The sequence below is a fragment of the Thalassotalea sp. 1_MG-2023 genome (genome assembly GCF_030546745.1).
Classification (GTDB): Bacteria; Pseudomonadota; Gammaproteobacteria; order Enterobacterales; family Alteromonadaceae; genus Thalassotalea_C.
Genome location: NZ_JAUOPD010000017.1, coordinates 1 through 57,671 on the forward strand (window position 1 = coordinate 1; position 57,671 = coordinate 57,671).

General features: G+C 38.2%; 56 protein-coding genes, 4 tRNA genes and 1 other RNA gene (1 of these 61 running past the window's edge). 42 read left to right on the plus strand and 19 right to left on the minus strand.

Features of this window, described 5'->3' with window-relative positions; genetic code table 11:
• From Q4489_RS13140 to purF, 7 genes are all read left to right on the plus strand, one after another.
• On the plus strand, positions 1–1,446 hold a 1,446-nt coding region (locus Q4489_RS13140), incomplete at its 5' end, for a FimV/HubP family polar landmark protein (protein ID WP_303481096.1).
• A gap of 139 nt (positions 1,447–1,585) precedes the next feature.
• Positions 1,586–2,368, plus strand: a complete 783-nt coding sequence (truA, locus tag Q4489_RS13145; protein WP_303481098.1) for a tRNA pseudouridine(38-40) synthase TruA — start codon at positions 1,586–1,588, stop codon at positions 2,366–2,368.
• Positions 2,369–2,511: 143 nt separating this feature from the next.
• Complete coding sequence (accD, locus tag Q4489_RS13150; RefSeq protein ID WP_303481100.1) at positions 2,512–3,369, plus strand: acetyl-CoA carboxylase, carboxyltransferase subunit beta; 858 nt, start codon at positions 2,512–2,514, stop codon at positions 3,367–3,369.
• A gap of 7 nt (positions 3,370–3,376) precedes the next feature.
• Entirely contained in the window at positions 3,377–4,636 is a 1,260-nt protein-coding gene (gene folC / locus Q4489_RS13155; protein WP_303481102.1) for a bifunctional tetrahydrofolate synthase/dihydrofolate synthase, read from the plus strand.
• Position 4,637: 1 nt separating this feature from the next.
• Positions 4,638–5,243, plus strand: coding sequence for an SPOR domain-containing protein (locus Q4489_RS13160; protein WP_303481104.1), 606 nt, complete (start codon positions 4,638–4,640; stop codon positions 5,241–5,243).
• Between the two features lie 69 nt (positions 5,244–5,312).
• Positions 5,313–5,801 carry a CvpA family protein gene (locus tag Q4489_RS13165; protein WP_074499462.1) on the plus strand — a complete coding sequence of 163 codons (489 nt, stop codon included), beginning with the start codon at positions 5,313–5,315 and terminating at the stop codon, positions 5,799–5,801.
• A gap of 18 nt (positions 5,802–5,819) precedes the next feature.
• Positions 5,820–7,337, plus strand: a complete 1,518-nt coding sequence (gene purF / locus Q4489_RS13170; protein WP_303481107.1) for an amidophosphoribosyltransferase — start codon at positions 5,820–5,822, stop codon at positions 7,335–7,337.
• Positions 7,338–7,407: 70 nt separating this feature from the next.
• Here purF and Q4489_RS13175 read toward each other — a convergent pair whose 3' ends face one another.
• From Q4489_RS13175 to Q4489_RS13185, 3 genes are all read right to left on the minus strand, one after another.
• Positions 7,408–8,007, minus strand: coding sequence for a Yip1 family protein (locus Q4489_RS13175; RefSeq protein WP_303481109.1), 600 nt, complete (start codon positions 8,005–8,007; stop codon positions 7,408–7,410).
• Between the two features lie 222 nt (positions 8,008–8,229).
• On the minus strand, positions 8,230–8,508 hold the full coding sequence (locus Q4489_RS13180) for a hypothetical protein (protein WP_303481111.1): 279 nt from the start codon (positions 8,506–8,508) through the stop codon (positions 8,230–8,232).
• A gap of 170 nt (positions 8,509–8,678) precedes the next feature.
• A complete protein-coding gene (locus Q4489_RS13185; RefSeq protein ID WP_303481112.1) occupies positions 8,679–9,932 on the minus strand; it encodes a cytochrome C in 1,254 nt (417 codons plus the stop codon).
• A 301-nt stretch (positions 9,933–10,233) separates the two neighbouring features.
• Here Q4489_RS13185 and miaE point away from each other — a divergent pair, with 301 nt between their 5' ends.
• The gene (gene miaE / locus Q4489_RS13190; protein ID WP_303481114.1) at positions 10,234–11,007 is read left to right on the plus strand and encodes a tRNA isopentenyl-2-thiomethyl-A-37 hydroxylase MiaE; all 774 of its coding nucleotides are present in this window, start codon (positions 10,234–10,236) and stop codon (positions 11,005–11,007) included.
• Here miaE and lpxH read toward each other — a convergent pair.
• A complete protein-coding gene (gene lpxH, locus Q4489_RS13195) occupies positions 10,997–11,731 on the minus strand; it encodes a UDP-2,3-diacylglucosamine diphosphatase (RefSeq protein WP_303481116.1) in 735 nt (244 codons plus the stop codon). The genes miaE and lpxH overlap by 11 nt on opposite strands.
• A gap of 13 nt (positions 11,732–11,744) precedes the next feature.
• Positions 11,745–12,236 (minus strand): peptidylprolyl isomerase, encoded by a 492-nt coding sequence (locus Q4489_RS13200; protein ID WP_303481118.1) that lies wholly within the window; start codon positions 12,234–12,236, stop codon positions 11,745–11,747.
• Positions 12,237–12,375: 139 nt separating this feature from the next.
• On the opposite strand from Q4489_RS13200, the gene cysS reads away from it, so the two are divergent.
• Positions 12,376–13,761 carry a cysteine--tRNA ligase gene (gene cysS / locus Q4489_RS13205; RefSeq protein WP_303481120.1) on the plus strand — a complete coding sequence of 462 codons (1,386 nt, stop codon included), beginning with the start codon at positions 12,376–12,378 and terminating at the stop codon, positions 13,759–13,761.
• Positions 13,762–13,835: 74 nt separating this feature from the next.
• Here cysS and folD read toward each other — a convergent pair whose 3' ends face one another.
• Entirely contained in the window at positions 13,836–14,693 is an 858-nt protein-coding gene (gene folD, locus Q4489_RS13210; RefSeq protein WP_303481122.1) for a bifunctional methylenetetrahydrofolate dehydrogenase/methenyltetrahydrofolate cyclohydrolase FolD, read from the minus strand.
• Positions 14,694–14,974: 281 nt separating this feature from the next.
• On the opposite strand from folD, the gene Q4489_RS13215 reads away from it, so the two are divergent.
• The 10 genes from Q4489_RS13215 to Q4489_RS13260 all read left to right on the plus strand — a co-directional run bounded on the left by Q4489_RS13215 (position 14,975) and on the right by Q4489_RS13260 (position 24,977).
• Positions 14,975–15,051 (plus strand) — tRNA-Pro (locus tag Q4489_RS13215).
• Between the two features lie 54 nt (positions 15,052–15,105).
• Positions 15,106–15,182, plus strand: a tRNA-Arg gene (locus Q4489_RS13220).
• An 8-nt stretch (positions 15,183–15,190) separates the two neighbouring features.
• Positions 15,191–15,266: transfer RNA gene (locus Q4489_RS13225), tRNA-His, on the plus strand.
• 8 nt (positions 15,267–15,274) lie between these two features.
• A tRNA-Pro gene (locus Q4489_RS13230) sits at positions 15,275–15,351 on the plus strand.
• Between the two features lie 997 nt (positions 15,352–16,348).
• Positions 16,349–17,656, plus strand: a complete 1,308-nt coding sequence (tig, locus tag Q4489_RS13235; RefSeq protein ID WP_303481123.1) for a trigger factor — start codon at positions 16,349–16,351, stop codon at positions 17,654–17,656.
• Positions 17,657–17,742: 86 nt separating this feature from the next.
• Positions 17,743–18,381: an ATP-dependent Clp endopeptidase proteolytic subunit ClpP gene (gene clpP, locus Q4489_RS13240; protein WP_286271926.1), complete on the plus strand. Its 639-nt coding sequence runs from the start codon at positions 17,743–17,745 to the stop codon at positions 18,379–18,381.
• 83 nt (positions 18,382–18,464) lie between these two features.
• A complete protein-coding gene (gene clpX, locus Q4489_RS13245) occupies positions 18,465–19,745 on the plus strand; it encodes an ATP-dependent protease ATP-binding subunit ClpX (protein WP_286271928.1) in 1,281 nt (426 codons plus the stop codon).
• Between the two features lie 210 nt (positions 19,746–19,955).
• Positions 19,956–22,313, plus strand: a complete 2,358-nt coding sequence (gene lon, locus Q4489_RS13250; RefSeq protein WP_303481125.1) for an endopeptidase La — start codon at positions 19,956–19,958, stop codon at positions 22,311–22,313.
• Positions 22,314–22,606: 293 nt separating this feature from the next.
• On the plus strand, positions 22,607–22,879 hold the full coding sequence (gene hupB / locus Q4489_RS13255) for a nucleoid-associated protein HU-beta (RefSeq protein WP_074499445.1): 273 nt from the start codon (positions 22,607–22,609) through the stop codon (positions 22,877–22,879).
• A gap of 187 nt (positions 22,880–23,066) precedes the next feature.
• The gene (locus Q4489_RS13260) at positions 23,067–24,977 is read left to right on the plus strand and encodes a SurA N-terminal domain-containing protein (protein WP_303481129.1); all 1,911 of its coding nucleotides are present in this window, start codon (positions 23,067–23,069) and stop codon (positions 24,975–24,977) included.
• A 107-nt stretch (positions 24,978–25,084) separates the two neighbouring features.
• Here Q4489_RS13260 and Q4489_RS13265 read toward each other — a convergent pair whose 3' ends face one another.
• The 6 genes from Q4489_RS13265 to pspF are packed head-to-tail and all read right to left on the minus strand — an operon-like array spanning position 25,085 to position 31,495.
• Complete coding sequence (locus tag Q4489_RS13265) at positions 25,085–25,867, minus strand: ATP-binding cassette domain-containing protein (RefSeq protein ID WP_303481132.1); 783 nt, start codon at positions 25,865–25,867, stop codon at positions 25,085–25,087.
• Entirely contained in the window at positions 25,864–26,856 is a 993-nt protein-coding gene (locus Q4489_RS13270; RefSeq protein WP_074499442.1) for an oligopeptide/dipeptide ABC transporter ATP-binding protein, read from the minus strand. Before Q4489_RS13270 ends, Q4489_RS13265 begins: the two co-directional genes overlap by 4 nt.
• Positions 26,856–27,749, minus strand: coding sequence for an ABC transporter permease subunit (locus tag Q4489_RS13275; protein WP_074499441.1), 894 nt, complete (start codon positions 27,747–27,749; stop codon positions 26,856–26,858). Before Q4489_RS13275 ends, Q4489_RS13270 begins: the two co-directional genes overlap by 1 nt.
• The gene (locus Q4489_RS13280; RefSeq protein WP_303481135.1) at positions 27,739–28,767 is read right to left on the minus strand and encodes an ABC transporter permease subunit; all 1,029 of its coding nucleotides are present in this window, start codon (positions 28,765–28,767) and stop codon (positions 27,739–27,741) included. Before Q4489_RS13280 ends, Q4489_RS13275 begins: the two co-directional genes overlap by 11 nt.
• A gap of 1 nt (position 28,768) precedes the next feature.
• The gene (locus Q4489_RS13285; protein WP_303481137.1) at positions 28,769–30,394 is read right to left on the minus strand and encodes an ABC transporter substrate-binding protein; all 1,626 of its coding nucleotides are present in this window, start codon (positions 30,392–30,394) and stop codon (positions 28,769–28,771) included.
• Between the two features lie 9 nt (positions 30,395–30,403).
• On the minus strand, positions 30,404–31,495 hold the full coding sequence (gene pspF / locus Q4489_RS13290) for a phage shock protein operon transcriptional activator (RefSeq protein ID WP_303481138.1): 1,092 nt from the start codon (positions 31,493–31,495) through the stop codon (positions 30,404–30,406).
• Between the two features lie 188 nt (positions 31,496–31,683).
• Between pspF and pspA the strand changes: the two genes are divergently transcribed.
• From pspA to ffs, 11 genes are all read left to right on the plus strand, one after another.
• Positions 31,684–32,355, plus strand: coding sequence for a phage shock protein PspA (gene pspA, locus Q4489_RS13295; protein ID WP_303481140.1), 672 nt, complete (start codon positions 31,684–31,686; stop codon positions 32,353–32,355).
• A gap of 42 nt (positions 32,356–32,397) precedes the next feature.
• On the plus strand, positions 32,398–32,628 hold the full coding sequence (pspB, locus tag Q4489_RS13300) for an envelope stress response membrane protein PspB (RefSeq protein ID WP_303481208.1): 231 nt from the start codon (positions 32,398–32,400) through the stop codon (positions 32,626–32,628).
• On the plus strand, positions 32,625–33,068 hold the full coding sequence (pspC, locus tag Q4489_RS13305; RefSeq protein WP_303481142.1) for an envelope stress response membrane protein PspC: 444 nt from the start codon (positions 32,625–32,627) through the stop codon (positions 33,066–33,068). Before pspB ends, pspC begins: the two co-directional genes overlap by 4 nt.
• Before the next feature lie 177 nt (positions 33,069–33,245).
• Positions 33,246–34,676 (plus strand): YcjX family protein, encoded by a 1,431-nt coding sequence (locus Q4489_RS13310; protein WP_303481144.1) that lies wholly within the window; start codon positions 33,246–33,248, stop codon positions 34,674–34,676.
• Positions 34,673–35,707 (plus strand): YcjF family protein, encoded by a 1,035-nt coding sequence (locus Q4489_RS13315; RefSeq protein ID WP_303481146.1) that lies wholly within the window; start codon positions 34,673–34,675, stop codon positions 35,705–35,707. The genes Q4489_RS13310 and Q4489_RS13315 overlap by 4 nt, the downstream gene beginning before the upstream one ends.
• A gap of 267 nt (positions 35,708–35,974) precedes the next feature.
• Positions 35,975–36,796: a phenylalanine 4-monooxygenase gene (gene phhA, locus Q4489_RS13320; protein WP_303481148.1), complete on the plus strand. Its 822-nt coding sequence runs from the start codon at positions 35,975–35,977 to the stop codon at positions 36,794–36,796.
• 11 nt (positions 36,797–36,807) lie between these two features.
• Positions 36,808–37,146, plus strand: coding sequence for a 4a-hydroxytetrahydrobiopterin dehydratase (locus tag Q4489_RS13325; protein ID WP_074499432.1), 339 nt, complete (start codon positions 36,808–36,810; stop codon positions 37,144–37,146).
• Positions 37,147–37,255: 109 nt separating this feature from the next.
• Positions 37,256–38,806, plus strand: coding sequence for a transcriptional regulator TyrR (tyrR, locus tag Q4489_RS13330; RefSeq protein ID WP_303481150.1), 1,551 nt, complete (start codon positions 37,256–37,258; stop codon positions 38,804–38,806).
• A gap of 118 nt (positions 38,807–38,924) precedes the next feature.
• Positions 38,925–39,563, plus strand: a complete 639-nt coding sequence (gene maiA / locus Q4489_RS13335) for a maleylacetoacetate isomerase (protein WP_303481152.1) — start codon at positions 38,925–38,927, stop codon at positions 39,561–39,563.
• A 174-nt stretch (positions 39,564–39,737) separates the two neighbouring features.
• Complete coding sequence (locus tag Q4489_RS13340) at positions 39,738–40,616, plus strand: DUF3014 domain-containing protein (RefSeq protein WP_303481154.1); 879 nt, start codon at positions 39,738–39,740, stop codon at positions 40,614–40,616.
• A 97-nt stretch (positions 40,617–40,713) separates the two neighbouring features.
• An RNA gene (ffs, locus tag Q4489_RS13345) (signal recognition particle sRNA small type) lies at positions 40,714–40,810 on the plus strand.
• Between the two features lie 39 nt (positions 40,811–40,849).
• Here ffs and Q4489_RS13350 read toward each other — a convergent pair.
• The 3 genes from Q4489_RS13350 to Q4489_RS13360 all read right to left on the minus strand — a co-directional run bounded on the left by Q4489_RS13350 (position 40,850) and on the right by Q4489_RS13360 (position 42,816).
• Complete coding sequence (locus tag Q4489_RS13350; RefSeq protein ID WP_074499428.1) at positions 40,850–41,113, minus strand: late competence development ComFB family protein; 264 nt, start codon at positions 41,111–41,113, stop codon at positions 40,850–40,852.
• Between the two features lie 313 nt (positions 41,114–41,426).
• Complete coding sequence (gene priC / locus Q4489_RS13355) at positions 41,427–42,044, minus strand: primosomal replication protein PriC (RefSeq protein WP_303481157.1); 618 nt, start codon at positions 42,042–42,044, stop codon at positions 41,427–41,429.
• Complete coding sequence (locus Q4489_RS13360; protein WP_303481159.1) at positions 42,037–42,816, minus strand: TSUP family transporter; 780 nt, start codon at positions 42,814–42,816, stop codon at positions 42,037–42,039. Before Q4489_RS13360 ends, priC begins: the two co-directional genes overlap by 8 nt.
• Before the next feature lie 698 nt (positions 42,817–43,514).
• Between Q4489_RS13360 and Q4489_RS13365 the strand changes: the two genes are divergently transcribed.
• The 11 genes from Q4489_RS13365 to Q4489_RS13415 all read left to right on the plus strand — a co-directional run bounded on the left by Q4489_RS13365 (position 43,515) and on the right by Q4489_RS13415 (position 52,315).
• Positions 43,515–44,294: a DUF3450 domain-containing protein gene (locus Q4489_RS13365; protein WP_303481161.1), complete on the plus strand. Its 780-nt coding sequence runs from the start codon at positions 43,515–43,517 to the stop codon at positions 44,292–44,294.
• A complete protein-coding gene (locus Q4489_RS13370; RefSeq protein ID WP_303481163.1) occupies positions 44,294–45,643 on the plus strand; it encodes a MotA/TolQ/ExbB proton channel family protein in 1,350 nt (449 codons plus the stop codon). Before Q4489_RS13365 ends, Q4489_RS13370 begins: the two co-directional genes overlap by 1 nt.
• Complete coding sequence (locus Q4489_RS13375; RefSeq protein WP_074499423.1) at positions 45,643–46,167, plus strand: MotA/TolQ/ExbB proton channel family protein; 525 nt, start codon at positions 45,643–45,645, stop codon at positions 46,165–46,167. Before Q4489_RS13370 ends, Q4489_RS13375 begins: the two co-directional genes overlap by 1 nt.
• Before the next feature lie 12 nt (positions 46,168–46,179).
• On the plus strand, positions 46,180–46,581 hold the full coding sequence (locus Q4489_RS13380; RefSeq protein ID WP_303481166.1) for a biopolymer transporter ExbD: 402 nt from the start codon (positions 46,180–46,182) through the stop codon (positions 46,579–46,581).
• A gap of 4 nt (positions 46,582–46,585) precedes the next feature.
• Positions 46,586–47,203, plus strand: a complete 618-nt coding sequence (locus tag Q4489_RS13385) for an energy transducer TonB (protein WP_303481168.1) — start codon at positions 46,586–46,588, stop codon at positions 47,201–47,203.
• A 2-nt stretch (positions 47,204–47,205) separates the two neighbouring features.
• Positions 47,206–48,459 (plus strand): tetratricopeptide repeat protein, encoded by a 1,254-nt coding sequence (locus Q4489_RS13390; protein WP_303481170.1) that lies wholly within the window; start codon positions 47,206–47,208, stop codon positions 48,457–48,459.
• A 175-nt stretch (positions 48,460–48,634) separates the two neighbouring features.
• Complete coding sequence (locus tag Q4489_RS13395; RefSeq protein WP_286271976.1) at positions 48,635–48,757, plus strand: hypothetical protein; 123 nt, start codon at positions 48,635–48,637, stop codon at positions 48,755–48,757.
• A gap of 25 nt (positions 48,758–48,782) precedes the next feature.
• Positions 48,783–49,172, plus strand: a complete 390-nt coding sequence (locus Q4489_RS13400) for a response regulator (protein ID WP_303481173.1) — start codon at positions 48,783–48,785, stop codon at positions 49,170–49,172.
• A gap of 61 nt (positions 49,173–49,233) precedes the next feature.
• A complete protein-coding gene (apt, locus tag Q4489_RS13405; protein ID WP_303481175.1) occupies positions 49,234–49,779 on the plus strand; it encodes an adenine phosphoribosyltransferase in 546 nt (181 codons plus the stop codon).
• A gap of 7 nt (positions 49,780–49,786) precedes the next feature.
• Positions 49,787–51,928, plus strand: coding sequence for a DNA polymerase III subunit gamma/tau (gene dnaX / locus Q4489_RS13410; protein WP_303481178.1), 2,142 nt, complete (start codon positions 49,787–49,789; stop codon positions 51,926–51,928).
• Between the two features lie 60 nt (positions 51,929–51,988).
• The gene (locus Q4489_RS13415; RefSeq protein ID WP_074499416.1) at positions 51,989–52,315 is read left to right on the plus strand and encodes a YbaB/EbfC family nucleoid-associated protein; all 327 of its coding nucleotides are present in this window, start codon (positions 51,989–51,991) and stop codon (positions 52,313–52,315) included.
• A gap of 60 nt (positions 52,316–52,375) precedes the next feature.
• On the opposite strand, the gene Q4489_RS13420 is transcribed toward Q4489_RS13415, so the two are convergent.
• A complete protein-coding gene (locus tag Q4489_RS13420; RefSeq protein ID WP_303481180.1) occupies positions 52,376–53,137 on the minus strand; it encodes a hypothetical protein in 762 nt (253 codons plus the stop codon).
• 290 nt (positions 53,138–53,427) lie between these two features.
• Here Q4489_RS13420 and cysB point away from each other — a divergent pair, with 290 nt between their 5' ends.
• Positions 53,428–54,402 (plus strand): HTH-type transcriptional regulator CysB, encoded by a 975-nt coding sequence (gene cysB / locus Q4489_RS13425; protein WP_303481181.1) that lies wholly within the window; start codon positions 53,428–53,430, stop codon positions 54,400–54,402.
• Positions 54,403–54,453: 51 nt separating this feature from the next.
• Here cysB and Q4489_RS13430 read toward each other — a convergent pair whose 3' ends face one another.
• The 3 genes from Q4489_RS13430 to pabB all read right to left on the minus strand — a co-directional run.
• On the minus strand, positions 54,454–55,830 hold the full coding sequence (locus tag Q4489_RS13430) for an L-serine ammonia-lyase (protein WP_303481182.1): 1,377 nt from the start codon (positions 55,828–55,830) through the stop codon (positions 54,454–54,456).
• Between the two features lie 132 nt (positions 55,831–55,962).
• Positions 55,963–56,538 carry a CoA pyrophosphatase gene (locus Q4489_RS13435; protein ID WP_303481184.1) on the minus strand — a complete coding sequence of 192 codons (576 nt, stop codon included), beginning with the start codon at positions 56,536–56,538 and terminating at the stop codon, positions 55,963–55,965.
• Between the two features lie 42 nt (positions 56,539–56,580).
• Positions 56,581–57,671: the 3' portion of an aminodeoxychorismate synthase component I gene (gene pabB, locus Q4489_RS13440; RefSeq protein ID WP_303481186.1), read on the minus strand. The gene runs 310 nt beyond the window's last position; 1,091 of the gene's 1,401 nt are visible here — the last part of the coding sequence; its start codon lies off the right edge, out of view; its stop codon occupies positions 56,581–56,583.

Sequence of the window (57,671 nt, forward strand, 5' to 3'; positions counted from 1 at the left end):
GCGCCAAACGAGCCATCACCAGAAGAAACACCTTCAGTTGACGATGATTTATCGTCAGAGTTAAGCGATCCTGATGACATCGACGCGCTAATGGATTCTATGGCGGCAGCACCAAACGAGCCATCACCAGAAGAAACGCCGTCAGTTGACGATGATTTATCGCAAGAGTTAAGCGATCCTGATGACATCGACGCACTAATGGACTCTATGGCGGCAGCGCCAAACGAGCCATCACCAGAAGAAACGCCGTCAGTTGACGATGATTTATCGTCCGAGTTAAGCGATCCTGATGACATCGACGCACTAATGGACTCTATGGCGGCACCTACTGCATCCGAAAATAATCCACTGGTTGAAGCAGAACCTTCAAATGACACTATACCAACTGTTGAAGATGAACAGCCAAGTGAAATCGAACAAAGCTCGCCAACCGAAGGTGATAACAAAGCATTAATTGATAACCTGCCAGAGGAATATGTTGAATCGTTTTTAGCTGTAGATTTAAGTGAGTTAGCGGAGTCGAATGTTGAAGAACCTGAGCCCATTGTTACTCAAGAACAAGTTTCAGATGATATTGATATTGACGCTCTTTTAGCGGAAGAACAAGAAAAACAAGAAGTTTCACCCCAGGAACAACAAGGTAGTGTTGAAGAAGATTTAGATATTGACGATTTGCTTGCCGAGGTTGCACAAGAAAGCGGTGCGCTATCTGATGATGAACCGCTTGAAATTGGCGATGATATTGAATCAGCAAACACAGAAGATATCACTGATGGCTTATCGGATGAACTTCAAGCTGATTTAAACGCAGAATTTGACGAATCAACGTTATCAGAATTATTAAACGACGAGCAAACAAGTAATGAAGCCGTTGAAATTACGCCTGATTTTACAGATAGTAATGTATTAGCCGATTTATTGGCTGATGATAATGAAAAGACACAGATTGAAAAAGTAGAAGCGAAAGAGTTAGAAGATATTGAAGAACTCGATAATTTAGATTTTGACGAGCTTTTAGCAAATATTGAAGAAGAGCCTGCAGAGTCAAGCTCTGAAAGTTTTAACGTTTCTGCTGAACAGCAAGCAGAAGAAAAAGAAACATCGAATGATTTTTCTCAAGACACAGAAAGCCAAAACAAAAATTTCATTTCTGTAGATGAATTAATCTCTGAAACATTATCAGAAGGCTCTGATGATGAAGAACCTTATGATAAAACAAATATTGATGTAGGCTTAGGTGAGTTTCCAGAGTTCACTCGAGATATCAACCAAATTGATGTTGATGAAGATGATGACAGTGGCGTGACTGCTAAATTAGACTTGGCAAAAGTGTATATTGAAATTGGCGATAATGATAATGCTGAAGTCATTTTACAAGATGTGGTTAAACTAGGTGATGCTGATCAGCAGTATGAAGCACAGCAGTTATTAGATGGCTTAAAGTAACTAACTTATCAGCGCAATACGGTACACTCGTTAGTTTTACATTGAGAATGTCGCTTTGATAGCGCGATTTATTCGCAAAATACCACAAAATAGTGGATAATTCGCCGCGATTTTTAATAGATATTGCGGTTTATGAAGTATGCGATTTGCACTTGGTATTGAATATGATGGTAGCCAATATTGTGGTTGGCAGCGTCAAAATAATGTGGTCAGCGTACAAGAAACGTTAGAAAAGGCGTTATCTAAAATAGCGAATGAACCTATTAACGTGATCTGTGCTGGCCGTACAGACACAGGTGTAAGCGCGACTAATCAAGTCGTACATTTTGATACTCATAACGTTCGCAAAGAAGTAGCTTGGACTCTTGGCGTTAATACGCATTTACCGAAAGACATAGCCGTTACTTGGGTGAAAGCTGTCGATGAAACTTTCCATGCTAGATTTGGCGCAACTTCTCGTCGATATCGCTATATTATCTATAATAATCCGTTGAGACCTGCCATTTTTTCAACGGGATTAACCTTTAATCATTATCCTCTTGATGAAAAGCTGATGCATAAAGCGGCTCAGTTTCTTGTTGGTGAACATGATTTTACCAGTTTTAGAACTGTACATTGTCAAGCACCGAGTGCAGTAAGAACCATAGAGCATTGTCAGGTTTCTAGACAAGGCAACTATCTTTGTATTGACGTTAAAGGTAATGCATTTTTACACCACATGATAAGAAATATCGCCGGTAGTTTAATGCGGGTCGGTCGAGGCCAAGAAGAAGTTGAATGGATAGCAGAGGTACTGGCAGCAAAAAATAGATGCCTTGCCGGTGTGACAGCACCAGCGAATGGTTTATACTTTGTTGATGTGACGTACCCAGAAAAATATCAACTACCCAGTAGTCCGTTAGGACCAATATTTTTTAATTAACCATAATATACAGGGCAGACCAGTTTTTTATATTCAAACCACCTTATGTTATGTTCTAATTACGGGTTAAATGCCATTGTGGCGATTGACTGTATAACTGTTTATTATATAAACAAAATTCAAGCATTGATGAAAGTGAAATTATGAGCTGGATTGAAAAGATTCTCCCAAAAGCAAAAACCTCTCAAAAGCGTAATATACCTGAAGGGGTTTGGGAAAAATGTACATCATGTAACGCGATGTTGTACAAAGCTGAACTAGAACGTGTTTTATCTGTATGCCCTAAATGTGATCACCACATGCGAATTTCAGCACGTAAGAGAATAGAGCATTTTCTTGATGTAGGTGAACGCGTTGAACTTGGTGCCGATCTTGAGCCTCAAGATAAATTAAAATTTAAAGACTCAAAGAAATATAAAGATAGGTTGACTGCTGCTCAAAAATCTACCGGCGAAAAAGATGCTTTAGTTGTTATGCATGGTGAACTTCATGGTTTACCGATAGTCGCTGCGGCTTTTGAGTTTTCATTTTTAGGCGGTTCTATGGCATCAGTTGTTGGTGCAAGATTTGTTAAGGCGGCAGAATATTGTTTAGAGCATGAAGTGCCACTAGTTTGTTTTTCAGCAAGCGGTGGAGCACGAATGCAAGAAGCATTATTTTCGTTAATGCAAATGGCTAAAACTAGCGCTGCACTTGCTAAAATGAAAGAAAAAGGCTTACCTTATATTTCAGTGTTAACTGATCCTACTATGGGTGGCGTATCAGCAAGTTTAGCAATGTTAGGGGATATCAATGTTGCCGAGCCAAAAGCATTAATTGGCTTTGCTGGTCCACGAGTTATTGAACAAACGGTGCGTGAAAAATTACCAGAAGGTTTTCAGCGCAGTGAGTTTTTACTTGAGAAAGGCGCAATTGATATGATTGTTAACCGTCGTGACATGCGCGATACGCTAGCAAGAGTATTAGCTAAGTTTACTAACCAAGAGTTACGAGCCAGTTAGTTTATCTATGAAGAATATTGATACAAGCCACTCAAATCGTTCATTCGATGAGTGGCTTTCTTATATTGAACGTATTCATGCCACTGAAATTGATATGGGGTTAACTCGTATTAGCAAAGTTGCTAAGCGCTTAGGATTAAACTTCGAACGTTCCATTGTTATCACGGTGGCAGGTACAAATGGTAAAGGTACAACATGTGCCTTTATTGAAAATGCCTTACTTGCAAACGATCATAGTGTCGCTGTGTATTCATCACCGCATATTCATCGTTTTAATGAACGTTTACGCATAAATAAACAAGATATTGATGATTACTCACTAGTTGATGCTTTTGAGCAAATAGAGCTTCTACGTGGTGATATATCATTAACATATTATGAGTACACAACGTTAGCAGCATTAACTGTTTTAAACGCAACAAAGCCGCAGTATATTATTTTAGAAGTTGGCTTAGGTGGCCGGTTAGATGCAACTAACATTATCGACGCTGATATTGCCGTAATTACAACGGTTGACTTAGATCACCAAGCGTTTTTAGGGAATGATAGAGAGTCAATTGGTTTTGAAAAAGCAGGTATCATGCGTACTAAAAAACCGGTTGTAATTGGAGACAGTAATCCACCTAGCAGTGTCATTAAACATGCAGATACTTTAAGCAGTATAAAATATTGCCGCGAAAAAGAATTTTTTGTGATTGAAGACAGATCTAGTTGGCAATGGCATTGTCAAGGCACTTCATTTAGTAACCTTCCACAAGGATTTATTCCTAAAGATAACACCGCAACTGCACTACAGGTGCTAAAGCTGTTAGATTACCCTTTATCGCAGGCAAAGGTTGTCGCGCTTATTAATGAAACCAAAGTGTCTGGCAGAACAGAACTTATACAGTGTGAGGGTGATATTCTACTCGATGTAGGTCACAACCCATTAGCTGCGAGATACTTAGCAGAAGTGGTGAGCAATTATAATTGTGAAAACGTATATGCGGTTATTGGCATGTTGTCGGATAAAGATATTAGCAGTACGATCACTCCCTTATTTCCCCATATAAAAAAGTGGTTTGTTTCAGGGCTTGATGATATACCACGGGGTGCAAGTAAAGAATATTTAGCGTCATATTTTACTGAGCAAAATATTTTAACTTTTGACAACGTCATTGACGGCTTTAAAATGGCTAGGTCAACAGCCAATAATCGAGATTTAATTTTAGTTTTTGGTTCGTTTTATACCGTCGCAAAAGTAAAAACATTGCTAGATAGGAGTTAATTTGTCTACACCTTTTCAAAATAGATTGGTTGGTACTATTATCGTTGCCGCCGTTGCTATTATTTTTTTACCCGATTTACTCGACGGTGAAAAACAAACCTATCAGGAAGAGTTTGAAAATATACCAACAGCGCCAAAAGTTGATTTTAAGCCTAATAGTTTAACAATTGATGAAGATAAAATAGCGAAATTACCTAAAGAAGAATTAACAGATGAAGTAGCCTTAGACGACAATAATCAAGAAAAGGCGCCTGTTGAACAAGATGCTAATAATAAGCTTGAATCGGATGTTGGTGATAATAGCAATCAACCCGTTTCTTCTGATTCAAAAGTCACCGCTTTGCCTGAAAAAATAACTGACGAGCAAGCTTGGGTGATCCAATTGGGTAGTTTTCGCCATAAAAAAAATGTAGCAGACCTAACGCGTAAATTAAAAAAAGCAGGTTATACCGTCTTCACTAAGCCGATAAATACAAAAAGTGGCACATTAACAAAAGTATTTATTGGTCCTGAATTAGTGAAGTCTAGCCTAGAGAAAAAACTTCCGGCACTTAAAGAGTTAACGAAAGTGCAAGGAAAAATTGCCAAATTTCAGCCAACAAAATAATAAAATATTAGCGATCTTAGTGCGTGTTCTGGTAGAATGCGCGCCTCTAATCGATGAGACACGTAATTTATGGTTTGGGTAGACTATGCCATTTTGGCAGTCATAGGTATTTCAACACTGATCAGCCTTATCAGAGGTTTTGTTAAAGAAGCTATCTCGCTTGTTGTTTGGATCAGTGCCTTCTTTATTGCCAGTACTTTCTACTTAAAACTAGCTACGCTATTAACTAACATATCTGATCAACTCCTTCGTAATGGCGCTGCCATTGCTATTTTATTTATTTCTACGCTAATCATAGGTGCCATTGTTAACTATGTTATTGGGCAACTGGTAACTAAAACAGGGTTATCAGGAACAGATCGCGTATTAGGGTTGGTTTTTGGTGCGCTAAGGGGCGCATTAGTGAGTAGCGCCATATTATTTTTTATGGATGCATTTACGCCTGCACCTTCAAGCGAATGGTGGCAGAACTCTTTATTGATACCTGAATTTTCATTAATTATTGAATGGTTTTTTGAGTATCTCAAACAATCATCCAGTTTTTTACAGCAAGTTTAAAACATCGGGGTAAACTACATGTGTGGTATAGTTGGCATTGTTGGTAATACATCGGTTGGGCAATCTTTATATGATGGCTTAACAGTTCTTCAGCATCGTGGCCAGGACGCTGCAGGTATCGTGACTATTCACGATAACACCTTTAGACTCAGAAAAGCGAATGGCTTGGTGAAAGATGTTTTTCATACGCGCCATATGCTAAGACTTCAAGGTAATATTGGCATTGGCCATATTCGTTACCCAACTGCAGGTACGTCTAGTTCATCAGAAGCGCAACCATTTTATGCAAATTCACCTTTCGGTATTTCACTTGCACATAATGGCAATTTAACCAATGCGCAAGAATTAAAAGATTGGCTTTTTAAAGAAGCACGTCGCCACGTAAATACAACGTCTGACTCAGAGCTTTTGTTAAATATACTTGGCCATGAGTTACAACATATTGGTGGTTTAGATTTAACACCTGATGATATTTTTACTGCGGTTGCTAATGTACATAAACGTGTTCGTGGTGCCTATGCAAGTGTTGCTGTGATCATTGGCCATGGCATGGTTGCTTTTCGTGATCCTAATGGTATTCGTCCTTTGGTTTTTGGTAAAAGAGAAACTGAGAAAGGCACAGAGTATATGATCGCTTCTGAATCGGTTGCATTAGATGCAAGCGATTTTGAGTTTGTCAGAGACGTTGCACCCGGTGAAGCTATTTTCTTTACAGAAGATGGTCAATTACATAGTAAACAATGTGCTGAAAACCCTAGCTTTAATCCATGTATTTTTGAATATGTTTATTTTGCACGCCCTGATTCGACCATGGATAAAATTTCCGTTTATGGTTCACGCGTTGAAATGGGTACAAAACTTGGTGCTAAGGTTGCAAAAGAGTGGGCTGATGAAGATATTGATGTTGTAATTCCAATTCCTGAAACATCTTGTGATACCGCATTGCAAATAGCACAAACGTTGAATTTACCTTACAGACAAGGCTTTGTTAAAAATCGTTATATTGGTAGAACGTTCATTATGCCTGGGCAAGAACAACGTAAAAAATCAGTACGACGTAAGCTAAATGCCATAGGGGCAGAGTTTGAAGGTAAAAACGTTTTATTAGTTGATGATTCAATTGTACGTGGTACTACCTCTGAGCAAATTATTGAAATGGCACGCGCAGCAGGCGCTAAAAAGGTTTACTTTGCCTCAGCTGCACCTGAAATACGTTTTCCAAATGTTTATGGCATTGATATGCCTAGTGCGAATGAATTAATTGCTCACGGTAGAGAATTAGAAGACATTTGCCAGTTAATTGGTGCTGACAAATTGATTTTCCAATCGATTGAAGATTTAGAAGAGGCTGTTCGGACCGCTAATCCTGATATTAAAAAGTTTGAAACATCAGTGTTCAATGGCCAATACATTACCAAAGATATTGATCAAGATTACTTAGAAAGGCTTGATGCATTAAGAAATAACGAAGTAAAAGAAACGTCAGATAAAAATGCCGATTCCATTATTGATATGCATAATGAAGGTTCTGAATAATTTTAATTTCAGTTTATAGAAAAAATAAAGGCACCTTCTGGTGCCTTTATTATTATAAAGCTAGCGAGTATTATCGAATATATTCGGTACTAAATCCCATACCAAACATAATAGCGCTAACCGCCATTAACGCGACAAGCAATACTAAACCACAAGTGACAACTGAGCTTGAATAAATAAAACCACTTTCTTCAGGTATGTTCATCATTATAGGCGTTCCTGAATAAAGTAAATAAATTGAATAAGCCAGTGCAGCAAGACCAGAAAGTGTTACAAACCACAGTACAGGATATAAGGCTGTTAACCCAACCATTAATAAAGGTGTAACAGTGTACGACGCTAGTTCAAGTGATTGTGAAAAGTCAGGTGAGGCTTTAAACGTGATAGCCATCCATTGAATCAAATAAGCAAGTGCCAAAACACCAACAATGATTCCGAAATACATGGCAACAGACATTGCTAAAGCGCTTGATTCTGCAATTTTAATTACTGGACCTGCACCAATAGACCAACCAATATGTGCTGTTGCAAAATAACTGCATATAGCTGGTATCAGTGCGATTGTTAGTATATGCACAACACTGTACATGTAACTTTCATGGCGTTTTTCTATTGTGCGCCATTCTTCTTTTGGATGAGCATAAAGCCCCCATATATGATTTAATATCATTTTATATCCTCTTACTCAGTCCCCAAAATCGCTTTATGCGGTTGTTGTTATTATTATCCGCTAGCGTGTGTTCAACGTTATTATTTTTATAGTTGATATGTTATTTATGGAAGATGTTGAAGATATAGTCAAGAACAGAGTGAATTTTATACTAAAATCGTAGCAAATCATTTTTCATTATAATTAAAATAGATAAGAGAAATATGATCAAAGTGGGGAAATTTAGCTGACTTTTATTCGGACAATATTCATTATTTCCATCTCAAATCCAGCAATAGTCTCAGTTGCAGGATAATAGGTAACATTGACTTTTTGTCCAGATAAGCACCGATACTGCTTTTTACGTTTATATTTAAATGGCACATCAATATTTTCAAACATGATGGTGTTTAGGATCCAATCATCTTCTTCCCTTTGAACATGTGAGATAACTTTTAATGATTCGCTGTGGATCAATTGTTTATGATTTTCGAGTAATTTATTAATTGCTTTTTTAGCCATGGCATCAATGTTTCATTTAAAACGGTTTGATAAGTATCTCACGCTTTATTCAATTTATATACTTTTGCTCAGGCAAAACCTTGTCAGATTCAAATATTCATTGATAGAATTATTTGGTCAATCACGCGACTTAAGCGCTCAACAGAATTTTTGTAACTCGAGGGCGCATCCTACTCTATATTCACTCTGATGACTTTGCTCGTGCTGCTTTGATGAATTAACAAATCCCCTTGTTTGGTTTTTCGCATATGCCTTACAATTCCTGCATAAACGTCACCTGATGGGATAGCCCAGCTTTGAAAGATCTCACTTTTGGGATCAAACCTCACTAATGCATCTGGTCTCATGCCTGACTCGTTATACCAAACGATATTATCAATCACGGCTATGGCATATGGGTGAGACTTATTGCCACTTGGAGAAGGCCATTCTTTAATATCTCCAGTGTCAGGGTTGTAACGGCCTAATCGCCCTTGAGATGAATTAACATACCAAATCATACCGTCTGCTGCGATATCTAATCTTCGCACTCTTGTTGCTTTATTTGGTAAGGTAATATCGGTTAATGCCATCGTTTTTGGGTCAACTTTAACTAAACAATTTCTACCGTTGCAGGCTACCCATGGAGTGCCTTCATCATCAATTTTAATTCCATAAGGTTTAGATTTAGGAGCGTTCATCGTTACTAGTTTTATTTCGCCTGATTCTGGGTTTAATCTACCAATCATATTGCTATGCTGAAGGGTAAACCAAAGTATGCCTTTATTATCGAAGATTGCACTGTGAGGATCTTTAGCTTGTTTGTCAGGCATCGGAAATTCAGTAATGGCTTCCGTTTTTATATTTAGCTTACCCATGGTGCCATTTTTATTTCCTGTGTACCAAATATTGCCATCACTATCAGTTGTCACTGTATGTGGCATCGCATTATCTGGCAGGGTATATTCTTTCATTTCGCCGCTGTCAGGATCAATACGACCAATAAGGTTTGCACGTTGGCCTGCCCACCAAATATCACCATTTTCTGCTTCTATCGGATCTCGAGAACGTTGTCCAAGGGTTGGTGTATGCCAAGTGGTAAAACTAATTTCGGTATCACCTGATATTAAGTTAGGTGTTCGTTTATCATTGGGTGGATAATTTTTGGCTAAGTAACTCACAATTTTTTCTTCAATAGCTGGGCTGTTAGAAAAGTTGATCATGGTGTGAATTAACGTTTGCCAGCCATCGGCGTTATACCCTGAACTTCGCGTGATCATATTGATACGGTGGCAAGCGGTACAATATTGTTCTACAAGTGCCTTTCCCTCATTATTCATAGGGTCATTTACCAGCATGTTATTGTATGGCTGGGTAAAGGCTGTTAAAGAAAGTAGACTACTGGCAATAAATAAAATTGTGTACTTAATAAATCGCAAAGTCATTTTGGTTCCTATATTACTATTGTCATGATTTAATCCTATGAAACCTAACGGTAGTTTAACGATGGCTGTCTGTAAATATAAAACTAACAAGAGCAGACACAAAAAAGTGATGAAATAGCGCTATTCAACTTTATTTTTTAACTTGGCTATTGTTAAGCAGGTTTCGTGACACTACTTGCTCCTAAGCTAGAGAAGTATTGATGAAAGGAAGGATAATTTCTTTGAAATAATCAAAGTGTCCTTAATTGGCCTATGTTAATATTTACCTTTATCCTTAAATTATCGTGAAGAATTAACACCAATGTCGATAGAAGTATTATTAACGCCGATACAATCATTCCTTAAATGTGAAACTCCACAAGCGTGGGTTGATGAAGCAAAAAAGAAAGAGAACCTCGACATTGTCCTTATCGATCATTTAATTTGTGAGTTAAAAGCTGCACAATCTGCAATGTTCTTAATTCGTAAATATGCTGTAGATAAAGAAAGTGCTAATGCTTTACTAGCCTGGTTAGAGCCTTTTGAAACACTTATTTATAAACGAGAAGGGGATTGGCGTGTATTACCTGAAAAAAATAAATTATCAAAAGCAGTGATCCCGAAATCTGATTCTGATTACGGTCAAAATTTAATTGATAAAATGGTAGTGTTGATTAAAGAAGAATTACACCATTTTTATCAGGTGCTAGAGATCATGGATGAATACAATGTTGAATATCGCAGTATCACTCCTTGTCGATATGCTAAAGGTATGTTGCGCAACGTGAAAACATTTGAGCCCGATGCAATGATTGATAAATTAATCGTGGGCGCTTACATTGAAGCGCGTTCTTGTGAACGGTTTGCAAAGTTAGCGCCTCATGTTGATAAACGCTTAGGGGATTTTTATATTTCACTTTTGCGTAGTGAAGCTCGCCATTATCAAGATTATTTAACCCTGGCAGAAGAAATAGCCGGCCACGATATTTCCGAGCGAATTGCCTTTTTCGGTGAGATAGAAGCGGAGCTTATTCTAACACCCGATGAAGATTTTAAGTTTCATTCAGGTGTACCTGCGTGCTCACTTAACGACTAAAAGGCATATTTTCTAGCGTAATACTGTCATTGCTTACATATAATATAGAGCCTTGTTCATACCAATCGCCTAATACTATGCGTTTAGCTGGCTCACCATTTACCGTTAATTCATGTGTTGCTGGGCGATGGGTGTGGCCATGGATCAGAAGCTTTGATTGATGCTTTTTTAAACATTGAATTACTTCATCTGGCGTAACATCCATGATGTCTTGGGATTTCATCGCGGTCGATTGAGCGCTTTTCTTGCGATAATTTTGTGCGATTTTTCGTCTGATAAAAAGTGGTAAGCTTTTTATCATGGCTTGCCACCACCAACTACGTGATTTTTTTCTAAATGCTTGGTAGTCAACATCACGTGTACACAAGGTATCACCATGCATGATTACGGTTTTTTCACCATATAAGTCAATTGTTGTGACATCTGGTAATAAAGTCATGCCACAGCGCTGTGCATAGCGTTTTCCTAGCAGAAAGTCTCGATTCCCCTGAATAAAATATATTGCCGTGCCTGTCTGACTAAGTATTTTAAGGTTTTGTGCAATTTGATTCACCAGTGGAGAATCATCGTCATCGCCGATCCAATACTCAAATAGGTCACCTAAAATATAAAGCGCTTGGGCCTTTGGTGCGTCTTTTTTAAGAAATGACAAAAAACAGGCCGTAATATCCGGCCTGTCTTCTGCTAAATGTAAGTCGGCAATAAAGTAAGTGATATTCGACATACGTTAGCTAATTTTATTCAACGATTGTATCGTTAATAATGATTTCATCTTTTGGTACATCATCATGAAAACCAAAGCGACCTGTTTCAACCAGTGTCATTTTGTCAACAATATCCATACCTTCAACTACTTCACCAAATACACAATATCCCCAACCTTGAACGGTTTCGTTTTTAAAGTCGAGAAAGTCATTATCCGTTAAGTTAATGAAAAATTGTGCTGACGCTGAATGCGGATCTTGCGTACGGGCCATAGCTAAAGTACCACGCTTGTTCGATAAGCCGTTGTTGGCTTCATTTTCAATACTTTCACCGCTTTCTTTTTCGTCCATTCCTGAAGCAAAACCACCGCCTTGCGCCATAAAACCTTTGATCACACGATGAAAGATAGTGCCATTATAGAAGCCATCTTTAGCGTATTGTTCGAAATTTTTTGCAGTAACAGGCGCCTTATCGAAGTTCAATTCAATTTTGATATCGCCTAACGAAGTTTGAAAAGTGATCATATTTCTATCTCTAATAAAGTTTGTGGAAGGATTGTAACCTAATGGCTAATTCTGTAAAGGGAAGTGGTGATTATAATGCAGAGTTCGGTTACAATGCCGAAGCTTAAATAAACCCGTCTTTTAGGAGTCAGAAAACCTCATGTTACAGATGTACAATACACTTACCCGTGAAAAGGAAACATTTACACCGATTAATCAAGGTAAAGTAGGGTTGTATGTTTGTGGTTGTACCGTTTATGACTTATGCCACATTGGCCACGCTCGCACATACATCAGTTTTGACAATATAGTGCGTTATCTGCGTTTTTCCGGTTTCGATGTAAATTACGTGCGTAACATTACTGATGTTGAAGATAAAATCATTAAGCGTGCGATTGAAAATAATGAAACGCCAGAAGAGCTTACTGAGCGTACCATTGGTTATATGCATGAAGATTTCGATGCATTAAACATATTACGCCCTGATTTAGAGCCTCGTGTAACAACGCACATGGCTGAAATCATTGACATGATTGATTCATTGGTCGCCAAGAAACATGCATATGTTGCCGAAAGCGGCGATGTATTGTTTGATGTGTCAAGCTTTGCTGAATATGGACAACTTAGTGGCCAAAATTTAGAACAGTTACAAGCGGGCTCACGTGTTGATGTAGATACTACAAAGCGTAACCCTTTGGATTTTGTCTTATGGAAAACAGCGAAACCTGAAGAACCTAGTTGGGATTCGCCTTGGGGCGCAGGTCGCCCAGGTTGGCATATAGAATGTTCTGCAATGAATGCGAAAGAATTAGGTAAGCATTTTGATATTCATGGTGGTGGCTCTGATTTGCAATTCCCACATCATGAAAATGAAATTGCTCAAAGCTGCTGCGCATTAGATACACCGTATGTGAACTACTGGATGCATACCGGCATGGTACAGGTCGATCAAGAGAAAATGTCAAAATCTCTTGGTAACTTTTTTACTATTCGTGATGTATTAAAACAGTACGATGCAGAAACCACACGTTTCTTTTTAACCACAGGGCATTATCGTAGCCAATTAAATTACTCTACAGAGAATTTAGAGCAAGCGCGTGCCTCAGTTGAGCGTATATATACGGCATTACGTGATACTGATGTGCCAGCTGATTTTCAACTTGATAAATCATCAGTGCATGTATTGGCGTTTATCAAAGCAATGGATGATGATTTTAATACTCCGCAAGCGTTGTCAGTGTTATTTGATTTAGCAAAAGCAATAAATGTAGCTAAACAAAAGAATGCAAGTGAAGAACTTGTGCAGCTTGCAGGTACCTTGAAGCAACTTGGTAATGTGCTTGGCTTATTTCAATTAGAACCTGCTACCTTTTTACAAGGTGGAAATGATGATGAAGCTGCTGAAGTTGAAGCGTTAATCGTTCAGCGTAATCAAGCGCGCGTTGACAAAAATTGGGCGCTTGCAGACGAAGCACGTGATAAATTAAAAGCGATGAATATTATATTAGAAGATAGTGCAGGTAAAACAACCTGGCGTAAAGGCTAGTACGTACCTTTTTATTTGATAGTAAAAAGCCCGGATAACTTATGGTTAACCGGGCTTTTTTAATAGGCTAATTTTTATGATTGGCTAAATTCTTCACAGGCGATAAGCGTGTTTTCAATTAAACTTGCTACCGTCATCGGGCCAACACCGCCAGGCACTGGAGTGATGAAGGCCGCTTTATTTTTTGCTACGTCAAACTCAACATCACCGACTAATGTACCGTTATCTAAACGGTTAATACCCACATCAATGACAATGGCGCCGTCTTTTATCCAGTCGCCAGGTATAAAAGCAGGTTTGCCAACAGCGACTACTAGTAAATCTGCGTTACGCACTTTTGTTTCTAAATTTTTTGTAAAGCGATGGGTTGTGGTCACCGTACAGCCAGCAAGTAATAACTCTAGAGTCATTGGCCGACCTACAATGTTTGATGCACCCACTACCAGAGCGTCTAAACCGTGAGGGTGTACACCCGTAGATTCAAATAAGGTCATGATACCTTTTGGCGTGCAGGGACGAAGGCCAGGTTGTCTTAGCGCTAATTTACCAACATTTGATGGGTGAAAACCGTCAACATCTTTATGAGGCGCGATTGTTTCTATCACCAAATTAGCATCTAACCCTTCAGGTAGAGGTAATTGCACTAAAATACCGTCTATCGCATCATCATTATTTAATTCTCTTACTAGAGATAGTAATTCATCTTCTGAAGTAGTTTCTGGTAAGTCATATGAACGAGAAACAAAACCAACTTCTTCACAAGCACGACGTTTGCTGCCGACGTATACTTCCGAAGCTGGATCTTTGCCTACTAAAATCACCGCTAAACCAGGCGCACGCAAGCCTTGTGAAACGCGCTGTTCTACTTTTGTCTTTACAGAAGTTCTGAGTTCTTGCGCAATTTTTTTGCCGTCAATGAGAGATGCAGTCATAATTCCTAGGAAGATTAGATTAAAAACGTCGACATTTTCGCATATTTTACTTAGTAGGTGTAGATGCTATTTGTTGATATATTGTATTCATTTTGACTAAGTTAGTTTTTATTCATAAAACTTAACTTTTAGCTACTTTTTAAGCAAATAGCCGTGAATTACTCTGGGTTTGCTGTAAAAGTGACCGAACACGTAATTTTTATTAAAAAACGTTTGACGAGTAAACGCCAACTCGGTAATATCCGCACCCGTTGAAAGCAAGCATGTTTTTAACAAAACGTCGGTGATTAGCGCAGCTTGGTAGCGCACTTGGTTTGGGTCCAAGGGGTCGCAAGTTCGAATCTTGCATCACCGACCACTTTTAAATTTTTCGAAATACTGTTAAATTTAAAAACGCACTTGTAGGTCATGTGCGCCCTTAGCTCAGCTGGATAGAGCAACGCCCTTCTAAGGCGTGGGTCGTAGGTTCGACTCCTACAGGGCGTGCCATTCCTGTGGTGGCTATAGCTCAGTTGGTAGAGCCCCGGATTGTGATTCCGGTTGTCGTGGGTTCAAGTCCCATTAGCCACCCCATCTTTCGTCGGTGATTAGCGCAGCTTGGTAGCGCACTTGGTTTGGGTCCAAGGGGTCGCAAGTTCGAATCTTGCATCACCGACCACTTTCTCTTTTTGAAAGCATCTTTTCAAACGTAAAAAATATATTGCAAAATTACACCTAGATGAGAACTTGCGAAGCAAGTCGACAACATTGTCTGGAACAATGTTGAACGCACGTAGTGCGGCCCGTAGGGTGAAGTACAGGATGTACGGAATAATCTTGCATCACCGACCACTTTCTCTATGTCAGAAAATATCTCAATAACTTTAGTATAAATTCACGATCTTTGAATAAGATGAGAACTTGCGAAGCAAGTCGACAAAATTGTCTGGAACAATTTTGAACGCACGCAGTGCGGCCCGTAGGGTGGAGTACAGGATGTACGGAATACAAAGTCTGGAACAATGTTGAACGCACGTAGTGCGGCCCGAAGGGTGGAGTACAGGAAGTACGGAATAATCTTGCATCACCGAGCACTTGTCCTCTTTGAGCTTGAACTTCTGAGAAGCATTTCTTTTTTAGCAGTTAAAGATTCTATCAATTAAATTATTTATTAATATTATTTTGTATTAACTGATTTAAAAAAAAACAGCGTTGCTGATTAAAATTTCCTCGCTGAGTTATATGCTCTATTTGCCCTTACTTTGTATTCAAATATCCAGTAAAGCTATTCATTTTTATCACCACTGATTTCAATGAAGCTTGTTTTTTGTTGTGCCCCATCGATTGAATACGCAACAATGCCGCTAGAAGCGGTATAAAAATGTTTTTTTCTAAATTGAACTAATGTTAATAAAACCCTTATATTCTCTAGGCTTGGGAATGATTAGCTGTAATTTAATCAATCGTTCAAAAATTAATTGCTTAGAGCTCTCGACTCTGGCTGAAAGCGCCGCTATAATTTCGCGTCATTATTTTTAATCTATTCATCTTTGATTCGGATTTATTTCGAGCCTAGCTAGTCATCAGATAGGTTTCGAACAACAAGAAAGCTTGTTGCTCAGAATATAGATGCATTTTTGAAAGTGCTAAAAAGTACTAAATATTGAGGTATGTAAATGCAAGTTTCAGTTGAGACTACAAAAGGTTTGGAACGTAAATTAACGATTTCAGTTCCTGCAGAGAAAGTAGACGTTGAAGTAAAAAACCGTCTTCGTCATATTGCGAAGACACAAAAGATCAATGGTTTCCGTCCTGGTAAGGTTCCACCTTCTGTTATTCAAAAGCGTTACGGAAAAGCTGTACGCCAAGAAATCGCTGGTGAAGTCATGCAACGTAATTTCGTAGAAGCGATTGTTGCTGAAAAAATTAATCCAGCAGGTCGTCCTCAATTCGTTGCTAAAAGTAATGAAGATGGTCAAGATCTAGAATTTGAAGCAACGTTCGAAGTTTATCCAGAAGTTGAATTAAAAGATTTAGATAAAATTACCGTTGAGCGCCCAGATGTTGACGTAACAGACAAAGACATTGATGAAATGTTTATCACGTTACAGAAACAACACCAAACGTGGAAAGAAAATAAGCGTAAAACTAAGAAAGGCGATAAGCTAACGATTGATTTCTTAGGCCGCGTTGATGGTGAAGAATTTGAAGGTGGTAAAGCTGAAGGTTTTGAATTAGAACTTGGTGCTGGCCGTATGATCCCTGGTTTCGAGAAAGAAATCACCGGTATGAAAGTTGATGAAGAAAAAACAATTTCTGTGACTTTCCCTGATGATTATCATGCTGAGAACTTAAAGGGTAAAGAAGCTGAATTTGATATCAAAGTGCACAAAACTGAAGGCCCAGTATTACCAAAAATCGATGACGAATTTGCTAAACTATTCGGTGTTGAAGACGGTGGTGTAGATGCACTTCGTGATGAAGTAAGCAAAAACATGGCTCGTGAACTTTCACAAGCGGTTAAAACTAAAGTGAAAGAGCAAGTGATCAATGGTTTACTTGAAACCAACAGTGTTGACTTACCACAGTCATTAGTTGCTCAAGAAATTGATGTACTTCGTCAACAAGCTTTACAACGTTTTGGTGGTCAAATGGACCCTAAAAACTTACCTGAGCTACCAGCTGAAATGTTCCAAGAACAAGCAGAGCGTCGTGTTAAAGTAGGTTTATTACTTGGTGAAGTTATCAAGCAAAATGAATTAAAAGTTGACGAAGCTAAAGTCACTGAGTTGATTGAATCTGCAGCTTCTGCTTATGAAGATCCACAAGAAGTGATTGAATACTACAAGTCTAACCAAGAAATGAATCAGCAAATGCAAAACGTAGCGCTTGAAGAACAAGCCGTTGAAGTTTTACTTGCTGGCGCAAAGGTAAAAGACAAGAAGTCTAACTTCAAAGATATTATGAATCCGGAAGCTAAATAAGCTTTTTGATTGACAATAGTTCACGCAATAGCTTAAATGGCTTGTATGGAAACATATGAGCCATTTTTTTTTAAAAGGAAACCGTGTTGATCACTTCTCTTACTAAATCTCAAAGTACGAATAGCCAAATTGAAAGCGCCTTAGTCCCTATGGTTGTTGAACAAACAGCAAAGGGTGAGCGTTCTTATGATATTTATTCTCGTTTGCTCAAAGAGCGCGTTATCTTTTTATGCGGCCAGGTTGAAGACCACATGGCTAACCTGATTGTCGCACAAATGCTTTTTTTAGAATCGGAAAGCGCAGAAAAAGACATTTTTTTATACATTAATTCGCCAGGCGGGTCAGTCACTGCGGGTATGGCTATTTACGACACCATGAAGTTTATTCGCCCTGATGTTAGCACTGTGTGTGTTGGTCAAGCAGCAAGCATGGGAGCGTTCTTATTATCAGGTGGTGCAAAGGGGAAACGTTATTGTTTGCCTAACTCTCGTGTTATGATCCATCAGCCTTTAGGAGGCTTTCAAGGTCAAGCATCTGATTTTGAAATTCATGCGAAAGAAATTTTGACCATCAAAGAGAAAATGAATCGTTTGATGGCAGAACATACAGGGCAGCCACTTGAAAAAGTATCTGTTGATACTGATCGTGATAACTTCTTAAGTGCGCAAGCAGCAGTTGATTATGGATTAGTTGACTCCATATTTGAACGTAGAGCCGAAAAGTAACACTAAAGTAAGTATAGACATTGAGATCTGCTTATTTTGTGAAATACTTATCATATAGATATTGAATAATTTAGAGGTACCGTATGACCGATATTAAAAAAGGTGACGGTGATAACGGCAAGTTATTATATTGTTCGTTTTGTGGTAAAAGCCAACATGAAGTGCGTAAGTTAATTGCTGGCCCTTCGGTATTTATTTGCGACGAATGTGTTGAGCTATGTAACGACATCATTCGAGAAGAAATCAAAGAAATTTCTCCTAAGCAAGAAAAGGAAAGTTTACCTTCACCAGTAGAAATTAGAGAAAGCCTTGATGATTATGTTATCGGACAGGAGCATGCTAAAAAGGTGCTGTCGGTAGCCGTTTATAATCATTATAAGCGTTTACGTAATGGTGATTCTCACAATGGCGTTGAATTAGGCAAAAGTAATATTTTGCTTATTGGGCCTACAGGCAGTGGTAAAACGTTACTCGCTGAAACGTTAGCTCGCTTACTTGATGTACCTTTCACCATGGCAGATGCAACCACGTTAACCGAAGCTGGTTACGTAGGTGAAGATGTTGAAAACATCATTCAGAAGTTACTTCAGAAATGTGATTATGATGTTGAAAAGGCACAACGTGGTATCGTTTATATCGATGAAATCGATAAAATATCTCGTAAGTCTGATAATCCGTCTATTACACGCGATGTGTCAGGTGAAGGTGTACAACAAGCATTATTAAAACTAATAGAAGGTACTGTTGCTTCTGTGCCTCCACAAGGTGGTCGTAAACACCCTCAGCAAGAGTTTTTGCAGGTTGATACTTCTAAGATTCTATTTATTTGTGGTGGTGCATTTGCCGGCCTAGATAAAGTGATTGAACAGCGTTGTGATACAGGTGCTGGCATTGGTTTTGGTGTTGAAGTTAAAGCAACTGATAGTAAGAAGTCATTGACTGAACGCTTTCAAGAAGTTGAACCAGAAGATTTAGTTAAATATGGTTTAATTCCTGAGTTCATCGGTCGGTTACCGGTAGTAGCTACCTTAAGTGAGCTTGATGAAAGTGCATTGATCCAAATACTTCAAGAGCCAAAAAATGCGTTAACCAAGCAATATTCCGCATTGTTCGATATGGAAGGTGTTGAACTAGAGTTTAGAAAAGATGCCCTGCAAGCTATTGCAAATAAAGCAATGGTACGCAAAACAGGTGCTCGTGGGCTACGTTCTATCGTTGAAGGTGTTTTACTTGATACGATGTATGAACTACCAACGATGGAAAACGCTACAAAAGTTGTATTAGATGAAACTGTCATCAAAGGTGAGTCTAAGCCTATTGTGATATACGAGTCTGCACAAGATAAAGCTGCATCTGATAGTTAATTAGTGATTGATTAAAAAGAGTACTTCGGTACTCTTTTTTTTATCTTTTAAAAATTATCCGTGAAAAAACTGCATTATAGAACTATGTTGTGTGTTTATTGTACGAACATATGCTTTTTTTAAACTAATTGTTGAAAGCGTTGCGAATAACCCCATATAGTTTTTACTAAAGATTAACACCTAAGATTTTTGCATTTAAGAGAGTCCCCGATGTCTGAAGAATCAAATCCTGTCAGCAAAATTAGTGAAGTTCCCGTTTTGGCCTTACGTGATGTTGTTGTTTATCCACAAATGGTCATTCCTTTATTTGTTGGCCGTGAAAAGTCGATTCGTTGTTTAGACATCGCAATGGAAAGTGACAAGCAGGTTTTCCTTGTTGCTCAAAAAGATGCCGCAGTTGATGATCCCAGCGAAAATGATGTGTTTGCTACAGGCACTGTCGCCACTATTTTACAAATGTTGAAGCTGCCAGATGGCACAGTGAAAGTGCTAGTTGAAGGGGTTAGGCGAGCAGAAGTCACCGAGTTTGTTGAAACAGAACAATATTTTACCGCAAATATTGCCTATTTAAGCACTGAAAATAGCGACGAAGACAGTTTAGATGTGTTAGTGCGTTCAGCTATTTCGCAATTTGAAGGTTACGTTAAATTAAATAAGAAAATTCCGCCGGAAGTACTTACATCAATTTCAGGCATTGATGATGCTGAACAATTAGCTGATACCATGGCCGCCCATATGCCATTAAAGCTAGTAGAAAAGCAAAATGTGCTTGAAATTAAAGATGTTGCTAAACGATTAGAGCATCTGATGGCATTGATGGAAGGCGAAATCGATCTACTGCAAGTTGAAAAGAAAATACGTACTCGCGTTAAAAAACAGATGGAAAAAAGCCAGCGCGAATATTACTTGAATGAGCAAATGAAAGCGATTCAAAAAGAATTAGGTGATATGGACGATGTACCTGATGAGTTAGAACAAATCGCGAAAAAAATTGAAGATGCTCAAATGCCAAAAGAGGCGAAAGAGAAAACACAAGCTGAACTTCAAAAGCTTAAAATGATGTCTTCGATGTCAGCTGAAGCAACCGTTGTGCGTAGTTATATTGATTGGATGACAAGTGTTCCATGGAAGAAACGCAGTAAATTGAAGAAAAATTTGGCCTTGGCGGAAGAAGTATTAGAAAAAGATCATTATGGATTAGATAAAGTCAAAGAACGCATTATCGAGTATCTTGCCGTTCAACAGCGTGTTAGTCAGTTAAAAGGGCCAATTCTATGTTTAGTGGGGCCTCCTGGTGTTGGTAAAACCTCTTTAGGGCAATCAATTGCTAAGGCAACCGGACGTAAATATGTGCGAATGGCTTTAGGTGGCGTCAGAGATGAAGCTGAAATTCGCGGACATCGAAGAACATATATTGGTTCATTACCGGGTAAACTGATTCAGAAAATTGCTAAAGTAGGGGTTAAAAACCCGCTATTTTTATTAGATGAAATTGACAAAATGGCGTCAGATATGCGCGGAGATCCATCTTCTGCGTTATTAGAAGTATTAGACCCAGAGCAAAATACCAGCTTTAATGATCATTATTTGGAAGTTGATTATGATCTTTCAGATGTTATGTTTGTAGCAACATCTAATAGTATGGATATTCCAGGGCCATTACTTGACCGTATGGAAGTTATTCGTTTGTCTGGTTATACCGAAGATGAAAAGCTTAATATTGCTAAACGTCATTTGTTAACCAAACAAATTAAACGTAATGGCTTAAAAGACAGCGAAATTACCGTAAAAGACAGTGCAATTATTGGCATTATTCGTTATTACACAAGAGAAGCTGGCGTACGTAGTTTAGAAAGAGAAATTTCTAAACTGTGCCGAAAGGTCGTTAAAACGATCTTGTTAGACAAAAAAGTGAAATCAGTCGAAATTTCACAGGATAACTTGGCTGACTTTCTTGGTGTGCAACGCTTTGATTATGGTAAAGCGGATGATGAGAACCGCGTTGGTTTAGTGACTGGTTTAGCTTGGACCTCTGTAGGTGGTGAGTTACTTACTATCGAAACAGCGTCAGTACCAGGAAAAGGTAAACTCAGTTATACCGGTTCACTCGGTGATGTGATGCAAGAGTCTATACAAGCAGCGATGACGGTTGTACGTAGCCGTACGGAGGCACTTCGCATTAATGATGATTTTTACGAGAAACGTGATATTCACGTGCATGTACCTGAAGGAGCAACACCAAAAGATGGCCCAAGTGCCGGTATTGGTATGTGTACTGCGTTAGTATCAAGTTTAACGGGTAACCCGGTAAAAGCAGATGTAGCTATGACAGGTGAAATTACCCTTCGTGGTGAAGTATTGCCAATCGGTGGGTTAAAAGAAAAATTGTTGGCCGCACACCGTGGTGGTATAAAAACGGTGGTTATCCCGAAAGATAATGAACGTGATTTAAAAGAAATTCCAGATAATGTCAAAGCTGACTTAGCAATTCATCCCGTAAAATGGATTGAAGAAGTGCTCGACATTGCATTAGAAAATCCCGTTGAAAAAGTAAAAATTACCGGTTAGCACCTGAAAACTGATGCTTTTTTGAGTAAATAAGCAAAAAAAGTGAAAAAAATAGCAAAAATTTGCAATAAAGGCTTTCCAAACGCTGTAACTATGGTAAGTTAATGAGGCTAATAGCGCTGTACCCCAATATAAACAAGGGGTCTGCTAGAGATAAATAAAATTATCTTAATTTTAGATTTTCTTTAACTCAGTGCTTGATGTTCAAAAAGAAGCTTGTTATAAAAGCTTTTGCAGGACGCTAAATTAACAAAAGATGGCGCTGAATAATAACAATTGAAGGGGAATATACTGTGAATAAATCTCAATTAATCGAGAAAATTGCTGCGGGTGCTGACATTTCTAAAGCAGCGGCTGGTCGTGCTTTAGATTCATTTATCGAAGCTGTTACAGAAGAATTAAAAAGTGGTGAGCAAGTTGCTCTTGTTGGTTTCGGTACTTTTTCAGTACGTGATCGTGCAGCACGCACAGGCCGTAACCCACAAACTGGTGCTACTATTGAAATTGCTGCAGCAAAAATTCCATCTTTCAAAGCTGGTAAAGCTTTAAAAGATGCTTGTAACTAATCACAGTTACTAAATAAGCATTCCAAAAGACCACCTTAAGGGTGGTCTTTTGTTATCTATCTACCAAAAATATAATAAGAATCTTTCGAATAATTTTACAGATAGCTTCAAGCTTAGCGTTCCATCTGATAAAATCGCGCGCAGATAATTATCTTCAGGTTTAAAAACCTAGTGTTGAGAGAAAACGATGTTAGAAAATATAAGAGAAAATTCTCAAGGATTAGTCGCAAAGATTATTCTTGGTTTTATTATCCTTACTTTTGCAGTAGCAGGGATAGGTAGTTATACCAATAGTGTTGATACATCAATTGCAGAGGTTAATGGCGTTAAAATATCGCAAGCTTCGTTCGATAAAGCGTTTCAGCAGCAGCGTGCTAATATGGCGCAACAATATGGCGAAATGTTTGAAACATTAGCGTCTGATGCTTCATATATGGCTAACTTTAGAAATAGTATTGTTGATAATTTGATCAACCAAGAGCTAATAGATCAAGCCTCAAGTGATTTGTCGATTCGTGTAAGTGATGCACAAATTAAAAAAACCATCCGTGAAATGCCTGCATTTCAAGTGGAAGGTGAGTTTGACAATAACCGTTATTTAGCAGTGATAAACCAGAACGGTTTTTATCAGTCATCTGATTTTCGCGATTACCTACGTGTAGAAATGACTAGACGACAGCTTTCACAAGCATTGGTCGCAACAGAATTTAGTGTACCGTTCCAAGAAAAACAAGTGATGGCATTACAAAATCAAAAGCGAGATTTACGCTACGCCATTATTTCAGCTGAACAATTTATTGACGGTGTGTCGGTAACAGATGAAGAAATTTTACAATATTATCAAGCTAACCAAGCTCGTTATCAAAACGCAGAGAAAGTAAAAGTTGATTACATTACTATCGACGTTAACGAAATTGCTAAAAACATAACGGTTTCAGATCAAGAACTGCAAGATTATTATCAAAGTAATATTGCAAATTATCGTCAAGAAGAGCAACGCAGAGTTTCGCACATCTTAATCGAAAATGAAGATGATGAAGCGGCAGCAATCGCTAAAATTGAAGACATTCAAACACGCCTTGCTAATGGTGAAGAGTTTGCGGCTTTAGCTGAAGAGTTATCAGCCGATGTGTTTAGTGGTGAAAATGGTGGTGACCTAGAATGGATAGAACGAGGTGCAATGGATGAAGCATTTGACGATGCAGCATTTGCGTTAACTGAAATTGGAGAAGTGTCAGATGTTGTAGAAACTGACTTTGGTTTGCACTTAATCAAATTAACGGCATTAGAAGATGAAAAGGTTAAACCGTTCTCTGATGTTGTTGAAGATTTACGAGTTATGGTAAGTCAGAATAAAGCGCAAGATAAGTACTTTGAATTACAACAACGTGCTGCAGAATTAAGCTTCGAAGTACCAGATAGCTTAGAAGATGCTGCAGGAGCAATTAATGTAAACGTTCAAACTTCTGACTGGTTAACAAAAAACAGCAATTCTGCGCCTTTTGATAGCCCTAAAGCAATAGAGGCTGCGTTTTCTTCTTTAGTGTTAGAAGAACGCCTTAACTCAGACATTATTGAAGTAAGCGATAGCTTAGCTTTAGTCTTGCGTGTTAATGAATATCAAGCGGCAAATGTAAAACCGCTTGATGAAGTTAAAGCAACGATCAGTGAAACGTTAACGGCACAAAAAGCGCAAACACAGGCACAAACAGCAGCGGAAGAACTGCTCGCTTCACTAAGAAGCGAAGAAGCCGTTGATGAGCAATTAGCTGCGAGTCAAACAAGCTTTGAACAACAAGCTGATGTTGCACGATATGGTAGTAACCTTGACGCTAACTTAGTGCGAGAAGCTTTCAAATTGCCTCATCCAAAAGAAGATACTGTTTCTGCAACAACGGTAAGTTTGACAACAGGTGACTATGCTGTTGTTAATGTAACCGCGGTAAATGAAAGCGAAGAAACGGAGACAGCACCGCGCTTAGCAGAACAACTTACGCAACAATTGGCACAATCAGCTTATGCGTCTTACGTTGAAGCGTTAAAAGCAGAAGCCAAGATTACACGTCGTTCATCGATACAGGCGTCTAATCAATATTAATTTTGCATAAATACGTGAATTGTATAAAGGCCGCATAGCGGCCTTTATACTATCTACTCATGTCTAATTCTTATTAATCTTTGTACCTGACCCCTTAATCTTTAGGGTTATTTTTTCGAGAGTTGAAAGCGTTGGCTCATGATCAGCTTTTTGGTGTATTTATGTTTGGGGTTTCGTAGAACGGCTGTTGTATTACCCATTTCAACGACTTGTCCTTTACATAGCACCATGATGTCGTCACTAAAGTGTCTGACGATACCCAAGTTATGAGAAATCAAAATAAAGCCAAGACCCATTTGTTGTTGTAAATCGAGTAATAGATTTATCATTTGAGAACGTAATGATGGATCTAATGCGGCAAGCGCTTCATCAAGAATGATAACTTGAGGCTCTAAAATAATAGCGCGAGCTAATGAAATACGCTGTTTTTGTCCACCTGAAAACATATGCGGATAAAAATTCATATGCTCTGCAAGTAACCCTACTTTTTTTAAGGTCGCAATGATCAAATCAGTGCGTTGCGCTTCATTTAATTGGGTATTTAAATATAAAGGTTCATCAAGTAACTGTTGAATGGTTAAACTAGGGTTTAACGTTGTGCCAGAATCTTGAAAAATCATCCGTATATGCTGACAGCGTTGTTTAAAATTACCATCTTGAAGTAACTGCGCATTTAATTTAATTGCACCTGTTGTTGGCTTTTCTGCTCCAACTAGAAGCTTAGCAAGCGTTGACTTTCCAGAACCTGCCTCACCGACTATCGCGAGCGTTTTCTGTGCATCCAATGTAAATGAAACAGGCTCCAATGCAGGCACTAAGGTTCGATTAAACCAGCTTTTCGTAATTCGATAGGTTTTACTTAAATTATTTACCTGTAATAAAGCTGTCATTTATAACTATCCTTTAATGAATAATGACAACTTACTTGGTGCCCATGATAATTTTTCACTTTAGGTGCTTGTACACATGCTTTTTGTGCTTTAGGACAACGTGGCCCAAGTCGACAACCTATTGGCAAATGTTGCAAAATAGGAATGCTACCTGGTAACGTCATCAAGCGCGATTTAGCAGGTATCTGCATATTTGCCATAGGGCTGCTATCAACTAATGCGCGAGTGTATGGATGAAACGGCGTGTGAAATATTTGCTCTGTTGTTCCTGCTTCCACAAATTGACCTGAATACATAACCGTTATGTTTTTTGTCCAATGGGTAACATTTTCTAAATCATGGCTAATAAGAAGAATAGACATATTTTTTAATTGATTAAGACTAGCAAGTAGACGAAAGATCTGGTCTTGATTGGTACTTTCCATCGCTGCCGTTGGTTCATCTGCAATCAATAATAGTGGTTTTCGCGCGAGTGCCATGGCTATCATCACTCTTTGGCAAAGCGCTTCTGTTAACTGATGCGGATAGCTATGCACGCACTTCTCGTGGTTTTTAATACCAACTTTGTGTAATAAATTAATTGCAGCAAGTTTTCGTTGTTGTTTGCGTTGCCAAAAAAAGCCGGTTAATTGTTCTCCTGACACAGCTTCCTCAAGTTGTGCACCAATAGTTGTTGTTGGATCTAAACAAGCCATAGGCTCCTGAAAAATTATCGCCACATCTTTGGTAATAATGGCTTTTCTTTCTTCTAATGATAACCGCATTAGATCTTGTCCACGCCAATGAAAACGATCAGCGTCTACTTTCCATTTATCATCTAATACGCCCATAATGGCTTGTGCAAGTAAAGACTTGCCCGATCCAGATTCTCCAACTAGACCGCGAACTTCACCTTCTTTCATGGTTAAACTCACCCGGTCAACCGCTAAAATTGAAGAAGTTGTAGTAAGGAGTCTGATGGATAAATTTCGAATATCAAGTAAGTTCATTAATGTTCTTTCCTGACTTTCAGCGCGTGTCGCATGCCTTCACCGACTAAATTGGTAGCAACAACGGCAAATAAAATTGCAAGCCCAGGTAGATAAACAGTCCACGGCGCGATATAAAATAAATCAATACCATTAGCCAACATTGCTCCCCATTCAGGCATTGGGATAGGCGCACCAAGCCCTAAAAACCCTAAGGTTGCTATGTCTAGTATTGCAGCAGATTGAGCAAGCGTGGCTTGGCTGATCATTTTCTCAATAATATTAGGGTAAATAGAGTAATAAAGAATCCGGATATTGCTTGCACCATCAAGTTTAGATGCAAGTACATAGTCCTTTTTAAATTCTTGTACCACGGCATTTCTTGTAATATGTATAAACTGGGGAATTAGAATGATCACAATAGCCCATAAGGTATTGCTAAGACCTGGCCCTAGAATAGCGACGATAATAATGGCTAGAAGTAAGGATGGAATTGAAAGAATGACATCTAAAAAGTGGTTAAGAAAACTTGATTTTACTCCTTTAGTCAACGCTGAAATAGAACCGATTATCACTCCCACAAACATAGATAAAATGACAACAATAAAACTTAAACCAAAGGTTAACGATGCACCGTGCATTAAACGAGACAGCATATCTCGGCCTAAATTATCAGTTCCCAGCAAATAACTAACATCACCATCATTATGCCACGCAGGCGGAAGCAGAATAGCGTCAAGATTGTTTTCTATTGGCGAATAAGGAGATATGAGAGGTGAAAATATTGCTAACAAGACTAAAAAAATAAAACACCCAAAGCCAATCATCACCGCAGGTGATTGCTTAAAGTTATGCCATAGCTGTACTAATGGTGAAGGAAACTCTTCTTCCGTATACGTTTTATCACGAGCCATACTTAATACCTCGTGCTAATGGATTTAAGCTTGCGTAAATAAAATCTGTAAAAATATGTACAATAAAGATGAAGCTTGATAGCGCTAACAACCCGCCTTGTATTGCAGTATAATCACGCTGGTAAATACTCTGAATTAGCCAATTTCCAATACCAGGCCAGTTGAAAATAACCTCTGTTACCATTGCTAATGTCACTAAATTAGCAAACTGCAAGCCGACATCTCTAATCACATTAACCATCGCATTTTTAATGGCATGTCTAAAAATAAGTTGTTGAAAGGTAAGTCCTTTTGCCATAGCTGCTTTTATATAATGTGAATCTAATACCGTCAACATTGATGTTCTGGCTAATCGTACAAAAACCGTGGCGGGTGCAAGAGCGACAACACAAGCTGGTAATAATATATGCACACTCGCATTTTGAAAAGCTTGCCATTTATATGGGTTATCACTGAATAAAATATCAAAAAATAAAATACCCGTTACTTGTTCAATTTCATAAACTAAACTGATTTGCCCGGCAGAGGGTAACCAAGCGAGTTGAATAGAAAAAATTAAGATGGCAAGTAAAGCGAGCCAAAAAATAGGGATTGAATAGCCGATCATAGAAACCGCTAAAATTATATCGTCTGTTTTTTTTCTATGCCGTATAGCGGCGATAAAACCGATTGGAATGCCAACAACCATGGCGATAATTAAAGCAACAGTCGTAAGCTCTATCGTGGCAGGAAGGTGGCTCATCATTTCATCCATAATAGGAATTCTTGACGCCATAGAAACACCTAGGTCTCCGTTAAAAAGATGTACTAGGTAGCTCCAGTATTGCATGATTAATGATTCATGCTTGTTGTAATCTAACGCAATTAAAGCTATTTGTTCGGGCGTGGCATCTATTTGCCCAGTAACATTGATAATTTGTTCGCCAGGAAAGAAAAAGCTTAAACTAAAGGTTAAAAGCGTCAATACTAACATGGTGAAGAAAAATAAGTTTAAGCGCCTTAACGTAAAAATTAGCATGTTATTGTTTTTCTACCCCACCAAAGCTAATGCCACCAAAGGGATGTAATATATCACCCTTTACTGATATTTTACGTGCTTGAAAGCGCTTAGAGTGTGCAATAGGAAACAGCGGCAATTCTTCAGCGGCTATTTTTTGAGCTTCTCGATACAATGCTTTGCGTTGTTCAACATCCGTGATCTTAAGCGCTCCTTGAAGTAATTTTTCAAACTGTTGGTTACACCAAAATGTTCTATTATTGCCTGTTTCAGCAGAACCACAACTGAGTAGGGGAGTAAAAAAATTATCGGGATCAGGGTGATCAGCCGACCATCCCAACAGTACCGACTGGTGCTCGCCAAGTGCTAAACGTCTTAAGAATTCTTGCCAATTATAGCTAATGATGTTGACGGTTATACCGATTTTTTGCAGATCCGCTTGAATGAGCTTAGCCATTGTTACAGCATCAGGGTTGTAGGCACGTTGCACTGGCATTGCCCATAAATCTATTGTTAAACCATCAGTGATCCCTGCTTGTGTTAATAACAATTCCGCTTGTTCGACAGAGTATTCGATATCATGAGTATCCTCAGCGTAAGCCCAGGAGGAAGGGGGTAGAATTGAATTGGCAGATTCGGCTTTTGCATCACCAAAATATACGGTATCTAAAATCGCCTGTTTGTTAATGGCATGTGCCACCGCTCTGCGTATTAATTTGTTATTAAAAGGTGGCTTTGCGGTATTAAAGCCTAAATAACCAATATTAAAAGCTGTGACATCTTCAAGTGTTAGTAAAGGATTGTTGTTTATTTTTTTATGTGCAATAGGGTAACCAATAACATCACATTCCCCAGCAAGTAATTTAGTTAATCTGCCTGTGTTGCTAGGGGTTATATCAAAAATAAGTTGTTGTAGCTTTGGTTGGCCTTCCCAATATTCTGTATGAGGTTCATATCGAATATAAGAACCAGTTCGATATTCTTTAAATTTATAAGGGCCTGTTCCTATAGGCAATGTATCGATATCTTCTAGTCTATTTGAACGTATTAATAACTCAGCATATTCTCGAGATAAAATTACGGAAAAGTCAGTAGCAAGGTTTGCTAAAAATGAACTGTCAGCACGTTTAAGGTTAAACCTAATCGTGTATTCGTTTATTTTTTCAAGTGACTCGATGACATCAGCAAAGCCAACACTATCGAAAAACGGGTATTTTCCGCCAGAAACATCATGAAAAACTTGGCTAGGATCCAATATGCGGTTGAAGCTAAATAATACGTCATCTGCATTTAAATGCCTTGTGGGCATAAAATATTGTGTATGATGAAAAGCAACGTTTCTTCGCAAATAAAAGGTAATTTTTTTATTGTCTTGTGTTACATGCCATGATTTAGCGATAGAAGGTGTAACCTCGTTAGTAGCCACATCAAACGCAATTAATTGATTGTAAAGTTGTTTTGATGTCGCATCAACTGTGACGCCTGACGTAACGAGTTGAGGATTTAAAATTTCAGGAGATCCTTCGCTACAATAAATCAAGCTTCTTTCACTCAGCGAGTCAGCCTTATAAGAGTCGCAACCCCAAAGAAACATAGCTGATAATGTCACTAATATTCTAAAATATTGACTCGCCGATGTAACTGTCACAAAAAACCTTTACCCTTCGCTATGTTGACTGTCTAACAAGTTGTATTTTTTTAAATAACCACGTAATTGATGATATGTTAATTCTAATGCGTCTGCAGTCTTTTTCTGGTTATATTGACAATTTTCTAATGCAGACTTTATAAGATCCACTTCATATTGCTGAGACAAAGATTTTAACGAAAGTGGAAAGTTAAAACTTGTGCTTAGCTCTGGTGGTTTTTCTACTGTTTTTACTGGAGCTTCTTCTTGTTCTTGCCATTGATTTGGCGCCTGTTGCACAACAACACGATCTTGGGTTTTTACGCGTTGTTTTGGGCGATAAGGAGACTCGAAGGGATCGATTACTAAATCATGTACCGGTAAGTGGGGGTTGTTACACCGATAAACACTACGCTCAACAACATTTTTTAACTCGCGAATATTGCCGGGCCAGTGGTACTCAAGTAATGACCTTTTAGCTTTTTCAGTAAAACCACTAAATAGCTCAAATTCTAATTCACGAGCCATATTTATAGCGAAGTGTTCAGCTAGCATTAAAATATCTTCAAGGCGCTCTCTAAGGGGCGGAAGGGTTATCACGTCAAATGCTAAGCGATCGAGTAAATCAGCTCTAAACTCACCAGAATCAGCCATAGAAGGAAGATCTTCATTTGTTGCAGCAACTAATCGAGCATTTGTTTTAATTGTTCTAGAGCCACCAACACGCTCAAATTCACCATATTCGACTACGCGTAACAATTTCTCTTGAATAAGCCCTGAGGTATTCGCTATCTCGTCAAGGAACAGTGTGCCTTTATCAGCACGTTCGAAGCGTCCTTCATGGCGTTTACTTGCCCCCGTAAATGCACCCCCTTCATGACCAAACAGTTCGGTTTCAAGTAAATTTTCATTTAATGCGGCACAATTTAGTTTAAGATAATTCTGATCCCAGCGTTGAGAAAGGTAATGTAGACGGGCAGCAACGAGCTCTTTACCTGTTCCTCTTTCACCAATAATTAACACGGGTTTACTTAACGGAGCTATTTGTGAGATTTGCTCTAAAACTTCTAAAAAGCTATTTGATTGACCAATGAGATTATCTTGTTGATTGAATCGAGACATTGCTGACCTAATAATTAGTGTTTTTCGCTAACAAATAGTCTATTTCATTAGTACTAGAGAGGGAAGCATTTTTTGCAATGTTGATAAAAATAATTAAAACAACTACTTAAAGATGATTATAATCTTGGCGTAAAATGTGAATACTAGAAAGCATCGCCACACATTTCTAATAGAATGAGGAAGTAAAAATGGGTGTTTTTTCAAGATTTACAGATATTATCAATTCGAATATCAATAGCTTATTAGATAAAGCTGAAGACCCGGAGAAAATGGTACGCCTGATCATTCAGGAAATGGAAGATACCTTAGTAGAGGTTCGCTCTACATCAGCTAAAACGTTAGCCGATAAAAAAGAGTTAGCGCGTCAAGCTGAAAAATTTGAGAACGATGCTGAACAATGGCAAGAAAAAGCGGAGTTAGCATTAAGTAAAAGTCGGGAAGACTTAGCAAGGGCTGCACTTGTAGAAAAGAAAAAATGCAGTGAAAATTCACAAGCATTGCGTGATGAATTAAGCCATGTAGATGAACATATTGCTAAATTACAAGATGAGATATCTCAGTTACAAGAAAAGTTAGCTGATGCAAAAGCACGTCAAAAAGCAATCATCATGCGTGAAAAAACCGCAAATTCTAGACTAAAAGTTAAGCGTAACATCGATTCCGACAAAGTGAATGATGCCTTAAATCGTTTTGATAGTTATGAACGTAAAATTGATGATATTGAAGCGCAAGTAGAAGCTTATGATCTTGGTAGCAAGTCATTAGCCGATGAAATTGCAGAGCTTGAAAACGATGAAAATATAGATGATGAATTGGCACAGTTAAAAGCTAAGATGAAACCAGAACAAAAATCTAAATAACTTAGCTATCAGTAAATTGCTAATCGAATCGGAAGGAGATGTATCGTGGAACAGATTATTTTAGCGCCTGTCATTATTTTTATGATAATCGTAGCCCCTATATGGTTAGTGCTACATTATCGAAGTAAACGACAAATTAGCCAAGGGCTTACTGAAGAAGAGTATCATCAGCTATCTGAATTATCTGAGTTAGCCGATAAAATGGCAGATCGTATCAAAACGCTTGAAGCGATATTAGATGCTGAAACGCCTGATTGGAGAAACAAAGTATGATAAAAAAATGCCGCGGTGAGCTTTTTCGTAACCCAAGTAAAGGTAAAGTTGCAGGCGTTTGTGCAGGAATAGCTGATTACTTTGGCTGGGAAACTTGGTTAGTCCGTATACTTGTTGTATCTGGTGTCTTATTAGGTATGGGTTGGTTTATTGTTATTTATATTGCTGCATGGTTCATATTGGATAAAGCACCATTATCAGCCAAAAGTTCAACAACGAAGCAACAGAGTGCCAAACAACAGGAAAATGACTTTCAAGATGAATTAGCAGCAGAGCCAATAAAAGTTAAGGCTCGTATTTGGCAAGCAGGAGAGCCGCCAAAACAAGCTTTTCATGATATACGTAAAAAGTTTACTATGTTAGAGCGAGAGCTGCAGTTAATGGAACGCTATGTTACCTCACCTGAATTCACGGTTTCTCGTGAAATCAACAAATTATAAAAGCGGTTCATACCGCTTTTTTTTCACTATTTTTCAAATGTTTCTCATATATTTTAATGTGTAAACTGGTTACTATATTCCGTAGGTTTTAATTAAAATAATAATGCCATACCGTGCTAAGTAATGACTTTTTTACACGTGTTGGTATAACCAGTTGATTATCTGAGTTGTAAAACTATGCCTTTAATTGAAAAAGAATTAATAGAAAAAATACGTGTTAAAGCCAATGTGCTTAAACATCGCGCGATAGATCAACATATTAATCTAGCTGTTACTGGGCTTAGTCGAAGTGGTAAAACGGCGTTTATCACTTCCTTAGTAAACCAATTGGTTAATGAAAATGCACAATCTCAAATGACGTTCTTCTCAACCATGCAAGAAGGACGATTTATCGCTGCTAAACGGGTCCCACAAAAAGATTTACATATCGCAAGGTTTGATTATGATTCAGCGGCGCAAGCACTAAGTGAAGAGCCGCCACATTGGCCAGCACCAACAAAAGGGATCAGCCAATTACGTATTGCAATAAAGTATCAACCCAAAGATTCTTTTATTAAGTATACGACAAATGCTGCAACACTCTTTGTAGACATTACTGATTATCCTGGCGAATGGTTATTAGATTTGCCTATGCTAAATCAAACTTACGAAGAATGGAGTCAAGCGACAACAGAGCTTTTATTACAATCGCCCCGTGCTGATGAAGCGGCAAGTTTTTTAAAGCGTATTGAGTCAATATCGCCCTTTGAACCCGTTGATGAACAATTACTAGAAGAAGTTTCGAAACAATATACCCAATTACTGAATACCTTTCGTCATGATTTTGGGTTATCACTTATACAGCCTGGACGTTTTATCTTACCAGGCGATCTTGCCGGCGCACCTATTTTACAATTTTTTCCTTATACACAATTTAAACATATCGATTTAGATCATTATCAAAAAGCGCAAGACGATACGTTAATTGGTATGCTAAGAGCGCGTTATATTGAATACAAAGAACGTGTTGTAAAAGAGTTTTATAAAGAACATTTTGTTAATTTTGATCGGCAAATCATTTTAGCTGATTGCTTAACACCATTGAATAATGGCCACAGCAGCTTTAAAGATTTACAACAAGCAATCACACTGATCACAGAAAGTTTCCGCTATGGTTCGACAAACTTTATATCACGATTATTTTCTCCTAAGATAGATAAGTTATTATTTGCTGCGACAAAGTCAGATCATGTAACACCTGAGCAACACAGTAATTTAACTTCTTTACTCACACAGCTAGTACACCCAGTTCGACAGAAAACAAATTTTGATAATATTAATACCGAAACACTCGCTATATCATCGGTTAAAGCAACACAGTTTGGTAAAAGTCAGCACCAAGGGAAACAAATACCCGTTGTTCGTGGTAATCAATTATCTGATTTTAAGGAAATTACGCTGTATCCAGGTATGGTACCGAAAGAACTTCCTGCAAAGTCTTATTGGCAAGATTATCAATTTAAATTTGTGCCTTTTGCTCCGTTGGTTTCCACGGGGTTACATCAGCCTTTTCAACATATTCGCATGGATCAAGTACTAGAGTTTTTATTGGGAGATAAGATGAAATGACCCAAGATAAAGAAAAATATCAACAGCAAATATTATTTGAAGAATCAACGTTACATACCGAAGACGATAAAAGTTTACCAGAACCGGTAGAGCAAATTATTATCGAGCAAGATAACTTTGAACCCCTTGCTGACGATGATGAAAGCATTGAAATCGTTAAAGAACAAACAATCAGTAAATCGCCATCTCGATGGTTACTCAAGAGCGGTTTATTGTTATTAACAGTATTATTATTTATTGAAGCAAGTTTGTTCTTTATTGAAGGTTTTGAGAATGAACCTTTTATTACCGGGTTGTATGCGGCTTTATTCGCTGTCATTTTTTTAATGTGCTCTCGCACCATATATCAGGAAGTTAAAGGATTACGTGCTTTAAAGAAAAGAACATCTACGCGGCAATCATTTCATGAACTTCGTGAAAATAATTCATCAAAATCAGCGAGAGCTTTATGCGATAAAGTGGCGGATAAAATGCCATGCGATGCAAAAGAAAATGTGCTGAACTCATGGTCATCTTCAATTGCAGAAGAGATGACAGATAAAGAAGTTATCTCGTTATTTTCTAAACAAGTCTTGCTGCCAGCTGATCAAAAAGTATTAGATAAAATTAGTAGATATTCCACAGAAGCGGTTGTTCTTGTGTCGTTAAGTCCTATTGCTCTTGTGGATATGGGGCTGATGTTTTGGCGCAACATTAAAATGATTAACGAAATATCAAGCTTGTATGGTTTGCAAATCGGCTATTGGTCACGTATTAAGTTGATCAAGCAAGTGTTTGTCAATATGGTTTATGCTGGCGCATCAGAGCTGATAGCTGATGTAGGTGCTGATTTAGTTGGCGCTGACTTATTAGGTAAACTTTCGGCACGTTTGGCACAGGGGCTTGGTGCGGGTATGTTAACTGCTAGGCTAGGGTTGCAAACGATGAAGCTTTGCCGACCAATAGCGTTCGAACAAAAAGAAGCACCTAAATTACGTACTATTCGTAAACAAATCGTGTCAAAGATTGTATCTCTATCAAAAAAATCTTGAATAAAATACGGATAAAAACAATTAAAATAGGTACTTTTGAGACAATTATTCTTGTTTAAACAGTCAGTTAATGGTGGATGTCAATTAAAGTGTAATCATATTTTTACAAAGTGAGTTTCTCTCTATTTGTTTGCCGAATTAAATTTGGTGATTTTTACTGTCGTTATCGCTTAATATGTCTGTCATCTATAATAAAGGCAACACGCCTTAACTTAGCGCAATAAGAACAGTAAGAATGTGCTGAGTTTATAAATTTAAGGTTACAACATGGCTAAGAGCAGCGCATACGTGTCGAAATATCCCGATGAAGATGGGAACATTCAATGGAGTGATGAAGAAAATAGCATTTGGCATGACTTGATCACCAGACAGTTGTCATGCATTCAAGGTACGGCGTGTGATGAATATATCGCAGGGTTTGAGAAATTAAAGTTACCAACAGATCGTATTCCACAACTGGAAGAAGTAAGTAAGGTGTTAAGAGCTGAAACGGGTTGGCAATGTGAGCCTGTACCAGCATTGATTGGATTTGGAGAGTTTTTTCGTTTGCTCTCTGAAAAGAAATTTCCGGTCGCAACGTTTATTCGTACTCGAGAAGAATTTGACTATTTACAAGAACCAGACATTTTTCACGAAATATTTGGTCATTGCCCTTTATTAACAAATCCTTCGTTTGCTGACTATACAGAAGCGTATGGAAAAATGGGGCTTAATGCCACAAAAGAACAACGCGTGTTCCTTGCGAGATTGTATTGGTTTACCGTTGAGTTTGGTTTACTTGATACCCCAGAAGGGTTACGCGTATACGGCGGCGGTATTATTTCTTCACCTACGGAAACTGAATATGCGCTAAATGATAAAAATGTTGAAAGAAAAACGTTGTCCTTTGATAGCGTACTTGATGTACTTCGTACACCTTATCGCATTGATATTCTACAGCCTGTATATTATATGTTAACTAAAGTTACGGATCTTGACGAGATCAGAAAATATGAAATCGAAGATATATTCGAATTGATCGAGCAAGCAAAGTCACTCGGTTTACACGAAGCAAAATTTCCTCCTAAAGAAGAAAAGCAAGCGAGTTAAGGATAAATAAAATGAGTTCAGAGTTATCAACACAAAAATGTGAAGCGTGTCATGCCGACGCTCCTAAAGTTACAGACGAAGAGTTACAAACATTAATGTCTCAAATACCTGATTGGGTACCTGAAGTCAGAGATGGCGTAATGATGTTAGAACGTGTGTATAAATTTAAAAATTATAAATTAGCTTGGGCATTCGCAAATAAAGTATCAACGTTAGCGGAAGAAGAGTTTCATCACCCAGCCATTTTATTGGAGTGGGGTAAGGTAACAGTAACGTGGTGGTCACACGCTATTAAAGGGCTGCATAAGAATGATTTTATTTGTGCGGCTAAAACTGACGCCTTATTGTAATACTTAGTTACATTAATTACATAAAGCTCTCCACACTGGGGGGCTTTTTTTTGTTGTAAAAATTAGTTTACAATAAAGCTTTAAGCATGATGAGTTTGAGGAAACGTTTATGCGATTAGAAATAGGTTGTTTAGATCGCGTTGGCATAGCACAAGATGTTTTAAGCATATTTGTAGAACGTAGTATTGATTTACGTGGTATCGAATTAGAACAGCCCGGAAGAATTTTCATCAATATACCTGATTTAGATTTTTCTGAATTGCAAACATTCATGCCGCAGTTACGTTTAATAGAAGGGGTAGAAGATGTTAAAACAACGCCTTATATGCCTTCTGAACGTGAAAAAAATGAGCTTTCTACGTTAATTAAAACGTTTCCCGATCCCTTTGTTTCTATTGATGCAAAAGGAAACATTAGAATTGTTAACCACGTAACAGCGAGTATTATTGGTTGCAGTAACGGTGAAATTGTTGGTCAACATGTGAGCCAGTGGCTTAAAGGTTTTAATTTTAATCGTTGGCTTGACAGTGAAGAAGTCTTAGCACAAACAAGACGGCTCAAATTTATTGATGATGATTATGTTGCCGACATTATGCCTATTCATATTCAAGGCATTGATGGCGAGGTTATTCTTGCCGGTGCGGTCCTGATTTTAAAATCAGAAATTCGCTTAGGTCAACAGATGAGTGCATTTAAGCAGGCAAATGAAAATAATTTTGCTGGCATTCAGGCAAGTAGCGGTGCAATGCGTAAGGTGATTCGCGAAGCGAAAAGAATGTCGTTGCTTGAATCCTCAATGTTACTTGTTGGTGAAACTGGCACAGGTAAAGAGTTAATTGCTCGCGCATGCCATGCTGCGAGTGATCGTGCAGATAAACCCTTTATGACGCTTAACTGTGCTTCATTACCAGATGAGGCAGCAGAGACTGAATTATTTGGTATGGGATCGAACAACCCTGAACTGATTAAAAAAGGGTTGTTTGAACTAGCTGGTGGCGGAACCATCTTTCTTGATGAAGTAGGAGAGATGTCGCCAAAACTTCAGATTAAGCTTTTGCGAGTGATACAGGATGGTATTTTTAGGCGAGTTGATGATGAGAAAGAAATCAATGTAAACGTTCGATTTATCAGTTCCACCAACCATGATTTATTAACCATGGTGCAGCAAGGTGAATTTAGGGAAGATTTATATTATCGCTTAAATGTACTGGGGTTGAACATTCCATCATTAAGAGAGCGGCGTTCTGATATTATTCCTTTGGCGGAATATTTTATTGCAAAATTTGGTCAACGAATTGGTAAAGGCAGCATCAATATGTCTGATGATTGTCGTGACTTTATTGAGCACTACCCCTGGCCTGGCAATGTCAGGCAATTAGAAAATGTGTTGATCAGGGCTGTATCATTAATGGAAGGTAATCTTATTCAAACATCACACCTTCAATTGCCGGCATATACACGAGAACATGGTTATCTAGAACAAGAGTTTGAAGGTACGTTAGATGCGGCGGTGAAAGGCTTTGAAGCTGATCTATTAAGAAAGCTATACCCTGCCTACCCTAGCACGCGTCAGTTAGCAAAAAAGCTGGGATTGAGTCATACGGCTATCGCTAATAAGTTACGTGAATATGATATCAATAAAAAAACCGTGAAAATTTAGTTTATCGATTGGCATTACTGTAAAGCAACCATAACAACGGTTGCTTTTTTATTATGACTAAATCATTGGTCTTTAAATACGTTTCTTTTATTATTTGATTTTTGAAGGTGATATTTATATGAAATTGTATGGCTATTGGCGCTCTTCTGCGGCCTATCGCGTAAGAATTACACTTAATTTGAAGGATATTCCGTACGAAACAATTCCTGTTCACTTGGTTAAGGCAGGGGGAGAACAGCATCTAAAAAATTATGTTGATATGAATCCTACCCATTTAGTACCAACCTTAGAAGATAACGGTTTTATTTTAAATCAATCTATCGCGATTATTGACTATCTCGACGCAAAATTTCCACAGCCTGCTGTTTATCCTAGCGCTGTGCAAGATAAAGCTTTAGTGCAAGCGTTAATGTTTGACATTGCGTGTGAGATACATCCTGTGAATAATTTGCGCGTACAACAATATTTAGCGAACGAGTTAAATTGTACTGATCAAGATAAACTACGTTGGTCACATCACTGGATGCATATAGGCTTTACTGCAATTGAAGCAAAATTAAGTAAAACAGCTGGCAGGTACTGTTTTGGCGATGATATTACCATCGCTGACATTTGTTTGGTGCCACAAGTATACAACGCGAAGCGCTTTAACCTTGATATGACACCATACCCTTTAATTAATAGCATCACGAACAATTGCAATGAATTGCCTGCATTTAGCCAAGCGTTACCTGAAAACCAAAAAGATGCGCTATAAAAATGCAGTATTGCTTTGTTTTTAAGACAATAATGTATCGAAATTGCAAGAAAGTGTGAACAATAAACAAATGTTACTTGAAACCTTGGTTAAAAAGCGTTGCAATAGAGAGGGTGTAACCAATTTAAATGTTGTACACTCTTTTTTCATCGAAGTTTTTTAATCAGGGGAAGTATGGATAAATCATCATCTAATCAGTCATCAACACCTTGGCCTCTCGTTATTGGTATTATCATTGTGGTTGTGGCAATGTTGTTATGGTTTCTTCTTGATGAACCAGCTCAGAAAGAGAGTAAACCATCAGAACCAACTGTTGTGGAAGTTGAGCAACCGGTTGAACCAGAACCAATACCGCTTCCTGAACCGCCAATTGAGCCAGAAGTTGTAGTGCCAGAGCCTGTAGAGCCAATAGCGCCTGAACCGACAAAGCCTTTATTGCCAACGCTTAATGAAAGTGATCAGTGGCTTCAAGAGAAGTTACCCAGCATTACTTGGCGTAAAGAATTGCTTAAATTGGTCATCGACGATGATATGATCCGCCGTTTTGTTGTTTTTACTGATAATTTTTCTCAAGGGTTATTAGCTTACGAACATAGCCCTTTAATTAAACCTACTACGTCTTTTTCTGCAAAAGAAATCAATGAAGATGATCAAATAGTGATCAAATGGGATGAAACTACATCAAGACGTTTTAGTTTATATGTAGACTTATTACGCTCGGTAGATACAGACACGTTAGTTTCTTGGTATTTTGAATTAAAACCACTGATTAACGAAGCTTATAGAGAGCTGGGCTATCCAGAAGAAAACTTCACTGATATTTTGCAAGACTCAATTACCAAAGTGCTCGATATGGAAATTCCTAAAGAGCGCTTAGAACTTGTTCGCCCAAGTGTTATGTACCAATTTAAAGATGAATCTTATGAAAGCTTGGATGATGCAGAAAAGTTAATGCTAAGAATAGGTAAAGAAAATTTACTAGTAATTAAGTCTGTGCTATTAGAAATCAGTGAAAAGCTATCCAGAGCGAGAGAAAACCAAGAAAACGATTAACTTTTAGCCGATCAATCTAGAGTTGATCGGTTGTTCTTGCAACTCAGTGAATGTTTAGCGATAATCCTCGCCGCTATTATAGCATCTATGGTGACCCTTACGGTCCCTTCGCAATGATACTCTGTGAACTCGGCCAGGTCCGGAAGGAAGCAACCGCAGCAGACGACTCATGTGCCGGAGTGTGGCTGTTTGGGTTGCCACCCAAATTCTCATCTGAAACTATATGCCTTGAATCAATTCCGATGTTGCTTCATAAACTCTAAAGCTTTACTTACCGCAACCTTTACTTTACTTTCCATTTCAAATCGCTCAGATGCAGGAAGATAGAAGGCCATATCCACTTCATGGCGAATATAACGACATGGCAGTTGATTCAGCACGACACAAGTTAAGTCAGCGATAAAATCAGCATCATGTGTTTCTTCTAGTTTTAATGCGGCGAAATGTTGAACAACGAGTTTTTCATAATAATTGTGAATATCATCAGCAATTTTCATTGTGACCTCAAGGTGTTAAAGACTAAAATCTTTATAACCATAGCAAAGCAAACGCCTAAAGCCTAGCGTGTGTTGTTCTTTGGTGTACTTTTTTGTTGCAAAATTTGCATGATGTAAACAAGGATTAGTGACTCGTTACATTACGTTGAAAATGATAAGGTAATAGAACTGGGGGGAAATATGCTGCCCTAATAGGGGAAACTTAAAAAACTTCGTTTATTACTGCTGACTTTCTGTTGTAACGACTATGCCGTGAACTAGTGCCATGAACGTATGTTTTGAATCTGATCAAAGAGCAGAACACTATATGACATTAGCGTTTTTCACTCATTTCAATTTGCCGTTCAATTTTACTGATTGCTTGCCTACAGCGTCCAAGACGTTGATGAAGCGTTAACACTTGTTGAGATAAATTTTCTTGGGTTGCGTTGTTGGCGTTGTGTAGTTCAATTTCTTTTAGCTCAAGCATCTCCATAAGTCGTCGTTCAAATTCATGTGTTTCTGCTAATTTTTGATGTAAGTGATGTGAAGTGTTTAATACTTGCTTCGCTGCCTTTTTAAAGTATTTAGCACGATTTTTCTGTGAGAATTGCTGTTCTATTTGTTGTTGTCTACCTTGGGCATGAAAAGCAGTAGTAAGTGCATTTATTTGTTGTTCTATTGTTTTTAATTCATTAAAAACAAAATCATTGTGTTCTTGACGATCGATCAAACGTGAAACATGATGAACTTTCTTTTTTACTTCAAGTGAATAGGGGAGGTAAGTATCCGCTTGAGAAGTAAATAATGGCGGTGAAAATACGTGTTTAGTATTATGTTGTTTCGCTTTTTTTGCCGCAAGTTGATCATCAATTGCCTGCGCTTCCGCGACCAACTGCTTAACGATTTCCTCTAGCTTATTAAGCGTATGTAACGTTGGTGTACTAACCATTGAACCACGCCTGATAAGCAAGATTTATTGACATTATAATGACAACGGTAATAAAGATAGGACGAATAAACTTTGTGCCAAATTTGATCGCCCAATGTGACCCAACCCAAGAGCCCAGCATAATAAACAATCCCATTGACACACCTAGTAAGAAGTTAACATAACCTAAATAAATAAACGTTAACAAACTGCATAAATTACTCACAAAATTAGTTGACCTAGCAAGCCCACAACTTAAAAGAATATTAATTTTATATAATGCACTTGAAGTCGCTGTCCAGAATGCTCCGGTACCAGGGCCAGCAACGCCATCATAAAAACCTAAAACTAACCCTTGCGTACTCTGTTTAATTTTTAATGATCTATTTTTATCTGGCAACTGGTTGTTTTCATAAACAATGTTTTTTGAAAATAGTGTATAAGCTGCTGTGAACATAATAAGGATAGGTAAAGCTTTATCTAATAAATGTACAGGTAAATAATCTACGACGATTGTACCTAGAACTGCGCCAATCGCTGTCATGATGATAGACACTCGCCAAAAGCGTATATTAAACAATTTCTTTCGATAAAAAGTGATTGATGCGGTAAGTGAACCGAAAGATGCAGCCAGCTTGTTGGTACCTAATGCAAGATGTGGAGGTAAACCAACGGTTAACAATGCTGGAATGGTTAACATGCCACCCCCGCCTGCAATAGCATCAATTAAACCGGCTAAAAATCCGATACCGCAGAGCATGAGCCAAAGGTTAGGTTCGAGAGCAATTTCCATGAAGATAGGTAAATTATGACAACGTATGTTTCAAAGGCGTAATATTATCACATTTAATTTTTTACCTATATAACCAATCAATACATTTAGTAACTTAACCTTTCGATTTAACAAATCTAACCGCTTTCCTGTAAAGAAGTCGAAACAAAAAACAATGACCTTGGTAAAAATGTGGATATAAAGTACGAATAAAAGGCTATTTTTGAAAATAGGTGAAGCCATAAGAATAATAACGGCTATGTATTGTCATTTTCTTATAGATAAATTCAATAATATCAGTGGGTAATTCTGAATGACGTCAGAAAAATAACTGTCTTAGAATACATCTAAACACTCAATAATGAGTTAATAAATTTGGATATCGTTACAATTAAATTTGACTTACTACGAATGAATTAGTAAAACATAGGGTAGGCAATATTCTGAAGATATTAAGCGCCTGCTAAATAAAACAATTGCAAATAAAACGATAAGTTTTTGTTTGGAAGTTGTTACAAAAAAGAACAATTGGCTTTTTTTTGTTTCAATTTAGCAGACATTTTTAATATGTCAGGTTGACATGAAACATGTCGTTTGGGAATATTGCATGGTTTTATTCTAGAGAAATTAAAACTTAAAAAAATTATTGGGCAAATTTTTGGGATTTGCCTTAACAATGAGATTTGTTATCTACATTCAATAACAATTGGTTGGGAACTATGTCCATATTAAGTAAAAAAAGCCTTATCGCATCAGCGATGGTCGGCTCATTAGCATTGACAGCAAGCACTTTCGCTTCTGCAGATGAATTAACCGAGCTGCAAAAAGCTGAAGCACAAACGTTTAAAAACTCTGCGAGATCGCAAGCTAAAATAAACAATATCTATGAGCAAACGCTTACTTTACTTGCGGAATACCGTAATACAGTAGACGAAGCTGAGATTTTATCGGATTACAACGACCATGTTCAGCGTATGGTTGATGGTCAAAAAGCCAACATTAAATCATTAGAAAAGCAAATTGCAGGTATCGACAAAACTAAGCAAGGCGTTGTACCGCTAATGTATAAGATGATCGATACACTTGATCAATTTATTAATGCAGACATTCCAGTAAATATTGATGCACGAAGAGATCGTGTTCAAGGTTTACGCGATGTAATGGACGATTCGAACGTTACCGTTTCAGAGCAATTCCGCTTAGTACTAGAAGCTTTTGAAATTGAAGCTAACTACGGTACTGTATTTGCTGCTTATCAAGGTGAACTTGATTTAGATGGTCAAAAAATTACTGTTGATTTCTTACATATGGGACGAATCGCATTTGTTGCACAATCGCTTGATATGAAAAATGCATGGGTGTGGAACAACGAAACACGTGCTTGGGAAAAATTAGGTGATGAATACTTGAAGCCTATTACAGACGGCATTCGTATGGCTCGTAACCAGCTAACGAAAGATTTAACTAAGTTACCAGTTTTCGCAGCAGGAGCTAAATAATGAAGAAGATGATTAATTATGTAATGCTTGCTGCGTCAATGACCGCTGGCATGGTAGCGTCTGCAAATGCAAACGACTTACAAAAATTACTTGAACAGGTTAAAAATGACCGTATTTCTGAAGCTAGCATTGATAAAAAGCGTGAAGCTGAATTCACTGCTGCTCGTGCTGATAAACAAGCGTTATTAAATAAAGCAAAAGCGCAGTTAAAAGCTGAGCAAGATCGTAACAAGCGTTTAACAAAAGAATACGCTGAAAACGAAATTACCCTAGCACAAAAAGCAGTTGAACTTGATACTGCCGAAGGCACGTTAGGTGAAATGTTCGGTGTAAGTCGTGCAGCGGCTGCTGATGCCTATGGTGCAATCTCTACTTCTATCGTAAGTGCTGAATACCCTGGTCGTGGCGATATCTTAAACGAAATTGCAAATGCAAAAGAAATTCCTGAGCTAGAACAGCTAGAAGAGTTATGGTTTGCTTTACAAACTGAAATGACTCAGTCAGGTGAAGTTTCACAATTTACAACTGAAGTAACGAATCTTGACGGTACAAAATCAACAGAAACGATTACACGTATCGGTACGTTTAACTTAGTGTCAGATAATGGCTACTTAACGTATAATGATGAAGTTGGTCAAGTTCAACCACTTGCTAAACAACCAGCTGGTTTTATTACTGAAACAGCATCAAGCTTCTTCAACACAACTTCTGGTTATACTGAACTTTATGTTGACCCTTCTCGTGGTGCTATTTTAACGTTAGAAACACGTAAGAAAACTCTTGAAGAATTCTACCACCAAGGTGGCACTGTTGGTTATGCAATCACTGTATTGTTAATCATTGGTCTACTAATTGCGCTTGAACGTTTAATTGTTCTTGGTAGTGTTAGCTCTAAGATTAAGGCTCAACAAAAGAATTTGGATCAACCTAACGAAAACAACCCGCTTGGTCGTTTATTAGTTGTTTACAACGAAAACAAAAACGCTGATGCGGAAACGTTAGAACTTAAACTTGACGAAGCTATTCTTCGTGAAACACCTAAAGTAGACCGTGGTATTAACCTGATTAAGATGTTCGCAGCTATTGCGCCGCTTATGGGTCTTTTAGGTACGGTTATCGGTATGATTTTAACCTTCCAAACAATTACATTGTTCGGTACAGGTGACCCTAAAATCATGGCAGGTAACATCTCTCTTGCCCTTGTAACTACTGCATTAGGTCTAATTGCTGCATTGCCGTTAATTCTAGTTCACAGTGTTGTTGCTGGTCGTAGTAAATCTGTACTTCATAAGTTAGACGAGCAAAGCGCTGGTTTAATTGCTGAAATTGCAGAGAAGGAGTCTAAGTAATGTTATTCCTGATAGAACTTATCGAATCTGTCAGGAGTTTTATTGCAACTGGCGGTAACGTTTTATACTTTGTCGCCTTTGCTCTCTTAATGATGTGGATATTAATGATAGAACGTTATTGGTTCTTGGCATCAACATACCCAAAATTGCGTGAAGAAATTATCGCAAAATGGGATGCCAGAGCTGATACAACTTCGTGGTATGCACATCGAATTAGAGATACATGGATCTCCGAAGCGGCAGAGTTACTAGAACGTAACATGATTACGATTAAAACTTTAGTGGCAATGTGTCCACTCATCGGATTGCTAGGTACAGTGACAGGTATGATTTCAGTATTTGAAACCATGGCTCAACAAGGTACAGGTAATCCACGTCTAATGGCTTCTGGTATTTCAATGGCAACTATTCCGACAATGGCGGGTATGGTTGCGGCATTATCAGGTGTATTTTTTAGCAGCCGTTTAGATGCAAAAGTTAAACTAGCAAAGGCTAAACTGGTTGACAGTTTACCTCACCACTAGAGAGAGATAAGAATGGCACGTAAACGTATTCGTGAAGATGAAGACGCAGCTATTGATATGACGCCGATGCTAGACATCGTATTCATCATGCTGATCTTCTTCATCGTGACCACTTCTTTCGTAAAAGAAGCAGGTATAGAAGTTAATAAACCGAAGGCAGCTAATCAAACCAAACAAAAGTCAGCTAACATTTTTATTGCTGTTAGAGATTCTGGTGAAATTTGGTTAGATAAGCGTCGTGTGGATGTCGAACGTGTTGCCGCTAATATTGAAAAACTATTAGCCGAGCAACCGAGTGATGTAGTAATTGTTCAAGCTGACAAAAATGCTAAACACGGTATTGTTGTCAAAGTAATGGACGCGATTAAAGAAGCAGGCATCGACCGTATCTCCATCGCTGCAGCTAGGGGGTAAGTTTATGGTTCGCTTTATAGTATCAATACTACTAGGCGCAGCGGTTACTTTTGCATTGTTCGCTTTTATGGCTTATTTGATCTCTAGTACAGATCGAAGAGAAGAAGAAAAGTTAGAACACATTGTTGTAGAAGTAAACACTACGCCACCTGAGTCAAAGGCTCAAACAAGACAACGTGTACCACCGCCGCCGCCGCCGCCGCCTAAACAGCCGCCTAAGCCGCAGGCACCAGAGCCAGATACAAGTACTGACACTGGTGGGTTAAGTTTTAATTTACCAGGCATACAACTTGCTGGTGCAAACACTAACATTGCAGCACCAGGTGCTGGTTTTGGACGTGATGGTGATGCCGCACCTATCGTGCGTATTAATCCTAAGTATCCAATGCAAGCAGCGCGTGATGGCATTGAAGGCTGGGTAATTCTATCATTTACTATCAATGAAATTGGTGGTGTTGAAGATGTTGAAGTTATCGATGCTGAGCCGAAACGTGTTTTCAATAAAGAAGCACGTCGCGCATTGAGAAAATGGAAATACAAACCTAAAGTTGTAGATGGTAAACCAATTAAACAACCTGGTTTAACTGTACAGTTAGACTTTAAAATGGATGGGGGTCAATAATCATGCACAAGATAACTAAATCTTTAATGTTATTCGCTTCTATTGCGTTGGTGCAGCTTCCTACATCTTATGATGTGCAGGCTGCTGAGCAAAAGTCTGAAAAGCCGAAGCGAAAAACGCAATTGGTTGGACAGTCTGTTGGTAAAAAAATTGGTAAAGCTTTCGAATTGTATACAGCTGACGATGTTCAAGGTGCTTTAACAACGTTATTAGAAATTAACGCGAAAAAAGACTACGACAAAGCGTATTTAGCACGATTTATCGCTAATATGTACGCAACGTTAGGTGAACCAAAGAAAGCGATAGACTATCTTAAGCAAGCCGTTGAACCTGATATTCTCAATGAATCAGATCATGGTGATGCACTTAAATTATTAGCGGATCTTCAAATGCAAGAACAAGCATATGAAGACGCGTTAAAAAATTATGAAGCTTGGATGGACTTTACTGGAAAATCTGACGGTGACACGTGGGTTAAAATTTCGAACGCACAGTATCAACTGAAACGTTTAGATAAAATGATCACACCGGCAGACAACGCAATTGCCGCTTACGGTGACAAGCACAACAAAAACCCGTATTTATTAAAACTTACTTCATATTACGAGCGTAAGAAATATAAAGATGCGGTTGAAGTACTTGAAACTGCGGTGCAATTGTTCCCAACAGAGAAAGCTTTCTGGACCCAACTAGGTAATTTCTATTTGCTAACAGAAGATTATAAGCGTGGCATGGCTACACTTGATCTTGCTTATAAGCAAGGCTTTTTAGAGAAGGAATCACACCTTAAAACACTTGCAAGCTTATATTCTCAAAATAATATCCCGCATAAAGCGGCGAGAATTTTAGAGAAGCATATCAACTCAGGTGAAATAAAACGTGATGATCAAAACCTTTTCTCACTAGCTAATGCGTACCATGCTGCTCAAGAAATTGACACAGCAGCCAAATATTTTAGCGAACTTGCGAAGATGACTAATGAATCCAAGCATTACGCTAAATTAGGTACGTTACTTGCTCAAGATGAACAGTTTAAAAAAGCCATTGTAGCATTGAACAAAGCGTTAGATTTAGGTGCTAGTAACAAAGGTCGTTTGAATATGAGCTTGGCTGAAGCACACTTTTATTTAGGACAATATAAACAAGCTTATGCTGCAGTTAAGCTTGCAGAAAAGGATCCTAAAACAAGAAAAAGTGCTAAAGGTTGGGTAACATATATCAAAGATACTGCTCAACGAAAAGGCAAAGCTATTTAAATAGCAAATTGTTGTCTTGATTTGAAAAACCAGCCTAATGGCTGGTTTTTTTATTGTGATAAATTCTAAAGCTTTACATGCTTTGCTATGATCTAGATCAAAAAAGGCTATCTAATTGGGTTAAAATTCGCTAGAATTCGCGCCGTTCATTTTGTAGTTTAGTAGGAAGTGTAAGATGTCACATAATGAAAATTTCAAAGATAGCTCGTCAAAGCGCCATTTATTTGCTGCCATAACTGTCATGTTTGCCGCACCATTATTACCTATGTTAATGGGTTGGTTTACCGTTTTAAGCTAGTTTTTTCACTGACCTAAGAAAATATATGCAAATTTTAATCGTTGATGATAAACCTGTTGTTTTAGAACAACTACGCACGTTACTGGCTGATTTTCCGTGTGAGATCGATAGTGCTGGTAATGGCTTAGATGCTCTCGAGAAAGCTCAAAAAAAACAATACGATCTGTTTATCGTAGATCATTTAATGCCGGTAATGAATGGTCTTCAACTTGTTAAAAATTTAGAGAAAAAGCAATTGTTAGCTAACGCGACGTTATTTTTTATGACAACACAAGGTGCAAGTGCGGCCAACATGACTGCTGAGTCTTCACTCTTTGATCAGCTGATCGAAAAGCCGATTAATGTTGATTTGTTCAATCAAGTCATTGAGCCGCTTTTCTCACAAATTAACCCGATAAGATCTATATCAAATTAGTCGTTTTTCTATTATTCTATTAGTTAAAGAAATTCTTTAAGAAAACAGATTAATAGTAAGCATGACAAACTCTCAAAAAGCGTTATTAGAAAGCGCAGTACACACTATCCCTGACTATCCTAAAAAAGGTATCATGTTCCGAGATGTTACGGGAATTTTAGATAACGCAGAAGCATTTAACTTAACCATTGATTTATTCGTTGAAAAATACCGTGATTGTGGGTTTACCAAAGTTATTGGTACCGAAGCGCGTGGTTTTCTATTTGGTGCTCCTCTTGCTTTGCGTTTAGGTGTAGGTTTCGTACCTGTCCGTAAACCAGGTAAATTACCTAGAGCGACTTTTTCACAAGAATACCAACTAGAATATGGTACGGATATTTTAGAGATACACCAAGACGCGTTAGTGCCTGAGGATAAAGTATTAGTTGTTGATGATTTATTAGCAACAGGTGGTACTATCGAAGCAACATACCAACTGATACGTCGTATTGGCGCCCAAGTTACAGATGCCGCATTCGTTATTTCATTACCTGATTTAGGTGGTGAGAAGAAACTTGAAGCATTAGGGTTAGCGGTGCACTCTTTATTAGCATACGAAGGCGATTAAATAAGTCATGAGTTACCAAGTCTTAGCAAGAAAATGGCGTCCGAAGAACTTTGCCCAATTAATGGGGCAAGAACATGTGGTGGCGGTTTTATCTAATGCATTGCAGCAGCAAAGACTCCATCATGCTTATTTATTTACGGGTACTAGAGGGGTGGGTAAAACCACCATAGCGAGAATTTTTGCTAAAAGCTTAAATTGTGCGCAGGGTGTTACTGCTCAACCTTGTGGTCAATGTGATGTATGTGAAGATATCGATCTTGGACGCTTTGTTGATTTGATTGAAATAGATGCAGCTTCTCGCACTAAAGTAGATGACACCCGAGAAATATTAGATAATGTTCAATATGCACCGACAAGAGGCCGTTACAAGGTATATTTAATTGATGAAGTGCATATGCTCTCACGTAGTAGTTTTAATGCCTTACTTAAGACCTTAGAAGAGCCCCCTGAACATGTTAAGTTTATTTTAGCGACCACTGATCCTCAAAAGTTACCTATTACCGTACTTTCAAGGTGTCTTCAATTTCACCTTAAAGCGTTAACAGTCAAGCAAATTGAACAAAAACTGTCAGAAATTTTACAGTCTGAAAAGGTCACAATAGAACCTCTGGCACTGAATCTACTTGCAAAAGCAGCTAGAGGCAGTATGCGTGACTCGCTGAGTTTAACTGATCAAGCAATAGCGCAAGGTAATGGTGAAATTATTGCTGCTAATGTTCAACAAATGCTTGGTGGTGTTGATCACAATTGGGTGTTTAAAATACTGATTGCCCTGATTAAAAATGATAGTAAAGCATTAATGAATCTCTCATTAGAAATTGCTTCATATTCTCCTAACTATGGTCGTTTGCTTGCGGAATTAATACAGTTGTTACATCAGGTAGCAATTACTCAAGTGGTTGGTAAGCACTTTGATTTATCGCCAGAACATAACACGCTTGTTGAAAAATTTTGCCAGGCAATGTCGCCAGAAGATGTACAGTTGTATTATCAAATTGCTTTATCGGGTCGCAAAGACTTACCTTATGCCGCTGACGAACAAGCAGCATTTGACATGGTATTATTACGACTATTGGCCTTCAAGCCACAAACGCACGCTGAACTCCCTTCAATGACTGATGCAATCGAAAATAAAGTCAGTTTCGATGATATTCGCTTTTCTGAAGCTGAATTATCAATAGACGCAAAACCAGTAGCGAGTAAGGCAGAAAATACAGAAAAGACTTTTCAGCAGGTTGAATCACCGGCAGAAGAAAGTGATATTGTTGAAAATGATACTGTTAATGAAGAGGCACTCACGGCACAGATGACAGAGCTGGAGCTAACAGCGGCTAGTGTGCGTGAAGAGACTATACCCGAAGATTCATCAAACGATTATAGCGTTCAAAAAGATCGTACCATTGTTGAGCAACCAGAAGCATTAAATGAGTCTAACACGATTGACGATGAACACACGTTTGATAATCAGCAATCGGAAAGTTCAACTGAAGCCTCAAATACGCTGTCAGCTACGACGAATGATGAATTAGGGAAAGTTGCTACACCAGAAATTGCGCAGGTATTAGCACGTCGAAATATGCTGAGAAGTCAAAAGCAAGCACTGGAGAATACTGAAAAAAAGTTTGATGACGCCGAAACGCGTCAAGAACCGACAGCCGCTGCTAATGCAATAAAAAATAATATCAAGCAAGTCCCTGATATTGAGACGCTTCCTGAACAGCCTTTTATTGAGCAGGCGATTGACCCAAGTATTATAAAAAAAGCCAATCAAGTTGATAAGTGGGCGAATATGATTGACGCTATGGCATTAAATGGTCGATTACGTCAATTAGCACTCAATGCAACGATTAATGAAAACACGAATGAAGAAAGCTTAGTGTTGTCGTTAAATCAATCAACAAAGCACTTGAAGTCAGACGCTGCTATGACGCAGCTTAATCAGTTTGTTTCAGAGTATTTTGGTAAAACAACAACGGTAGAAGTAGTTATTGTTGATGAAACCAACGACGATCCAGCACAAATACAGCAAAAAATTAATGATAAACGTTATGAGTATGCGAAAGCATTATTAAAAGAAGATGATCTCGTTATTGCGATGCAAGAGACATTTCAAGCAGAATTGAATGAAGATACGATAGAAGCAAGATAGAAGCTTGAATTTTCGTTCGTAAGCCCCTATCTTTGGCATAAGTGTTAATTGGAGAAAAGTATGATGAAAGGCGGAATGGGCAACATAATGAAACAAGCCCAACAAATGCAAGCAAAAATGCAGAAAATGCAAGAAGAGCTAGCAAATATGGAAGTGACTGGTGAGTCTGGTGCTGGTATGGTAAAAGTTACCATGACAGGTAGCCATAGTGTTCGTCGTGTAGAGATCGATGAGAGCCTTCTAGAAGATGATAAAGAAATGGTGGAAGACTTAGTTGCCGCTGCAATTAATGATGCTGTAAGACGCGTTGAAGAGCAAAATAAAGAAAAGATGGGCTCTGTTACTGGCGGTATGCAAATGCCTCCAGGGATGAAAATGCCGTTTTAATTAACCAGTAAAAAGAGAAAAGCCGACATTTAGTCGGCTTTTTTTTGGTGTGAGTATTGGTTACCATTTTTTCTTAGGTTGAAAAAGTAAGTCTAAATCATCTTCTTCTGCTTTTGCCTTTTTAGCAGCATCTGCCGCATTTGAGTTTTTCAGCGCATCAGTGATTAACTCAAGTTGCTCTTGAATTTCTTCGCGTTTTTTTATGGTGTACTCAGTTTGGTGTGGGTGTTCGGTTAATGTTTGTATCGCTTTTTCATAATATTGACGGGCTGAACCAAGCATTTCTTTACCATGTGCTTGAGATCCACGCTTATACAAACTTTCGATATTAATGCGAAGTTGCATTGCATCAAGCTTTTGATCTTCATGCATAAATGTTTGGGCATCTAAAGCCCCCTTAGCTTGTTCAGATTTTAACGTAGCTCTTAATTTCTTGATCGTTTGTAAGATGACCACTAATTGTTGTTCGTTATCGGGTAATATAAAGGTATCTTCTGTGGTTTGTGAGGCTAAATCTTCTGAGGCTGAAAGCCTTGCTTCCATTTCATTGATTCTATTTTTTATACCTTTTAGCTCTGGTATTATTTGTGCCATTGCTTTCGCTGCGTTTAAGCTTCGACGGTTGAGTATTTCAACAACCTTTGGGTTAGTAGGTAAGTGTGAAAGATTAAGAATCAACTCTTCTGTTTCATCAATAATTGCTTTTTGTTTGGCTGCTTTAGCACGTTTATCTTGTTCTTGCTTTTCTTTGTGTTGTTGCACAGCATTCACAAACACAACAATGACCACAAGTGCGATAACTAAGCCTATAATAATACCCATATTTTGTTTCTCAACTGATATTGCTACGATAACTTTTCTCAGTCTACAAAAAATGTTGAGCTTAGCATAGCGTTATCTTCCAGCAGAATTTTCTTTAAAATGAAATATAATTAGATTTTAATGAAAAAGATTAAAAAATGTACTTTTAATTTACCTTTTGTTGTAATATTCTTTCATTAAAGGGATTTATTATATTTTTATGAAATATATTTACAAAAAAGTCAAAAGACTATGGAATAAATTGTTATTTAAGTATATATTTTTGGCATAAGTCATTTGAAACATAGATTATGAAGCTGCAACAACTCCGTTATATCGTCGAAGTACAAAACAATAATTTAAACGTTTCTGCTACTGCAGAAAGTTTATTTACCTCTCAACCTGGTATCAGTAAACAGGTACGCATGTTAGAAGATGAGCTAGGGATCCAAATATTTGGCCGTAGTGGTAAACATCTCACTCATGTAACCCCAGCAGGTAAAGAGGTGATTAACATTGCGACGGAAATTCTATCGAAAGTTGAAGCAATTAAAGCGGTTGCTCGAGAGCACACTCAGCCAGATGAAGGTAAGCTTAGAATTGCCACAACACATACACAGGCAAGATATGCTTTACCTGATGTTATTCAAGGTTTCATGAAGAAATATGCGAAAGTAACGTTGCATATGTATCAAGGAACGCCTGCACAAATTAGTGACGCGGCCACTAAAGGTGAAGCCGACTTCGCCATTGCAACAGAGTCATTCCATCTTTATAACGATTTAGTGATGTTACCATGTTACCACTGGAATCGCAGTATTATTGTGAGACCTGATCACCCACTTGCTAAGAAAAAAACTTTAACCATTGAAGATATTGCACAATATTCATTGGTGACTTATGTATTTGGCTTTACCGGGCGTTCAGAGCTTGACGAAGCCTTTAAAAGAGCAGGGGTTGAGCCCAAAATTGCCTTCACCGCAACTGACGCTGATGTAATCAAAACCTATGTTAGGATGGGAGTAGGCATTGGTGTGATTGCAACTATGGCGATGGATGCTGAATTAGACAAAGACCTGGTTACGTTAGATGCAAGCCATCTGTTTAAAGCCAGTACTACTAAAATTGGTTTTAGACGCGGAACATTTTTACGTGGTTATATGTTTGATTTTATTGAACGCTTTGCACCACATTTAAATCGAGACTTGGTGACAAGAGCAGTATTATTAAAGAATAATGCTGAAATCGAAGAGTTGTTTCAAAATATCGAATTACCTATCCGGTAATGTATTTAGTCAATGAGCTTTGTATTTTTTGTAATACAAAGCTCATTATGATTAACATTCAATAATATTAACCGCTAAACCGCCTCTTGACGTTTCTTTATATTTAGTTTTCATGTCATTACCTGTTTCCCACATAGTTTTTATCACCTTGTCTAAAGAAACTTTTTGTGTACCGGTACCTCTCAATGCCAAACGTGAAGCATTAATTGCTTTGACTGATCCCATAGCATTTCTTTCAATACAAGGAACTTGAACTAAACCACCTACCGGGTCGCAAGTTAGACCTAGATTATGCTCCATTCCAATTTCGGCTGCATTTTCTACCTGTTTAGGGCTACCGCCCATTACTTCGGTTAATGCACCTGCCGCCATCGAACATGCAACACCAACTTCAGCCTGACAACCACCTTCAGCGCCCGAAATAGTGGCATTTGTTTTATATAAAATACCAATGGCTGCTGCCGTTAATAAATAACGAATACAGTCTTCATCGGTTACTGGCCTAATGAATTTGTCGTAATAGCATAACACCGCTGGAATAATGCCAGCAGCGCCGTTTGTAGGTGCAGTAACAACTCGGCTACCTGCGGCATTTTCTTCATTGACCGCAAGAGCAAATAGATTTACCCAATCCATCGCACTTAGCGGGTCATTATTACTTTCAACAGATAAAGAACGATATAGTGCGGGGGCTCTGCGAGTTACTTTTAAGCCGCCAGGTAAGATACCTTCGGTTTTCATACCACGCTCGACACTGTCTTTCATGGCCTGCCAAATATTGATTAACTCTTTTCTAATGACTTTTTCATCAGCTAAACACTTTTCGTTTTCCATCATAATTGTGCTAATGCTTAAGCCTTTCTCAGCAGCCATACCAATGAGCTCATCAGCACTTGAGAATTTATGCGGACGAACAATATTACTATGTAAGGAAAGTGCTTTATCTTTTTCTTTTTCAAAGTCACAATCTTGCACGATAAAGCCACCGCCAATCGAGTAATAGGTTTCTTCAAAAATAATTTCATCACCTTGATAAGCATATAACGTCATTGCGTTAGCGTGAGCAGGCAAGGTTTTTCTTCGGTGATAAATGATCGCGTCTGATTTCGGAAACTGAACTTCTTTGCCGGAAGATAATGTGATCACTTCTGTTTTATTGACCTGTTCAACAATTCGCTCAATAGAAGAGACCGCGATACCTTCAGGGGTTTCACCAAATAGACCTAATATAACAGCTTTACCTGTGCCGTGGCCGACACCTGTTTGTCCTAATGAGCCAAATAGCTCAACTTTAAACCGATCTACATTATCAATTAATTGCTGTTCAATCAGGTGATCAACAAATAATTTTGCTGCTTTCATTGGACCTACCGTATGAGAGCTAGAAGGGCCAATACCTATTGAAAACATATCAAATACACTAATCATACTTTAAACCTGAATAATAATTCATTATTTTGTTTGTGGTGAAATAATCTTCGGTCATGATAACGTAAAGTTATACATTACTAAATAAGTTTAGTCGCAGAAAAAGAAAATGTTTAACGCTAGTGCGAAGTTTTAACGTAAATTTTCACATAAGTCTTTGAGGATCGCCGCAGTTGCTCCCCATATATTATGCTCGTTATACGGCATGTAATAAATTGGATGCTTGCGCATTTGTCGCTCAACGGTAATGATGATGTGGTTTCGTTGATCGACGAAGTGTTGCAAAGGTACATGAAATACTTGGGCTACTTCATTTTGGTCAATAATGTAATGCTGTGATTGTGATAATAAGGCAATGACGGGTGTTATGGTGAAGCCTGTAAGTGTTCGATATTCTGGTAGCTGTCCCAATATCGCAACAGAATCAGCGGCAAGTCCTATTTCTTCCTGTGCTTCACGCAATGCAGTGGCAATAATATTCGGGTCGTGTTCTTCTACCTTTCCGCCAGGAAAGCTAATTTGACCAGGATGATGTCTTAAATGTGAAGCTCGTTTGGTAAGTACAACGTGTAGAGCGTTATTAATTTCAACAAGCGCAACTAACACTGCTGACTCTTTTATTACCCCACCTGAATCTACAGGAGATGAAGATATAGCAGCAGTTAGCGGGTGCAGGTGAAATTTATGTAAAAACTCATATTTATTCATAGCACAATGCTTAACGTTAGCGACATTTAGTGTTAATAAATGTTAAGACATTGCAGCCAAGACAGGAAGTATTTTGTTCACTTTATCTAAGCTTTCTTGGTATTCGGCATCAACGTTAGAGTCGGCGACAACGCCACCACCTGCCCAACAATAAATTTGATTGTTAGTGCAAACTAGCGTTCTAATGGTGATACTGGTATCCATATTTCCGTTGGCAGAAATATAACCAATTGAACCGCAATAAATACTTCTTCGTTGTGGCTCAAGTTCGTCAATGATCTCCATGGCTCGTATCTTAGGAGCACCAGTAATAGAACCGCCAGGAAATGCCGCTCGCAATAAATCAATGGCGGTTTTATTTTCTTTGAGCGTTCCCTCAACGGTACTGACGAGATGATGAACCGCAGGAAAGCTTTCGATATCAAATAATTTAGGAACCACTACACTACCTGCTTCGCAGACTTTACTCATATCGTTACGTAGCAAATCAACGATCATTAAGTTCTCTGCTTTATCTTTTTCAGATTGGCTGAGTAATGTCGCTTGCTGCTGATCGGCTTTTGGGTCGGCTAAACGAGCCATTGTTCCTTTAATCGGTTTTGTTTGCACTTTATTTTGTTTTGTTTGTATAAAGCGCTCGGGCGAAACACTTAACACTGAAAAGTTATCAAAAGTTAAGTAAGCGGAAAAGGGCGCTTGATTTGCTGCTCTTAATGCTAAATACGCCGAAAACTCATTACCTTTATAATGGCTAGAAAAGCGTTGTGTTAAATTGATTTGATAACAATCGCCTTCAGTTAAATAATGCTGAACACGGTTAAATTTCTCGGTGTATTGTGCTTTGGTAATATTATGTTGCCACGGAGTCGTTAACGTGAAATTGGTTGGCTGACATTTAGAGTTTTGCAAATATTGTTTAATTGTATTTTCTAATTGGGCACGCTCCTCTTCTAAACATACAAGATAATATAACTGTGTTTTATTATCGAAAATGATCCCATGAGTATAAATGCCAACGGCCATTTCAGGCATATTAATATCTTTAATAGCTTGTTTTGGTAGTTGTTCAAAACTTCTTCCTAAGTCATAAGAGAAATACCCAACGGCTCCTCCAGTAAATGGAAGCTCAGAGC

Coding starts and splice junctions, on each gene's coding strand:
- priC (WP_303481157.1), bottom strand. CDS start 42,044: ATGGTTAGTACACCAACGTTACATACGCTTAATAAGCTAGAGGAAATC.
- Q4489_RS13280 (WP_303481135.1), bottom strand. CDS start 28,767: ATGCTAATTTTTACGTTAAGGCGCTTAAACTTATTTTTCTTCACCATG.
- tyrR (WP_303481150.1), top strand. CDS start 37,256: ATGCGATTAGAAATAGGTTGTTTAGATCGCGTTGGCATAGCACAAGAT.
- Q4489_RS13260 (WP_303481129.1), top strand. CDS start 23,067: ATGTTAGAAAATATAAGAGAAAATTCTCAAGGATTAGTCGCAAAGATT.
- Q4489_RS13185 (WP_303481112.1), bottom strand. CDS start 9,932: ATGACTTTGCGATTTATTAAGTACACAATTTTATTTATTGCCAGTAGT.
- Q4489_RS13180 (WP_303481111.1), bottom strand. CDS start 8,508: ATGGCTAAAAAAGCAATTAATAAATTACTCGAAAATCATAAACAATTG.
- Q4489_RS13310 (WP_303481144.1), top strand. CDS start 33,246: ATGCCTTTAATTGAAAAAGAATTAATAGAAAAAATACGTGTTAAAGCC.
- Q4489_RS13265 (WP_303481132.1), bottom strand. CDS start 25,867: ATGACAGCTTTATTACAGGTAAATAATTTAAGTAAAACCTATCGAATT.
- Q4489_RS13420 (WP_303481180.1), bottom strand. CDS start 53,137: ATGGGTATTATTATAGGCTTAGTTATCGCACTTGTGGTCATTGTTGTG.
- lon (WP_303481125.1), top strand. CDS start 19,956: ATGTCTGAAGAATCAAATCCTGTCAGCAAAATTAGTGAAGTTCCCGTT.
- pspF (WP_303481138.1), bottom strand. CDS start 31,495: ATGTCTCGATTCAATCAACAAGATAATCTCATTGGTCAATCAAATAGC.
- Q4489_RS13275 (WP_074499441.1), bottom strand. CDS start 27,749: ATGGCTCGTGATAAAACGTATACGGAAGAAGAGTTTCCTTCACCATTA.
- pspC (WP_303481142.1), top strand. CDS start 32,625: ATGATAAAAAAATGCCGCGGTGAGCTTTTTCGTAACCCAAGTAAAGGT.
- tig (WP_303481123.1), top strand. CDS start 16,349: ATGCAAGTTTCAGTTGAGACTACAAAAGGTTTGGAACGTAAATTAACG.
- purF (WP_303481107.1), top strand. CDS start 5,820: ATGTGTGGTATAGTTGGCATTGTTGGTAATACATCGGTTGGGCAATCT.
- miaE (WP_303481114.1), top strand. CDS start 10,234: ATGTCGATAGAAGTATTATTAACGCCGATACAATCATTCCTTAAATGT.
- Q4489_RS13370 (WP_303481163.1), top strand. CDS start 44,294: ATGAAGAAGATGATTAATTATGTAATGCTTGCTGCGTCAATGACCGCT.
- Q4489_RS13200 (WP_303481118.1), bottom strand. CDS start 12,236: ATGATCACTTTTCAAACTTCGTTAGGCGATATCAAAATTGAATTGAAC.
- cysS (WP_303481120.1), top strand. CDS start 12,376: ATGTTACAGATGTACAATACACTTACCCGTGAAAAGGAAACATTTACA.
- Q4489_RS13175 (WP_303481109.1), bottom strand. CDS start 8,007: ATGATATTAAATCATATATGGGGGCTTTATGCTCATCCAAAAGAAGAA.
- Q4489_RS13400 (WP_303481173.1), top strand. CDS start 48,783: ATGCAAATTTTAATCGTTGATGATAAACCTGTTGTTTTAGAACAACTA.
- Q4489_RS13380 (WP_303481166.1), top strand. CDS start 46,180: ATGGCACGTAAACGTATTCGTGAAGATGAAGACGCAGCTATTGATATG.
- Q4489_RS13390 (WP_303481170.1), top strand. CDS start 47,206: ATGCACAAGATAACTAAATCTTTAATGTTATTCGCTTCTATTGCGTTG.
- dnaX (WP_303481178.1), top strand. CDS start 49,787: ATGAGTTACCAAGTCTTAGCAAGAAAATGGCGTCCGAAGAACTTTGCC.
- Q4489_RS13165 (WP_074499462.1), top strand. CDS start 5,313: ATGGTTTGGGTAGACTATGCCATTTTGGCAGTCATAGGTATTTCAACA.
- folC (WP_303481102.1), top strand. CDS start 3,377: ATGAAGAATATTGATACAAGCCACTCAAATCGTTCATTCGATGAGTGG.
- Q4489_RS13360 (WP_303481159.1), bottom strand. CDS start 42,816: ATGGAAATTGCTCTCGAACCTAACCTTTGGCTCATGCTCTGCGGTATC.
- Q4489_RS13375 (WP_074499423.1), top strand. CDS start 45,643: ATGTTATTCCTGATAGAACTTATCGAATCTGTCAGGAGTTTTATTGCA.
- maiA (WP_303481152.1), top strand. CDS start 38,925: ATGAAATTGTATGGCTATTGGCGCTCTTCTGCGGCCTATCGCGTAAGA.
- Q4489_RS13365 (WP_303481161.1), top strand. CDS start 43,515: ATGTCCATATTAAGTAAAAAAAGCCTTATCGCATCAGCGATGGTCGGC.
- accD (WP_303481100.1), top strand. CDS start 2,512: ATGAGCTGGATTGAAAAGATTCTCCCAAAAGCAAAAACCTCTCAAAAG.
- Q4489_RS13350 (WP_074499428.1), bottom strand. CDS start 41,113: ATGAAAATTGCTGATGATATTCACAATTATTATGAAAAACTCGTTGTT.
- Q4489_RS13315 (WP_303481146.1), top strand. CDS start 34,673: ATGACCCAAGATAAAGAAAAATATCAACAGCAAATATTATTTGAAGAA.
- apt (WP_303481175.1), top strand. CDS start 49,234: ATGACAAACTCTCAAAAAGCGTTATTAGAAAGCGCAGTACACACTATC.
- lpxH (WP_303481116.1), bottom strand. CDS start 11,731: ATGTCGAATATCACTTACTTTATTGCCGACTTACATTTAGCAGAAGAC.
- Q4489_RS13435 (WP_303481184.1), bottom strand. CDS start 56,538: ATGAATAAATATGAGTTTTTACATAAATTTCACCTGCACCCGCTAACT.
- folD (WP_303481122.1), bottom strand. CDS start 14,693: ATGACTGCATCTCTCATTGACGGCAAAAAAATTGCGCAAGAACTCAGA.
- truA (WP_303481098.1), top strand. CDS start 1,586: ATGCGATTTGCACTTGGTATTGAATATGATGGTAGCCAATATTGTGGT.
- Q4489_RS13325 (WP_074499432.1), top strand. CDS start 36,808: ATGAGTTCAGAGTTATCAACACAAAAATGTGAAGCGTGTCATGCCGAC.
- clpX (WP_286271928.1), top strand. CDS start 18,465: ATGACCGATATTAAAAAAGGTGACGGTGATAACGGCAAGTTATTATAT.
- Q4489_RS13395 (WP_286271976.1), top strand. CDS start 48,635: ATGTCACATAATGAAAATTTCAAAGATAGCTCGTCAAAGCGCCATTTA.
- Q4489_RS13430 (WP_303481182.1), bottom strand. CDS start 55,830: ATGATTAGTGTATTTGATATGTTTTCAATAGGTATTGGCCCTTCTAGC.
- Q4489_RS13385 (WP_303481168.1), top strand. CDS start 46,586: ATGGTTCGCTTTATAGTATCAATACTACTAGGCGCAGCGGTTACTTTT.
- phhA (WP_303481148.1), top strand. CDS start 35,975: ATGGCTAAGAGCAGCGCATACGTGTCGAAATATCCCGATGAAGATGGG.
- cysB (WP_303481181.1), top strand. CDS start 53,428: ATGAAGCTGCAACAACTCCGTTATATCGTCGAAGTACAAAACAATAAT.
- Q4489_RS13340 (WP_303481154.1), top strand. CDS start 39,738: ATGGATAAATCATCATCTAATCAGTCATCAACACCTTGGCCTCTCGTT.
- Q4489_RS13415 (WP_074499416.1), top strand. CDS start 51,989: ATGATGAAAGGCGGAATGGGCAACATAATGAAACAAGCCCAACAAATG.
- Q4489_RS13270 (WP_074499442.1), bottom strand. CDS start 26,856: ATGAACTTACTTGATATTCGAAATTTATCCATCAGACTCCTTACTACA.
- pspA (WP_303481140.1), top strand. CDS start 31,684: ATGGGTGTTTTTTCAAGATTTACAGATATTATCAATTCGAATATCAAT.